This window comes from Salipiger pentaromativorans (genome assembly GCF_024721115.1).
GTDB lineage: Bacteria > Pseudomonadota > Alphaproteobacteria > Rhodobacterales > Rhodobacteraceae > Salipiger > Salipiger pentaromativorans.
Window position 1 is genome coordinate 1 of the sequence record NZ_JAMDHK010000021.1, and the last position, 54,057, is coordinate 54,057.

Genomic DNA, 54,057 nt, shown 5'->3' on the forward strand with positions numbered 1-54,057 from the left:
CTGCTTGGGCATGATGGGGCTTCCTTCTTCGTCCCGCAAAGTCTATACCAAACCCCTCAGAGCGCGAGGTTTTTCAGACCTTCCTTAGGTTATTTTGTAGACTTTTACCTCAGTCAAGACAATCGACTTTTAGATTGTCAGCATCGATGCAGATGGTCGGCAAGCCTTGCAACTGCAGCGAAAGTCGGCTTTCCGCCCCTCCCAACACATCCCCCTTGCCAAAACCCACCGTTCCTGTATCAGCACGTCCCATGACGCACGCGACCCGAATCCGACGAGCCTGAACGCTCTTCCTTCCCGCCTCCCGCAAGGGACGGCGCCCCGTTGCACGTCACCACCCCCATAAAACTTGACTTGGCCCCAAGCCCTTGGCACCTATCGGGCCTCCTATGCTGAGGATTTCTCCATGATCCCGTCCGTTCTGCCCACCTATACCCGCGCGCCCCTGCACTTCGTGAAGGGCGAAGGCTCCTGGCTGGTGGAGGAAGACGGGCGCCGATTCCTCGATCTGGGCAGCGGCATCGCGGTGAACGCGCTGGGTCATGCCCATCCCGCGCTGGTCGCCGCGCTGACCGAGCAGGCGGGCAAGCTCTGGCACGTCTCGAACCTCTACGAGATCCCGCAGCAACAGGCGCTGGCCGACAAGCTGGTGGGCGCGACATTCGCCGACACCGTCTTCTTCACCAATTCCGGCACCGAGGCCTGCGAGCTGGCGGTCAAGATGGCGCGGAAATACTGGTACGACAAAGGCCTGCCCGAAAAGACCGATATCATCGCCTTTTCCGGCTCCTTCCATGGCCGGTCCTCGGCGGGCATCGCCGCCGCCGGGTCCGAGAAGATGGTCAAGGGCTTCGGCCCGCTGCTGCCCGGCTTCAAACATCTCGAGTGGCGCGACCTCGACGCGCTGAAAGCGACCATCGACGACAACACCGCCGCCGTGCTGCTGGAGCCGATCCAGGGCGAGGGCGGTATCCGCCCGCTGCCCGATGACGAGCTGAAGGCGATCCGCGCGCTTTGCGACGAAAAGGGCTGCCTGCTGGTGCTCGACGAGGTGCAATGCGGCATGGGCCGCACAGGGCGTCTCTTCGCCCATGAATGGGCGGGGATCATCCCGGACATCATGATGGTGGCCAAGGGCATCGGCGGCGGCTTCCCGCTGGGCGCGGTGCTGGCCACCGAAGAGGCGGCGAGCGGCATGACTGCGGGCACCCATGGCTCGACCTATGGCGGCAACCCGCTGGGCTGCGCCGTGGGCTGCGCGGTGATGGACCATGTGGCCGACCCGGCGTTTCTGGCGGATGTGAACCGCAAGGCGGGGCTTTTGCGGCAGAAGCTCGAAGGGCTGGTCGCGGCGCATCCCGAGGTGTTCGAGGAGGTGCGCGGCTCCGGGCTCATGCTGGGGCTGAAGGTCAAGCCGACTCCGGCGGAGTTCGTCAAGGCGGGCTATGGCGCGCTGGTGATCACCGTGCCCGCCGCCGACAATGTGGTGCGGCTGCTGCCCGCGCTGACGATCAGCGACGACGAGATCGCCGAGGCGCTCGCCCGTCTCGACGCCGCCGCCACCGCGCTGGAAACCGCCTGAGCGTTTCCATTGGCTCCAAATATCCCGGGGGAATGCCCCCGGACCCGTTCCGGGGGCAGGGGGCAGCGCCCCGCCACCCCCTCCGAAAAAAGCGATACGATTATGAACCACTTTCTGGACATCCACAAAACCGACAAAGCCGATCTGCGGGAGATCATCGACACCGCCAAGGCGATCAAGACCGCCCGCAACGGCCGTCCCAAGGCGGCTGCCGACGACGATCTGCCGCTTAAGGACCATATGGTCGCGCTGATCTTCGAGAAACCCTCGACCCGGACGCGCACCTCCTTCGATGTGGGCGTGCGCCAGATGGGCGGGCAGACCATGGTGCTCTCGGGCAACGATATGCAACTGGGTCACGGCGAGACCATCGCCGACACTGCGCGGGTGATGTCGCGCTTTGTCGACATGATCATGATCCGGACTTTCGATGAATCGGTGCTGACCGAGATGGCGGATTACGCCACGGTGCCGGTGATCAACGGGCTCACCGACCGCACACATCCCTGCCAGATCATGGCCGATGTGATGACCTTCGAGGAGCATCGCGGCCCCATCGCGGGCAAGAAGGTGGTGTGGTGCGGCGACGGCAACAATGTCTGCGCCTCCTTCCTGCATGCGGCGGCGCAGTTCGGCTTCGACCTCACCTTCACCGGGCCGGTGCAACTCGATCCCGAGATGGAATTCGTCGGGCTGGCGCGCAACGCGGGCAGCACCGTCACCATCGAGCGCGATCCGTTCAAGGCGGTCGAAGGCGCCGATCTGGTGGTCGCCGATACCTGGGTGTCGATGCATGACGCACAGAGCGCCCGCGAGCGGCGCCATAATATGCTGCGGCCCTATCAGGTGAACGAAAAGCTGATGGAGGCGGCCGGCAAGGACGCATTGTTTATGCATTGCCTGCCGGCGCATCGTGGCGAGGAGGTGACCTCGGAGGTGATGGACGGACCGCAATCGGTGATCTGGGACGAGGCCGAGAACCGGCTGCACGCACAGAAGGCGATCATGCGCTGGTGCGTGGGGGGCTGAGCGCCCTTGCGGTGTGCCTCGCGCGGGCGGCGCGGGCGCATCTGCGTATTTTGAAAGAGAAGAAGCGCAAGTCTGGGCGCTGGGGCGGCAGCCTTCGCGCCTTTTCCTTTCGCGCGCCGGCTGTTGCGAGAGCGCCTGTGCGTGAGCGCGCATTGTCAGCAGGGGCGGGATGGCTAAGGTGGTCGCATCGCGATCACGGAGGCAGATATGGCGGAGCCGCAGATCGGCATTTACGGGTTGGGCACCATGGGCTCGGCGTTGGCGCTCAATATGGCCGAGCGGGGCATTTCCATTGCGGTGTCGAACCGCACTGAGGATCTGATCGCGGCCTTCGAGATCCGGGCGGAGCCTTTTGCGGGCAGAGTCGCGGTCGCGGCGGATCTGCCGGCGCTGATCGCGGCGTTGCCGCGGCCACGGCTGCTGCTGGCGATGATTCCCTCGACGAAGCCCATCGACGACATGCTGGACGAGGTGATGCCGCTGCTCGATGCCGGCGACACGGTGATCGACGCGGGCAATGCGGATTTCCACGACACCCGCCGCCGTGCTGCGCGGATGGAGGCCGCGGGGATGCATTTTGTCGGCATGGGGGTGTCGGGCGGCGAGGAGGGGGCGCGGCACGGGCCCTCGATGATGTTCGGCGGGTCGGAAGAGAGCTGGCAACGGTTGAAACCGGTGCTGGAGGCGATTGCCGCGCGCTTCGGGGAAGATGTCTGTGTGGACCGGATGGGCCCGGACGGCGCGGGGCATTTCGTCAAGACCGTACATAACGGCATCGAATATGCCGATATGCAAATGATCGCCGAGATCTGCGACCTGTTGCGCTTTGGCGCCGGGCTTGCACCGGAGGCGATCGCCGACCGGTTCGCGGCGTGGAACGAGGGGCCGCTCGGCAGCTATCTCTACGAGATCACCGCAGAGGTGCTGCGCCATGACGATCCGCTGGGCACGGGGCCGATGGTGGATGCCATTCTCGACAGCGCCGGGCAGAAGGGCACCGGGCGCTGGACGGTCATCGAGGCGGTGCGTCTGGGGCAGTCGGCAACCATGATCGAGGGCGCGGTGGCCGCCCGCGCCTGGTCGGCGGAAAAGGCTCTGCGCGGGGTGGCGGGAGACATGTTCGGCGCTGCGCGCGATCCTGTCGAGATCGAACCCGGGGCGCTCGAGGCGGCGTTGCTGGCGGCGCGGGTGCTGGAATATGCGCAGGGCTTTCGGATTCTGGCGGCGGCGTCGGAGGGCTACGGCTGGAGTCTCGATTTCCCCCGGATCGCCGAGATCTGGCGCGCGGGCTGCATCATCCGGGCAAAGCTGCTCGACGAGATCGCCGGGGCGTTCCGTGACGGGCCGCCGCAGGGGCAGCTTCTCCTCGCGCCGCGCTTTGCCGAAACCTTCGCCAAGGGCGTTCCGGCGCTGCGGCGCCTCGTTGCGCAGGGCGTTGCGGCGGGATTCCCGCTGCCGGTGCTTGGGGCGTCGTTGAGTTTCTGGGACACCCTGCGCCAGCCGCGTGGGACTGCCGCACTGATCCAGGCGCAGCGGGATTTCTTCGGCCATCACGGCTTTGACAGGATCGACGGGAAGGACAGTCGCCACGGCCCCTGGTGGGGCTGATCTGCCCTTTCATCTTTCTGTAAATACGCAAAAAAACCAGGATGACGCGCCTCGTCGGGCGCGTCCCTGCGGCGCTCAGCGCCCGCGTGGCTTGGCGCGCAGAGTGGGATCGGCCTCGCGCGGGTCCTCGGGCCAGGGGTGTTTGGGGTATTGCGCCTTCATATCCTTGCGCACATCGGCATAGGAGCCGTCCCAGAAGCCCGGCAGGTCCATGGTGGTCTGCACCGGGCGCCGGGCGGGGGACAGCAGCGTCACGCGTAGGGGCGTGCCTCCCACCATCGGGTGGTGGCGCTGGCCAAACATCTCCTGCAGGCGCAGCGAGATCTCCGGATGCGCGCCGGAATAGTCGATGGGAATGTCGCGGCCCAGCGGGGTGGTGAACTTGCCCGGCACGGCGCTGTCGAGCGCCTGTGTCTGTGCCCAGTCGAGCCGGGCGCGTAGTGCCGGCAGGAGGTCGAACCGCTTCCAGTCCTCGGCGGTTTTGACGCCGGTGAGAGAGGGCAGAAGCCAGTCGTCGAGGGTTTCCAGGAGCGCGGGTTCGGACATGTCGGGCAGATCGAGCCCGCTGTCGCGTGCGATGGCCACCCGCGCGCAAAAGCGTTTTGCTGCGTCGGAGAGGGCGAGGCCCAGATCGCGTACCCCGTCGAGCATGGCGCGGGCGATGGCATCGGAAGGGGCGTCTTTCCAGATGCGGTCGTCGAGGGCGATGGCGCCGAGGCGTTCCTGCCGCCGCGCGATCACGCGGCGCTCGCGTTTCGACCAGGCGCAACGCTCTTCCCATCGGATCTGGTCGGAGAAGAGCGCCCGCAGCTCGCCTTCGGCGATCGGCACGGCCTGGCGGATGCGGGCCTCGCGCGGGTTGCCATCGGTGTCGGTGACCACGATCAGCCGTGTGGCGGCCAGCGGATCGGCCTCGTCCATCACCGCGCCCTTGCCGCCCGAAAGCTGATAGCGGGGGGCGTCGCCCTTGCGGCGCAGGCCGATACGGTCGGGATAGGCCAGCGCGGCCATGGCGGCGGGGCTCATCGCCTCCGTGCGGAGGCTCTTCGCCCGCGCCGTCAGACGTTTCGCCTCGGCCCGGATCCGGTCGAGCGCGCCACGGCTGACCCCATAGGGCCGGGTTTCGGTGAAGCGGCGCAGGTCGTGCAGGGCCTCGAGCCGCAGGGCGAGGTCGCTGGGCGCGCCGGTGAGCGGATCGCGGTCCGCGAGCAGCGCTGCGAGCGGCGCGGCGCGGGGGCCGGCGAGGCTGAGCATATGGGCGAGGCGCGGGTGCAGCGGCAGCGCGGCCAGCGCCTTGCCATGGGCGGTGATGCGGTTCTCCGCGTCGAGCGCGCCCAGCATGCGCAGCAGCGCCCGGGCCTCGGCATAGGCGCCGGGATGGGGCGGGGTGAGAAAGGGCAGATCGGCGGGCCCGGCGCCCCAGAGCGCCAGCTCCAGCGCCAGCCCGGCGAGATCGGCGCTTTCGATTTCGGCGGGCGGGTAGGGGAGCAGCGCGCCCTCTTCGCCCTTGGTCCAGAGCCGGTAGGCGGTGCCCGTGGCGACGCGACCGGCGCGGCCGGCGCGCTGGGTGGCCTCGGCGCGGGTGACGCGCTCGGTCACCAGCCGCGCCATGCCCGAGCCGGGATCGAAGCGGGCACGGCGGGCGCGGCCGCCATCCACCACCACGCGGATGTCCTCGATGGTGAGCGAGGTTTCGGCGATGGCGGTGGCGAGCACCAGCTTGCGGCCCTGGGTCTCGGGGCGGATCGCAGCGCGCTGGGCGGCGAACTCCATGGCGCCGAAGAGCGGGCGGATCCGGATGTCTTTCGGCAGGCGTTTCGCCAGCAGCGCCTGGGTGCGGCGGATCTCGCCCTCGCCAGGGAGGAAGGCGAGGATGCCGCCGGTCGCTTCCGAGGCGGCCTTGGAGATGAGATCGGCCATGGCCTTTTCGAAGCGCTGGCGCTTGGGCAGGGGCGCATCGAGCCAGCGGGTTTCGACCGGGAAGGCGCGGCCTTCGGAGGTGACGATGGGGGCCTGCATCAGATCGGCCACTGGCTGCGCGTCGAGCGTGGCCGACATCGCCAGCAGCAGCAGGTCGTCGCGCAGGGCGCCGGCGATCTCGAGGCAGAGCGCGAGGCCCAGATCGGCGTTGAGCGAGCGTTCGTGGAACTCGTCAAAGATCACCGCGCCGATGCCCGGAAGCTCCGGGTCGGACTGGATCATGCGGGTGAGGATGCCCTCGGTCACCACCTCGATGCGGGTGGTTTTCGAGACTTTCGCCTCGCCGCGAATGCGGTAGCCGACGGTTTCGCCCGCTGCCTCGCCCAGCGTTTCGGCCATGCGTGTGGCGGCGGCGCGGGCGGCGAGGCGGCGCGGTTCCAGCATGACGATCTTCTGCGCGGTGAGCCCGGCCTCCAGCATGGCGAGCGGGACGCGGGTGGTCTTGCCGGCGCCGGGGGGGGCCTGCAACACGGCGCGGCCCGCGTCGCGCAGGGCGGCGAGCAGATCGGGCAGGGCGGTGTCGATGGGCAGGCGGTCCATGGCGCGGCTTATGGCGCATGTGGCGGGCCGGGTCCATCGGGGCCCGCGGTCGCGCGGCGGGGCGTTGGCGGATTTTGCGTATTTGTCCAAGAGAAGAAGGGGAGGGTGCGGGAGGGGGTGGACATCGCGGTGCCGGACGGGTCATTTCGGGGACGGATTTGAAAAGGTGGGCGGCATGGATATCGGCGATCTGGCGACACGCATTCTGAACGGCGAGCGGCGCGCGCTGGCGCGGGCGATCACGCTGGTGGAGAGCGGGCGGGCGGATCACCGGGCGCAGGCGCGGGACTTGCTGGAAAAGCTGCGCGGCGCCGGGCGCGAGGCGCTGCGCATCGGGCTTTCGGGCACGCCGGGGGTGGGGAAATCCACCTTCATCGAGGCCTTCGGCATGATGCTGACGGCGCAGGGGCTGAAGGTGGCCGTGCTTGCGGTGGACCCGTCCTCGGCACGTTCGGGCGGGTCGATCCTCGGCGACAAGACGCGCATGGAGCGGCTGAGCCGCGATCCGAACGCCTTTATCCGGCCCTCGCCCTCGCAATCGCATCTGGGCGGTGTGGCGCGCCGCACCCGCGAGGCGGTGGATCTCTGCGAGGCGGCGGGGTTCGACGCGATCCTGATCGAGACCGTGGGGGTCGGGCAGTCGGAAACCGTGGTGGCCGAGATGTCGGACCTGTTCCTGCTGCTGCTGGCGCCCGCGGGCGGCGACGAGCTGCAGGGGGTGAAGCGCGGGATCATGGAGACCGCCGACATCATTCTGGTGAACAAGGCCGATGGCGAGCTGAAAGCCACGGCGACGCGCACCTGTGCCGATTACGCCGGGGCGCTGCGGCTGCTGCGCAAGCGGCCTCAGGATCCCGAGGGCTTTCCCAAGGCGCTGACCGTCTCGGCACTGGAGGAGAACGGGTTGCAGAAAGCCTGGGAGGAGATGCAGGCGCTGACATCCTGGCGGCGCGAGACCGGGCATTTCGTCGCGCGCCGGGCGGCGCAGGCGCGGCACTGGTTCGAGGCGGAAGTGCGCGAAGGGCTGCTGGCGCGGCTCCGGCGCGAACCGGTCAAGGGCGCCATGGCGGCGCTTGCCCGGCAGGTCGAGGCGGGAGAGGTCAGCGCCGCCGCCGCCGCCGAGGAGCTGCTCGAGACCTATCTGGGAGAGACGCCGGGCCCATGAAGAGCGCGCGCGTCTTCGACGGCGCGCTGCTGCGGGCCGATCTCTTCAAGGGCGGCAACAGGCGGCTCTTTGTCAGCTTTCGCCAGCGCATCGGCTCTCCCGGCGCTTTCGATCCGCCGCGCCCGGTGCGCGCCTTTACCAGCCGGGGCTATGCCCATCTGCATATCCAGAGCCGCTGGAACGACTGGTTCGTGAATGCCGAAACCGAGGCGCTGGAGGCGGTGCTGCGCGATCTGGCGCCGGGGTTTCGCCGGGTGGTGGCGATGGGGTTCTCGATGGGCGGCTACGGTGCGTTCCGGTTCTCCGGGGCGCTGAACATCGCGCAGGTGATCGCGATCGCGCCGCAGATCTCCATCGCGCCCGAGCTGGTGCCCTTCGACAAGCGTTACCGCGCCGAGGCTAAAGGCTTCGATGCCGCGCTGGGCGACCTGACCCGGCATGGCGCGCCGGGCCTGCGCGGGGTGGTGCTGTGCGATCCCTTCCTGCGGGCCGATCTGACCCATGCGCTCATGGCGCAGCTTCTGTTTCCGCGGCTGCGTCTCTGCCGGCTGGCCGGAGGCGGGCATCCGCCAAGCCGGGTGCTGCGGCAGGGCGGGTTCTTTCCGGACATGCAGGCGCAGCTCTTGCACGGCTGGGTCGAGGCGGACCGGCTGATCGGCTGTCACCGCGCCGCGCGCCGGGTCTCGCCGAGTTATTTCGAGCATATGCGCCGGGTCGCGGAACGGCATGGCCGGATGGCGCTGGCAGAGCGCTTCGCGGCGCGTGCGGCCACCGTGGTGCCGGTGGTCGATACCGGAAAAAACACGGGGTGCGAGAAGGGTTGACGCGCAGGGGGCTTGGAGCTAGAGAAGCCCGACCAGATTCCGGGCGCCGCCGTGGCGCCCTTTCATATTGGCGGAAGCATCGGTGCGCGGCAAGAGCGCCGGGGTTCTCGCCCAGAGACGATAAGGATGGACCCATGTCGCGCGTATGCGAACTGACCGGCAAAGGCCCGATGACGGGTCACAACGTAAGCCACGCCAACAACAAGACCAAGCGGCGTTTTCTGCCGAACCTCAATGATGTGACCCTGCAGTCCGAAACCCTGGGCCGTGGCGTCAAGCTGCGGATCTCGGCCTCGGCCCTGCGGTCGGTCGATCACCGTGGCGGGCTCGACAAGTTCCTGGCGAAAGCCAAGGACACCGAACTCAGCGCCAATGCGCTGAAGGTGAAAAAGGAAATCGCGAAAGCCCAGGCCGCCCAAGCCTGAGCCAGCGCTCCACAGAATCATCCACAGCCCCGGTGCAAGATGCATCGGGGCTGTTTTCTTTTGTGGCGTGACAAATCCGGGTCTTTTGCCTAATTCTTGGCCGATGCTTCGGAAAAGATATCCACTGCCTGCTTTTTTCCTCGCACTGGCGCTGGCGCTGACCGGCTACCAGATGGCAGCGGCACGCGCGCAGCCCACCCCTGTGGGCGAGATCGTGATCTGTTCCGGACTCGGGCTGATGACGGTTCTGGTGGATGAGGAGGGCAATCCCGTCAACCGGACCCATGTCTGTCCGGACGGGCTTTTGACGCTCTTTGGCGCGGCGGGCGGGGCCTGGGTGCCGCCGCCGCATGAAGAAATCTGGATGCGCATCGCGGCGGCCTATCTGGCGGCCTATGGCGCGGGGCTGCGCGCGCCGGTGCCGATGGCGCGCGACCCGCCTTCGGTGGTCTGAACCTTCCCAATAGACTGTCAGACACACCAAAGGACTCAAAGACAATGAAATCCCTGATTCTCGCCGGCGCCGCTGCGCTGGCTCTCTGCACGCCTGCCGTCGCCGAAATCGTCGTTCAGGACGCCTATGCCCGCAGCTCGATGATGGGCGCCAAGACCGGCGCCGCCTTCATGGTGATCGAGAATACCGGCGACGAGGACGACCGGCTGGTCTCGGCCAGCTCGGACGCGGCGATGAAGGTCGAGCTGCACACCCATATCGCCGATGACAATGGCATTATGCGCATGGTCGAGGTCGAGGAAGGCTTTGCTGTTCCCGCCCATAGCCAGCACCTGCTCCAGCGGGGCGGCGACCATGTGATGTTCATGGGGCTCACCGCGCCCTTCGAGCAGGACAAGCGCGTCACCGTGACGCTGACCTTCGAGAAGGCCGGCGAGATGGTGGTCGAGATCCCCGTCGATCTCGAGCGCCGGCCGATGCACAACATGCAGCATGGCACGATGGGCGGCATGAAGATGCAGAACGGTGCCATGAGCAACTGACGTTCCGCCGTGCCGGAAGAGCGCCGCGCGCCGGGAGACCGGGGCGCGGTTTTTCTTTGAAGGGGCGGGGGGGCTCACCCAAGCATTGGGACCGATAATGTACTGGCCGGAACGGGCCGCAGCGGGTGCAGCAGCGGTGGCGTGTTGGGGCATAGCGGCTGGTTTCGGAGATTGTTCTCGGTCAGCTCAATGCGCGGTTTCTAGAGCGACGCCAGCAGCTCGGCGACCCACGCGGGCACCACCTCGCTTGCGGGGCCGATGCGGTGATCGTCGAAAGCGCGGCTGATGTCGCTGTCCGCAAGGTTCAGTTCCACCGTATGCGCGCCGGAATAGGCCGCCTCCTGAACGAATCCCGCTGCCGGATAAACCTGCCCCGAGGTGCCGACCGAGGCGAAGAGATCGCAGCTTTGCAGATGCTCGGCGATGATCTCCATGTGGTAGGGAATCTCGCCGAACCAGACGATGTCGGGGCGCCCGGCGGGTGCGGTGCAGGCCGGGCAGGCCGTGCCCGGCGCCATTTCCATCGGCGCGGGCCAGCGCTGGCCGCAGGCCGCGCAGAGCGCTCCGGCCAGCTCGCCATGCATATGGATCGCCCGGGCCCCCGCCTTTTCGTGCAGGCCATCGACGTTCTGGGTGACGATCACCACCTCTCCGGGCCAGTCGCGCTGGAGACGCGCCAGCGCCTCATGCGCGGCATTGGGCGCGGCCTCGGCCGCCTGAACGCGGCGGGCATTGTAGAAGCTGTGCACCAGCGCGGGGTTGCGGGCGAATCCTTCGGGTGTGGCAACGTCCTCGATCCGGTGCTGCGCCCAAAGCCCGCCCTCGTCGCGGAAGGTGCCCAGCCCGCTCTCGGCCGAGATCCCGGCGCCGGTCAGAATGACGATCTTCTCCGCAGCCATGCTTTCCCCTCTTGCCGCTCCGCGCTAGGTTCGGGCGCAAAGGAGACGCCCATGGCCCAGAGTATCCTCTTCGTCTGTCTCGGCAATATCTGCCGCTCGCCTTCGGCGGAAGGGGTGTTGCGCCACATGGCCGAGGTGCGGGGCCACGCGCTGGAGATCGACAGCGCCGGAACCGGCGACTGGCATGTGGGCGATCCGCCCTATGGCCCGATGCAGCAGGCGGCGCGGGCGCGGGGATATGACCTGTCGCGCCTGCGCGCCCGTCAGGTCAGCCGGGCGGATTTCGACCGTTTCGACCTGATTCTGGCGATGGATGGCAGCAATCTGGCGCATCTGGAACACCTGCGCCCCGGCGCCTCCCGCGCCGAGCTGCGCCTGTTCACCGATTACGCGCCGGAGACGGGCGCCAGCGAGGTGCCCGACCCGTATTACACGCGCGATTTCGATGGGGCGCTGGATCTGATCGAACGCGCGGCGCGCGGTCTTCTGGATCAGCTCGGCGAATAGATCGCCTTGGTCACATACCAGGTGACCGGCAGCCCGACCACAAAGCCCGCGAGGGCCGAGGCCACGACCGGGATCAAGGTGTCGTGTCCCATGACCAGCGCGGCGATCATGAAGCTGCCCGCGAATGTCGTCCCGATCAGGGAGTACAGGATTCCGGCAAGTCTCAGCATGGCGTTACCTCCTAGGCTGCGCGTTCGGCGGAGAAAACATCACGAATTCGATATGTGTTCCTTGATCCGTATCAAGCCCGGATCGGGCGCAGCGTTTCGGCGTCTTGGCGCAGCCAGTTGCAGTCTGCGCGCAGTCTCTTGAACAAATGGTAAAATTTCCGCTACGATTGGTGCCGAAGATTATTTCAGAACCTTAGGATTCCCCCATGCGACGACTCACCCTTGCCGGTGGCTGCCTGTTGGCCGTGTCTGCCTGTGCGCCAACGCCGAAAGATGTCGAGACGGTCGAGGCCCTGTCCGAGATCAACTGCTCTGTCCGGCCCGAGAATTGCGCCTATGAAAACAGCCCCGTGAAGGTGGTGGACAGGCCGATCACCCTGCCGAAACGGCCCTATCAGTTCTTCCCGCTGGCCGAACCGCTGCGCTTTACCGATGCGCGCCGCAAGGGCTGGTTCGCGCCGCCGGGCACGCTGACGGACGGCGCCTCGATCCCCAAGATCTTCGTGGCGATCGTCGGCTCGCCGACCGCGCCGGAATATGTCAACGCCGCCGCCATTCACGATGCCTATTGCGGCATAGGCAACGAGGGCGGGGCGAATTACCACAATGGCCGCTGGGAGGATGTGCACCGCATGTTCTACGACGCGCTGGTGGCCTCCGGGACCCGTCCGCAGCGGGCCAAGATCATGTTTGCGGCGGTTTGGCTGGGCGGGCCGCGCTGGAACGTTCTTTACGATCTCGAACGCCTTCCCGTCGCCCGCAAGCAGCAGGCGATGCGCGAGGCCAAGAGCTATGTCGAACGTTACGACCCCTCGCTGACCGCGCTGGAGCAGATGCTGCGGCGGCTCGAGAAACGGATGATCCGCGAGTATCCCGATCTCTATCCGCATCAGAACCCCGGCGACGATGACAGGCCCGCAATACGGCACGAGGCGTCCGACGAAGAGTATGTCTATGAGGAAGGCGTCGAGGAATATTACGGCGAGGAATATTACCCCAACGATCCTGCCACTGGCGGAACCGTTGATCTGACCGGGGGCAACAAGGGGTTCTGACCCTCTGGGCGGGCGTGGCCCGCCCGTGCATTGCGGCGCTGCCGGGCGGATTGCCGACAGCGCCGCGCGCCAGTTATCAGACCAGGCGCGAGACCTCTTTCGCGGCGCGCACAAAATCCTTGAACAGCGGGTGCGGATCGAAGGGTTTCGACTTCAGCTCTGGGTGGAACTGCACGCCGATGAACCAGGGGTGATCGGGCCATTCCACGATCTCCGGCAGGCGGCCGTCGGGCGACATGCCCGAGAAGCAGAGCCCGCCCTGTTCCAGCGCTTCGCGATACTTGATGTCGACCTCGTAGCGGTGGCGGTGGCGTTCGTCGATGGCGGTGGTGCCATAGACCTGCGCCACCTTCGAGCCCTCCTTGAGCACCGCGTCATAGGCGCCGAGCCGCATGGTGCCGCCCTTGTCGTCGGCGACCGAGCGGTTGACCTTCTGGTTGCCCTGCACCCATTCCTTGAGGTGATAGACCACCGGCTCGAAGCGCTTTTCGCCCTTCTCGTGGTCGAACTCCTCGGAACCCGCCTTTTTGACGCCCGCGACATTGCGCGCCGCCTCGATCACCGCCATCTGCATGCCGAGGCAGATGCCCAGATAGGGCACCTTGTGCTCGCGGGCGAATTGCGCCGCCTTGATCTTGCCCTCGGTGCCGCGCTCGCCAAAACCGCCGGGCACCAGGATCGCGTCGTAGTTTTCCAGATAGGGCGCCGGGTCCTCGCGCTCGAAAAGCTCGGCATCGACCCAGTTCACATTCACCTTGACCCGATTCGCCATGCCGCCATGGGTCAGCGCCTCGGCAATCGACTTATAGGCATCCTCGAGCTGGGTGTATTTGCCCACGATGGCGACGTTCACCTCGCCCTCGGGATTGTGGATGCGCTCGGACACGTCCTCCCATTTCTCGAGGTTGGGCTTGGGGGCGGGGGTGATCTGGAACGCGTCCAGCACCGCCTGATCGAGCCCCTCGCGGTGATAGGCGAGCGGGGCGTCGTAGATCGAGGGCAGGTCCAGCGCCGCGATCACCGACTCGGGCCGCACGTTGCAGAACAGCGCCAGCTTTTCGCGCTCCTTCTGCGGGATCGGCCCTTCGGAGCGGCAGACGAGAATGTCGGGCGCGATGCCGATCGAGCGCAGCTCCTTGACCGAGTGCTGCGTCGGCTTGGTCTTCAGCTCGCCGCTGGCCTTGATGAAGGGCAGCAGGGTGAGATGCATGAAGATGCATTCCCCGCGCGGCTTGTCCTGGGCGAACTGGCGGATCGCCTCGAAGAAGGGCAGCCCCTCGATATCGCCGACGGTGCCGCCGATCTCGCAGAGCATGAAATCGACCTCGTCCTCGCCGATGGCGAGCCAGTCCTTGATCTCGTTGGTGACGTGCGGAATGACCTGGATGGTCTTGCCGAGGTAATCGCCACGGCGCTCCTTCTCGAGCACATTGGTATAGATGCGGCCCGACGAGACGGAATCGGTCTTGCGCGCGGGCACGCCGGTGAAGCGTTCGTAATGCCCCAGATCGAGATCGGTTTCGGCGCCGTCGTCGGTGACGAAGACCTCGCCGTGTTCAAAGGGCGACATGGTGCCCGGGTCGACGTTCAGATACGGATCGAGCTTGCGCAGCCGGACAGAAAAGCCGCGCGCCTGCAAAAGTGCCCCGAGCGCGGCCGATGCCAGCCCCTTGCCGAGCGAAGAAACCACACCGCCGGTAATGAAGATGTAACGTGCCATTGGCCGCGTAACCCCGTGATATTGCCTGTATTTTTGTGCTGACTCCGCGGGCGCAGAGCGCTGCATCACGGGATTTGGGGTATAGGGGATTCGGGGGGTGATGTCCAGCACACCGCAAGATGCTGTTGTGACGCATGACGTCTGGGCAAGCTGTTGTGGGTCGGGTTTTCCCCACCGGTCGGGTTTCCCTGACTGTGGCGCGCGGCGGGTTTCGGCGAGGCTGAGGCGACGGTGCGACACCGGGCGCGCCGTGTCAGGAAACGTCTTTCAGAAGGAACAGAGCCATGATGCGCGAGAACGCTTCGCTGAATTTCGGCCGCTACGATTATACCGATACGCGCTCCGGCGGGGAGGCGGCCGGGCTGCGCTCCGACGGCGAGCTGGTGCAGGCGGTGTCGGAAAAGACCGGTACGGATGCCGACAGCTTCCATTTTGCCACGGGCACGACGGCACGCCGCGATGACGGTGCGGACCACGATCACAAGGACTGGATCGACCTGCTGTCGACGGGTGGCGGCAATGCGGCGACCGACGGCGGGACGGCGCCGTTCGATGACTCCGGTCTCGCGCCGGTCCAGCCCGATCTCTTGGGAGACGATGGCGGTGCCTATCCGGGCATGCCCGTCATGGGGTGTGACGATCTGTTCTGAGCGGCGCGGGTGGTCCGCGCCCGCTGAGATCAGTCTGCGCGCGGCACCAGCGGCGCGTCGGGCGCGGTGGTGCTGTCTTCGGCGGAGGGCGGCGGCAACAGCGCGTCGGTGTTGAGATCGCCGGTGCCGGTGCTGCCCTGACCGCTGTCCGTCGCGGGCGCGTCGCCGGTCAGACGGTCCATCACGGACACGCCCGAGGCGTCTTGCGCGGCGAGGACGGTCAGCGTCAGCGAGGTACCGATGAAGGCGATGGCCAGAAGCCAGGTCACCTTTCCAAGCGCGGTGGCCGCCGACCGCTGGCTCATCACGCCACCGCCGCCACCCATGCCAAGCCCACCGCCCTCGGAGCGCTGCAACAGCACGGCGCCGATCAGCGCGAGGGCGAGAAGAAGATGCACGATGAGGATGACGTTTTGCATGAAGAGTCCCGAAACCTGCGGTCTTGGCGGGCTATGTAGGGGAAGCGGGGCACGCACGCAACCCGCCACGTCGTGACGTTCCGGCACGGGCAATTGGCCTGCGCGCGGGCGAGGGAAGGGCATTTCCCGCATTGGTTGTGGACAGGTTTGATCAAAATAATCACGGTAGTATCTTGCCGGGCCTCCGGGGCGCAGATAGGCTCGCCGCATGAGTCAGGACAGACCCCTTCTCGGCATCCTGCTGATGCTTGGTTTTTGTGTGCTTGCGCCGCTCGCCGATGCGGTGGCGAAGCTGTTGAGTGACAAGGTGCCGCTGGCCGAGCTGGTGCTGGTCCGTTTCGCGCTTCAGGCGATGGTGCTGATCCCGCTCATGGTCTTCACCGGGCGCAGCTTCCGGATGCGGCGGCGGGTGTTCTGGATCGCCTTCCTGCGCACGCTTCTGCACATCCTCGGGATCGCGATGATGGTGACCGCGCTGCGCTATCTTCCGCTTGCGGATGCGGTGGCGATTGCCTTCATCATGCCCTTCATCATGCTGATCCTCGGCCATTACGTGCTGGGCGAAGAGGTCGGCTGGCGCCGCATGGCGGCCTGCGCGGTCGGCTTCGTCGGCACGCTGATGGTGGTGCAGCCCGCGTTCCACGATGTCGGCTGGCCGGCACTGCTGCCGCTGGGCGTGGCGCTGAACTTCTCGATCTTCATGCTCACCACGCGGCAGATCTCGCGCGAGATCGACGCGATCTCGCTTCAGGCGGTCTCGGGCGTCATGGCGGTGGCGGTGATCCTGCCGATGCTATTCATCGTGCCCGACGACCGTGTGCCCGATCTTGCCTGGGAGGCGGTGGGCCCCGAGCTTTGGGGGCTGCTGCTGGCCATCGGCCTGCTGGGGACGCTGGCGCATCTGCTCATGACCTGGTCGCTGCGCTACGCCCCCGGGGCGACGCTGGCGCCGATGCAATATCTCGAGATCCCCTTCGCCACGCTCATGGGCTTCCTGATCTTTCAGGAACTGCCGAACCCGATCGCCAGCGTGGGGATCTGCATCACGATCGCCGCCGGGCTTTATATCGTCATCCGCGAGCGGGCCATGCTTCGGGCGCAGAAAGCAGCCCCGATGCCAGCGCCGGCAACTGCGCAAGCGGCAGAATAATCAGCATCAGCGGTGCCTCGAACCGGAGCGAGACCCGCGCCACGCTGGTTTCGTTCGAGGTGCCCGCGCGATGCTGCGGCGCAAAGTCGAGCCCGGCGAGCGGCCAGCGCAGCCCCTCGCTCTCGCCGCGCACCGGTCCCATCGGATAGAGCGAAAAGCGGGTGCCGGGCGGCAGGTCCAGGGTGATCTCGGGCGGGGAGAGCGCCATGACATCCTCGGTTCCGGCCAGGATGCAGCGCCGGTTTGCGCGCTTCGCCAGGACGGTCAGCGCGGCGAGCTGGTGGTCGATCCTCGGGTCGAGGAACCCGGTGCCATAGACCAGTGGCGCGGCGATATTGCGCAGGCATTTGTCGAAATCCGTGCTGTTCTGCTCGGGGATGTGGTGGATGCGCTCGGCGGGGATCTGCGCGCGGGCGCTTGCGGGCAGCGAATCGAGGTCGCCGATCACCGCATCGGGCATCGCCCCCGCGCGCAGGAGCGTGGCCGCCCCGCCATCCGCCGCGACACGCGTCTTGCACAGCGGCAGCAGCGCTTTCAACAGCTCCGGGCTGCTCTTCCCACCTCCGACCAGGAGGGTTGGGGCGGGACTGTGAATAATTTCTCGATTCATGGCAAATTAATGGCGATTTGGGAAACGGACCACAATCCGGTCATGAAATGATACGGTGAATACCTAAGATTCGGTCAGCTTTGGTCTTGGTAAACATGATAAACAGTTTGTTGCAGATCGGATGAAAGTGAGCAGCACAATGGTGAGTTCGAGCAAGATACTGACAGTCTCCTACGGCACCTTCTCCTGTACGGCGGAAGGATTCGAGGATCCGCTCGCGGTGGTCAAGGAGACCACGCATTTCTTTCGCGGGGTCATCCGCGAAGACCGGTTCTTCGGGGCCGAGCCACCGCAATTCGATCCGGAGATGGCGGCGCAACTGCTGCAATCGCAACTGAGTTCCGAACTGGGCGAAGGTGCGCTGACGCTGCGCAGCCCCTATGGCGGGGGCGCGGCCTCGGCCGGGGCGTTGAGCGCGGCGCTGGCCGCCGGGCCGTCTGTGTCGCGGCCCGCTGCCGCTGCGCCGGCTCCGGCCCCCGTGCCTGCCGTCGAAGACACCGAAGAAACCCCGGCAGAGGAACGCGCCGCCGCGGCCGAGCTGCCCGCCGAGGATGATGCAGAGGCGCCGGTGAGCGATGCCATCGGCGTGGCGCTTGCCGCCGCCGAGAGCGCCGACGAGGCGACCGCCTCCGACGACGATCTGGAAGACACCGCAGCCGCCGTCGCCGATCTGATGGCCGGGGATGCGGCGGAGGCGCTGGATCTGCCCGATCTCTCCTCCGATGACGACGCGCTGGCCGATCTCGACGATGCCGGGGGTGACGACAGCCTCGAGGCCGAGGCCGAGTTCTTCGAGACCGGCTCGGTGCCTCCGGTTCAGGCCGAGGCCCCCGCGACCCTGACCGATCCCGAGAGCGTCGCCGCCAAGCTGCGCCGCATCCGTGCGGTTGTGGCCGGCGGTCAGGCCGCCGCGACGGAGGCCCTGCACGAAGACGAGGAAGCGGACGAGGCCGCTGCGGTTTCTGCCATGCTGGGCGCGCTGACCCCGGAAGCGGGCGACGAGACCCCCGCCGCCGCCGAGGCGCAGCGCGACAATCTCTTCACCGACACGCTTGCCGGTCTCGATTTCGACGATGCCTTCGATGACGACGGTTTCGACGAGGACGAGGACGCGCAGACGACCGCCTTCTTCGACGAGGACGATGAGGACGACGACGAGGGAACGGCCGAACTGGACACCCCCGCGCCGGAGGCCGCCGTCGCGGCGCCCGAACCGGCTCCGGTGCCGGCAGCGGGCGCGCCGCTGCGCCGCCCGCGTGCCCGGGTGGTGAAGGTCAAGCGCGCCGTGTTCGAAGCGGCGGTGGCCGACGGGCTGATCGACGAGGCCTCTGCGGCGGCCGCGAAGGGCAATGGCACGGTGAGCAGCCTCAGCCCCGAGGACGAGGACGATCTCGCCCGGGAACTGGCGGCGGTGAAAGCCGAGCTGAAAGCCGATTTCGATGAGGCCTGGGGCGAGGACGAGGACGATTGGGACGATGCGCCCGCCGCCGAGACCGCCGCCGCGCCGCGTGCCGACGAGGTCGCCGAAGACGCCGAGGACGATTGGGATCTTGAAGACGACTGGGACGACGAGGACGAGATCCGCCCGGCCGCGATCTCCGACGAGGACGGCTATGAGGAAGACGAGGACGAGGAGGCCGCTGCTGCGGTGACCGCGCCGCTGCGTCTGCGCAAGGAAGATGCGGCGCCGACCGAGGCATGGGACGACGACGAGGATCTCGCCGAAGCGCTCGAGGACGAGTTTGAAGAGGCTTTCGACGCCGATGAGGAGGACGATGAGCCTCTGTCGGGCGAGCGTCTGGCGGAAGAGGCCGAAGCGGTCGAGCGTCTGGCCCGTGAGGGCGCGCGCAAGGCGGTGAAGATGTCGAGCCCGGCCCGCGCCATGCTGACCGAGCAGAGCGTCGAGGATTACGACGCCTCGCGCATCCTCGACGAGACCAACACCCAGCTTCAGGAGCCCGAGGGCAACCGCCGCCGCAGCGCGATCGCGCATCTGCGCGCCGCTGTCGCCGCGACCCGCGCCGACAAGCTGCTGGGCCGCAAGAAGGACAGCGAAGAGGCCTTCGAGCCCTATCGCGAGGATCTGGCCAATGTGGTGCGCCCGCGCCGTCCGCAAGCGCCGTCGAGCCATACCGAGCGCCCCTCCGAGCTGGTGCGCCCGGCACCGCTCAAGCTGGTGGCGGAGCAGCGGGTGGATGCCGAGATGCCGGCGCCGCGCCCGCGCCGCGTGCGGGTCGCCGATTTCGAGGACGAAACGCTGGGCGGTGCAGACGAGGTCGGGAGCGGGTTTGCCGCCTACGCCGAAAGCGTCGGTGCCAGCGAGCTGCCCGAGCTTCTGGAAGCGGCCGCGGCCTATATGTCCTTTGTCGAGGGCCGCGAGCAGTTCTCCCGCCCGCAGCTCATGACCAAGGTGCGCCAGGTCGAGCTGCAGGAATCGAGCCGCGAGGACCGGCTGCGGACCTTCGGGCAGCTGCTGCGCGACGGCAAGATCGAGAAGACCCGGGGCGGCCGGTTCACCGCCTCCGAGCGGATCAGCTTCAAGCCGGGCGCGCGCGCGGCGGGCTGAGATCCCGGACCGGACCATCTGAAAACGGCGGGTGCGCGAGCGCCCGCCGTTTTCGCGTCTGGCGATGGTTTTTTTGAGTATTTGCAGAAAGATGAAAGGCGGGGTCAGCCGCGGCGGTCGAGCTTGGTCGTCAGGTGGATCAGGCTTTCGGAGCTTTTCACCCCGCGGGCCTCGGCGATCCGGTCGAGCGCGGCGTCGAGCGCTTCGGTGGAGCCCGCGCAGACGATCACCATCAGATCGACCCGGCCCGAGGTGGTGTGCACCGTCTCGACCGCCGGCATCTGTTTCAGCCGCGCCAGCACATCGGCCTGGGCGCGCGGCTCGATGCAGACCAGCACCGTGGCGCGGATCGCCTCCTTGAGCGCGGGGCCGCGCCGCAGGGTGAAGCCGGCGATGGCGCCGCGCATGACCAGCCGGTCGATCCGTGCCTGAACGGTGGTGCGCGCCAGCCCCAGACGGCGGGCCAGATCCGAGACCGGCATGCGGGCATTGGCCGAGAGCAGGGCGACCAACGCCCGGTCGGTTTCGTCGATTTGCGAGGTCGAGTTGTCGATTTGTGCCATTTGACCCTCAGACTGACAGATCTGACGCGCGAAATCGAGCGATTTCCCCCGCATACTGAACGCAGCGCAAACAGGAGGTATACCCATGGGGATCGAGCAGACCCTGATGCCGTCGCCGGAAGCCTGGCTCGCCCGGGCGCGGCCCGACGATCCGGTCTTTTTCTTCTGCCCGCTGCGGCTGGCGCAGGTGGCGGCGCGGTTCCTGAGCGGCTTTCCGGGGCTGGTGAGTTACGCGGTCAAGGCCAACCCGGCGCCCGAGATGATCGACGGGCTGGTTGCCGCCGGCATCCGGGCCTTCGACGTGGCCTCGCCCGCCGAAATGGCGTTGGTGCGCGCGCATTGCCCCGAGGCCGTGCTGCATTACCACAATCCGGTGCGCTCGGAGGCGGAGATCGCGGCGGGACAAGCGCAGGGCTGCACCTCCTGGTCGGTGGACCGGCGGAGCGAGCTGGAGAAGTTGCGCCACCTGCCGCGCGGCACCGAGATCGCGGTGCGGCTGAAACTGCCGGTCACAGGCGCCGCCTATGATTTCGGATCGAAATTCGGCGCGGATCCGGCGCTGGCTGCGGCGCTTTTGCGCCGGGTCGTGGAGATGGGCTTCACCCCGTCGCTCACCTTTCATCCCGGCACGCAATGCCGCACGCCCGAGCCCTGGGCGCGCTATATCCAGGCCGCGGCGGATGTGGCGCGGGCCGCCGGGGTCACGCTGCACCGGCTGAACGTGGGCGGCGGCTTTCCCTCCGACCGGGGCGAGGGGCATCCCGATCTGGAGGCGATCTTTGCCACCATCGCCATCGCCGCACGCGCGGCGTTTGCCTCGCCGCCAGAGCTGGTCTGCGAACCGGGGCGGGGCCTGTGTGCGGAAGCCTTCCTGCTGGTGCTGCGGGTGAAGGCGGTGGAAGAGGCGGCGGTGTTTCTCAATGACGGGATCTATGGCGGCATGGCCGAATGGCGCGACCTCGGGCCCATGGCGCGGCTGCGGGTGATCTCGTCCGAGGGGCTGCCGCGTGGTGGGGCGTGCCGCGACCGGGTGGTCTTCGGTCCGACCTGCGACAGCCTCGACCGGCTGCCCGACCCGGTGGCGCTGCCCGAGGCGATCCGCGAGGGCGATTATATCGTCTTCGAGGGCATGGGCGCCTATTCCCGCGCCCTCGTCACCGGCTTCAACGGTTACGGAGCGCGCAGGATCGTCCGAATGAGCGCCGCCTGCTGAGGTTTCGCGCGCCGTTCTCTGGACACCGCCATGGCGCCGCTTACAGTCCCGCGCAGAGACCAGCGACGCGCGGAGAGCCCGGGATGCAGAAATTCGGCAAGAGCCAGTCCATGAAGCGCAGCGAGGACGTGCGCTTTCTCACCGGACATGGCCGCTATATCGACGACATCGCCCCCGAAGGCGCGCTGCACGCCTATGTGCTGCGCTCGCCAGTGGCCCATGCGGAGATCACCACGCTGGACGTGAGTGCCGCGCGCGAGGCCGAGGGCGTGCATCTGGTGCTGACCGTCGACGATCTGCTCGCGGCGGGCATGGATGTGAACATGCCGGGCGCGGTGGTGACCAACCGCGATGGCAGCAAGGGGGCGGAGCCCGAACGCCCGCTGCTGGCGCGCGGCCGTCTGCGCCATGTGGGCGAGCCGATTGCGCTGGTGGTGGCCGAGACCATGCAGCAGGCCAAGGACGCCGCCGAGTTGATCGAGCTCGATTATGACGAGCTGCCGGCGCATGTGGAGGTCTGTCCGGGCGGCGAGACGATCCACCCCGAGGCGCCGGACAACCGTGCCTTCGATTGGGGCATGGGCGACGAGGCGGCAACCGCGGAGGCCTTTGAGAAGGCGGCAAAGACCGTGCGGCTGGAAGTGGGGGACAACCGCGTCATCGTGAACGCCATGGAGGGGCGTGGCTGTTACGCCGAATGGGACGGCAAGCGCATTCATCTGGCGTTTAATGGGCAGGGGGTGTGGGATCTCAAGAGCGAGATGGCCGAAGCCATGCGGCTCGACGAGGCGGATGTGCGCATCACCAACCCCGATGTGGGCGGCGGCTTTGGCATGAAGGCGGCCTCCTACCCGGAATATTTCTGCGTGGCGCAGGCGGCGCGGGCACTGGGCAAGCCGGTGCGCTGGATGTCCGAGCGCACCGAGGGGATGCTGTCGGACCATGCGGGCCGCGATCTGGTGACCATGGCCGAGCTGGCCTTTGACGAGGCCAACAAGATCACCGGCTACCGGATCCACACGATCTGCAACCTTGGGGCCTATAATTCCGGTTACGGCCAGCCGATCCAGACGCTGCTCTTCGCCAAGGTGCTGACCGGCACCTATGACATCCCGGCGGCCTATATGCGGGTGGAGGGGATCTATACCAACACCACGCAGGTCGATGCCTATCGCGGCGCCGGCCGCCCGGAGGCGATCTATGTGCTGGAACGGGTGATGGACCGCGCCGCGCGCGACCTGGGTCTCGATCCGGTCGAGCTGCGCAAGATCAACTTCATCAAGGAATTCCCCTACAAGACCCCCACGGGCGAGACCTATGACGTGGGCGATTTCCCCCGCGTGCTGGACCACGCCATCGCCGATGCCGACGTGGCGGGCTTTGCCGCGCGCCGGGCCGCCAGCGAGGCGGACGGCAAGCTGCGCGGGCTGGGGCTGTGCTTCTATATCGAGTCGATTCTGGGCGATCCCTCGGAGGGGGTGAAGATCGAGTTCACCGAGGAGGGCGGCGCGCGGCTCTATGTGGGCACGCAGTCGAACGGGCAGGGGCATGAGACGGTGTTCGCCAAGTTCCTCAGCGATCAGACCGGGATCCCCTTCGAGAAAATCGAATTTGTGCAGGGCGACAGCGACCTGATTGCGCAGGGCGGCGGCACCGGCGGTTCGCGCTCGGTCACCATGCAGGCCAATGTGACGCTGACGGCGGTGAAGGCGATGGTGGACGGGTTCACCGCCTTCCTTGCCGAAGAGATGGAGGTGCCCGCCGCCGAAATCGCTTTTGACGACGAGCGTTTCCGCGCCGAGGGCTCGAACCTGACGCCGACCATGCTGGAGGTGGCCGAGATGGCCCGTGCCAAGGGGCGCGAGGATCTGCTGACCTGGGATGTGCGCGACAAAATCCAGGCGCGCTCCTACCCCAACGGCGCGCATTTCGCCGAGATCGAGATCGACCGCGAGACCGGCGTCGCCGAGGTGGTGAAATACACCGTGGTCGATGATTTCGGCAATCTGATCAACCCGATGCTGGCTGAAGGTCAGGTGCATGGCGGGGTGGCGCAGGGGCTGGGGCAGGCGCTTTGCGAACGCACCGTTTTCGATGAGGACGGCCAGCTGCTCTCCGCCACCTTCATGGACTATGCCCTGCCGCGCGCCGACGATGTGCCTTTTATCCATTTCGATGTGGAGCCGGTGCCCTCGACCGGGAACCCGATGGGCATGAAAGGCTGTGGCGAAGCCGGAACCGTGGGGGCGCTGGCGGCGGTGTCGAATGCGGTGCAGGACGCGCTCTGGCCGCTGGGCGTGCGCCAGGCGGATATGCCCTTTACGCCGCTGCGGCTTTGGGAGCTGATGAACGGGGCGCAAATCGCGGCGGAATGATCTGCCGCGACATGCTTTGGGGGTGGCGTCAAGTTTTTTGTTCACGCTTTCTTGAGAGGGGTTTAAATTGTGGCTTTTGCGCCCATCTCTTTCACAGGATCGCGGAGACGGAACCTTCGCGACGCCTTCACTGTCCCTCGTTCCGTGACTGGCGCCCAAGGTTTCCTTGGGCGCTTTTTCTTTGCGACGGGCCGGGCTAGGGTCGGGGCATGAGCTATTCCGATGCGTTTCTGAAAGAGGTGCTTGCCCGTACGAAGGTGGTGGCGGTGGTCGGCCTGTCGCTCAACCCGGTGCGGCCCAGCTATTATGTGGCGCGCTATCTGAGTCTGCGCGGCTACCGCGTGATCGGGGTCAATCCGGGCCATGCGGGGGCGATGCTTTTTGGCGAGCGGGTGCGCGCGGCGATCGGAGAGCTGCCGCCGGAGGTGGATATGGTGGATATTTTCCGCCGTTCGGAGGAGGTGCCGCCCATCGTCGAGGCGGCGCTGGCGCATCTGCCGGAGTTGCGCACGATCTGGATGCAGATCGGGGTCGAACATGTCGAGGCCGCGGCACTGGCCGGGGCGCGGGGCGTGGATGTGATCATGAACCGCTGCCCCAAGATCGAATATCAGCGCCTGCATGGCGAGCTGCGCATGGGCGGATTCAACACCGGGGTGATTTCCTCGAAGCTCTGACGGTGGACGGCGCTCGTTGCCGGGGCAACATCGCCCCGCCCGCCGTCCCGCAGCCTCTTTCATCTTTCCGGCAAATACTCACCGTCCCGGCGACAGCCATCGGGCGCGCGGCCCGGCAGGGGCGTGGGGCTCAGCCCTTGCGCGCAGCTTTCTCGGCCAGGCCCGACCGGCCCTGACGGCGTGCCAGCTCGGCCATCACCTCGGCCAGCGGCAGATCGCGGGATTTCAGCATGACGAGGAAGTGAAACAGCACATCCGCCGCCTCTCCGGTGAGTTTCTCGCGGTCGTTCTTCACCGCCTCGATGATCGCCTCGACGGCTTCCTCGCCGAATTTCTCGGCGCATTTCTCCGGCCCCTTGGCGAGCAGCTTGGCGGTCCAGCTTTCCTCGGGCGAGGCTTCGGCGCGGGTGGCGACGATGGTTTCCAGCTCTTCCAGAGTCATCAGAGCCTCACCGGGATGCCTGCGGCGGCCATGTGATGCTTGGCCTCCTGGATGGAATATTCGCCGAAATGGAAGATCGAGGCGGCGAGCACGGCGGAGGCGTGGCCCTCGGTCACGCCTTCGACCAGATGGTCGAGCGTGCCGACGCCACCGGAGGCGATGACCGGAATGTCAACCGCATCGGCGATGGCGCGGGTGAGCGGGATATTGAACCCCGCCTTGGTGCCGTCGCGGTCCATCGAGGTGAGCAGGATCTCTCCGGCGCCTTTTGCGGTCACCGTGCGGGCAAACGCCACCGCGTCGATGCCGGTGGGCTTGCGGCCGCCATGGGTGAAGATCTCCCAGCGGCCGGGCTCCACGGTCTTGGCGTCGATGGCGACCACGATGCATTGCGAGCCGAAGTGATCGGCGGCCTCGGCCACCACATCGGGATTGGCGACGGCGGCGGAGTTGAAGCTGACCTTGTCCGCGCCCGCGAGCAGCAGGGCGCGGACATCGGCCACCGTGCGGACGCCGCCGCCCACGGTGAGCGGGATGAAGCATTGCTCGGCGGTGCGGGTGACCACATCGAACATCGTGCCGCGATTTTCATGCGTGGCGTGGATGTCGAGGAAGCAAATCTCGTCGGCGCCGGCGGCGTCATAGGCGCGGGCGGCATCCACCGGATCGCCCGCAGCGCGCAGATCGACGAAATTCACGCCCTTGACCACGCGGCCATCGGCGACATCGAGACAGGGGATGATGCGGGTCTTGAGCATGCGGGCCTTATGGCGCGGATTGCGCCCGGGGGGAAGAGGGCGCGCGGGTCGAGAGGGCGGAATGCGTATTTGCCGAAGAGAAGAAGACAGGGGCTCGTTCCCGGCGGGCAAAGCCTGTATGCGAGCGGGATGGGTGAGACATTCGAGATCTTCCTGGCCTGCGCGCCGGGGCTGGAGGCGGCGCTGGCCGGCGAGGCCAAGGCGGCCGGGTTCGGGCCGCTGCGGCCGGATGCCGGGGGCGTGGCCTTCGATGGCGGCTGGCCCGAGGTCATGCGCGCCAATCTGACGCTGCGCGGCGCGGCGCGGGTGCTGGCGCGGATCGGCGGGTTTCCGGCGGTGCATCTGGCACAGCTCGACAAGCGGGCGCGGAAATTCCCCTGGGGCGAGGTGCTGCGCGCCGATCAGCCGGTGAAGGTCGAGGTGGTGAGCCGGCGTTCGAAGATCTATCACGCCGGGGCGGCGAAGCAGCGGATCGAGCGGGCGATCGCCGAGGAGCTGGGCGCGCCCGTTGCCGAGGACGGGGTGCGGTTGCTGGTGCGGATCGAGGAGAACCTGGTGGGCTTCTCTGTCGATACCTCGGGCGCGCCGCTGCACCGGCGCGGGCACAAGGAGGCGGTGGGCAAGGCGCCGATGCGCGAGACGCTGGCGTCGCTCTTCCTGAGGGAGTGCGGCTATCGCGGCGAGGAGCCGGTGCTGGATCCGATGTGCGGGTCCGGGACCTTTGTGCTCGAGGCGGCGGAAATCGCGCTGGGGCTGGCGCCCGGGCGCGGGCGCCGTTTCGATTTCGAGCGGCTGGCGGGGGTCGATCCCGCCGCCTGGGAGGCGCTGAAGGCGGCGCAGGCGCCGCGCGCGACGGCGTTGCGGTTTTATGGTTCGGATCGCGATGCCGGGGCGGTGCGCATGGCCGGGGCGAATGCGGCGCGCGCCGGGGTGGCGGCGGTGACGCAATTTGACTGCCGGCCGGTGAGTGCGCTGGAGCGGCCCGAGGGGCCGCCGGGGCTGATCATGGTGAATCCGCCCTATGGCGCGCGAATCGGCCAGCCGGGGCCCTTGCACGCGCTGCACCGGAGCCTGGGCGAGACGCTCATGACCCGGTTCTCCGGCTGGCGCGTCGGGCTGGTGACCTCGGAGCCGGGGCTGGCGCGGGCGACCGGGCTGCCGTTCCTGCCGCCCGGGCCGCCGGTGGCGCATGGTCCTCTGAAGATCCGGCTGTACCGGACCGAGGCGCTGTAACGCCGCTTCCCCTTATCAGCGCGCCTAATGCCGCCTATAAGGGGGGCATGACTCGCCTTGCCACCCTGCTGCTGACCGCCGTTCTGCTTGCCCCGCCTGCCGTTGCGCAGGAGCCGGAGGATGAGAGCCGCAGCCTGATGGAGCGCGGCGCGGAGCTGTTCCTGCGCGGTCTGCTGGACGAGCTCGATCCGGCGCTGCGCGAGCTGGAGGATCTGGCGCAGGAGATGGAGCCGGCGCTGCGCAGCTTTGGCGAGGAAATGGGACCGGCGCTGCGCGATCTGATGGGGCAGGTGAAGGACTGGTCGAATTACCACCCGCCCGAGATGCTGCCCAATGGCGATATCATCATCCGCCGCAAGCAGACCGAAGAGGCGCCGCTGCCGCGCCCTCTGCCGGGCCTGCCCCGGCCGCCGGCCGGGACCGAGATCGAGCTCTAGAGGTCGCGCCGGGGCTGCTCAGCCCTCGGCGATCTCCACCCGGGCTTCGCTGGCGTCGAGCGCCCGGGCGAGCGAGCTGAAGCGTGCCTCTGCCACCTCGCCGTAAAGCGGCGCTGCCGCCGGGGTCAGGTGCAGCACAAGGTTCCGCGCCTCCGCATCCCAGTCGAGATGCGCGCCGCCCTCCTGACTGGCATCCGACATCCACAGCATCGAACCGAAGCGCATCGCCTTGCCCAGCACCTCGGCGGTGCGCTGCTCGTCCTCGTCGATCAGGGAATAGAAATCCTCGAACCGCGTGCCATCGCGCTTGTTCTTGTAGCGGTGCAGCAGGGCGAGGCCCAGGAACACCCGTTCGGGGTGATCGAGCCCGCCGAGATTGGCGCGGGTGGCATTGTCGAAACAGGTTTCGGCGCGATAATCGGGATGGGCGCGCCAGCTCACATCATGCAGCAGGCAGGCGGCCTTGACGATGCGCAACCGCGCCTCGCCGGCGTCGGCGAAGAGCGGCAACACGAAGCGGTAGAGTTTCTTGCCGAAGCCCGGCAGGCGCGCGTCCTTGGCTTCGGAAAACCGGCAAGCCTCGATCAGCGGATCGCGGTCGCGCAGCATCTGCGGCATCTGCTCGTAGAGCAGCCCCTCGCGGATGCCATAAGACGAGATCGCGATGCCGGAGGGGGCGAAGACCTCCATCAGCTCGGCCAGAACCTCGGAGGCGTAGGGCACCAGACTCATGCGCGCCGAGGAGATCGAGCAGGCGGCGCGCAGCGCTTCGAGATCGGATTTTTCGATGAATTTCAGCGTTTCCTCGACCGCCGCGCGGTCCATGCGGTATTCGTGCAGGACGTGCAGCGGGTAGCCGCGCCGCTCCATGTCGATCCGGGCGATGGCGCGCCAGGAGCCGCCCACAAGGAACAGCCGGCTTCCGGTCATCTGCATCCGGTCCGACAACCGCTTGATATGCTTGCGGATATGCTTTTCGCGGGCCTTCTTGCCGCCTTCCAGATCCTTGAAGCGCAGGGGGCCCAGCGGCGAGGTCATGCGGCGGCCGACCTGGCCGCCCGAAAGCTCGGCCAGTTCCATCGAGGACCCGCCGATGTCGCAGATCATCCCGTCGGCGCCGGGCCAGCCCAGCAGCACGCCCTGGGCCGAGAGCCGCGCCTCTTCCTCGCCGTCGATCACCCAGATCTTGAGACCAGTCTTTTCCTCGATTTCGGCCCGGAAGGCAGGGCCGTCCTCGGCCTCGCGCATGGCGGCGGTGGCAACGGCGGTGAGCGGCGGCAGGTCCATGCCCTGCGCCAGCGTCTGGAACCGTGCCAGTGCCGCCAGCGCCCGTTCCTTGCCTTTCGGGTTCAGCCGTCCGGTCTCGGGCATCCCCGCGCCGAGGCCGCACATGATCTTTTCGTTGTAGAAATAGGCGGGTGACCGGGCCGCCCCGTCAAAGACCACAAGCCGGACCGAGTTCGATCCAATGTCCACGACGCCCACGCGCGACAGCCGCCGCGCCTGCGGATCGTCGAAGAGCGGGTGGCCGAACGGCCCCCAGTCGCCGTGGGCGGAATCGCTTTGTCCGTCCATGTGCATCCCCGGATTCACTCCGCTTTCCCTCTACCACGCATCGGGCGCGGGACGAAAGGCCCTCGAGGGGGAAATGCGGGCCATGCGCGCCGGGTGTCGCGAGGGCAGCCTAGCGGAACAGGGACAGAAGCGATTGCGGCGCGGTGTTGGCGATGGAGAGCGCCTGCACCGCAAGCTGCTGCTGAACGTTGAGCGCCTGGAGCCGGGCGGTGGCCTCTTCCATATCGGTATCGACCAGCGTGCCGATGCCCGAGATCATGGCATCGGACAGCTTGTCGTTGAATTTCTGCTGCGTTTCCAGCCGGTTCTGATCCGATCCAAAGCCGGCAGAGGCGGCGATGGTGTAGTCGAGCAGCCCCTCGATGCTGGTGAGGGCCGCTGTGGCGCCGGTCGCGGTCGAGACGTCGATCCCGGCCAGGATCTCCAGCCCGCCGCCGATGGTGTTGTCGGCATCCGCGCTGACGGTGTTGAGGTTCACCGCAATGGTGTCGGTGCCGTCGGTAACGCTGGAGGAGACGTTCAGGCCGGTGCCCGAGGCGGCAACCGACAGCACCGAGGAGTCGATGCCGGCCTTCGCGGCGTAATCGTCCCATTTTCGCGCCAGCGCCGTCATCACATCGCCGATGCCGTCGCCGTCGCGAGCCACATAACGCAGCTCTGCCGTGGCCATCTCGGCGCGGGTCTCGGCGGTGGCGGTCGTGGTGCGCAGATCGTCCTGCACAAAGCGCGACTCGTCGGCATCGGTGCCGAAGATCGAGAGGGTAAAGCCCATGCCGGTCTCGACCGCGACACCGCTGGCGTCGAGCGTGCCGCTTTGGGTGGCGTCGAGCGTCGCGCTGGCGGCACCGGCGGTGTAGCTGCCGCCGCTGGCCGAGATCGCCGAGGCATTGGTGGTGAGATCGCGTTTGCCGATGTCGATGTCGGCGCCCGTCACCCCCAGCGAATCGCGGCGCAGAAAGCCCAGCACTGCCTCGCTGCCTGAACCAGTGTCTGTGTCGGAGTTCTTCAGCAGATTCAACCCGTTGAACTGCGCCATCTCGACAACCGCGCCGATCTGGTCGCGCAGCGCATCGACATTGCTCTGGATCTTGCTGCGGTCGACATTCTCGCCCTGCGCGGACACGATCTTGCCCTTGATCTCGGTCAGGAGCTCGGCCACGGTTTCCGACGCATCGCGTGCGACGGCCAGGGTGGCGCTGCCCAGCGAGAGGCTGTCGGAGACGCGTTTATAGCCCTGAACATCCGCCTGCATGGTCTGCGAGATCGCCCATACGGCGGCGTTGTCCTCGGCGCTGGAGACACGGCGGCCGGTGGCGATTTCCTGCTGGGTGCCGGCGATGTTGAGGCTGATCTGATGCAGGGTCTGGAGCGCGATGGACGCGCCCTCGTTGGTGAGGATGCTGGACATGGGGCAAGGCCTTTGGCGGGGGTTACGGGCGCTTTGCACCGCTGCGGCCCCGTGGCTGGGGCATCCGTCTAGCCGTTCCGGCAGAAACGGGACCTGGGCACATGGCCATCCCGCGCCGCCCGCCCCCCGAGCGCGCCATGGACAATCCGTGCAAAAGATTGACCGGCGGTTAAGCGCATGGCGAATTGTCGGGGAGGGGGGCGAAGCCCGATGCGTCGTGCCGGGCGGCCAGATCCGCCCGGCATGCGCCGTCAATCGCCGTGGGTCAGTTGCGGCACGTCGCTTGCGCCGGCCGATCCCCGGCCCGAGAGCGAGGGGTTCTCCATGAAGAACCGGTGGCAGTTGAACGGCGTTTCGCCTTCGGGCACCGGATGCCGGGTGAACTTGCCCGAGGGCTCCATCACCCAGCTTTGCGCGGTGTCGGCGAGGTTCGCCGCAAGGATCTGGCTGACGATCTGCGCCTTGACCGTGGGGTTGTGGATCTCCACCCCGGTCTCGATCCGCCGGTTCAGGTTGCGGCCCATCCAGTCGGCGGAGGAGATGAACACCCGCGCCTTCTTGTGCGGCAGCCCGTAGCCGTTGCCGAAGCAGGCGATGCGCGAATGTTCGAGAAAACGCCCGACGATCGACTTCACGCGGATGTTGTCCGACAGCCCCTTGATGCCGGGGCGCAGCCCGCAGATGCCGCGGATCACGCAGTCGATCTTAACGCCCGCCTGGCTGGCGGCATAAAGCGCGTCGATCATGTCGGGCTCGATCAGCGAGTTCATCTTGAGCCAGATCTGCGCGGGCTTGCCGGCGCGGGCGTGTTCGGCCTCGGCGGCGATCAGCTCCAGCATGCGCGGCTTCAGCGAATGCGGAGAGATGGCGAGGTTTTCCAGACCTTCGGGGGTGGCATAGCCCGAGAGATAGTTGAAGATCTTGGCCGCGTCGCGTCCCAGCGCCGCGTCGCAGGTGAAGAACGACAGATCGGTGTAGATCTTGGCGGTGATCGGGTGGTAGTTGCCGGTGCCCCAATGGGTATAGGTCACCAGCTTGTCGCCTTCGCGGCGCACCACCTGCGAGATCTTGGCGTGGGTTTTCCAGTCGAGGAAGCCATAGACCACATGCGCGCCCGAGCGCTCCAGCCGCCGCGACTGGCGGATATTCGCGGCCTCGTCGAAGCGGGCCTTGAGCTCGACCAGTGCGGTGACCGACTTGCCGTCCTCGGCCGCCTCGCAAAGCGCCTCGACGATGGGCGAATTCTTGGAGGTCCGGTAAAGCGTCTGCTTGATCGCCACCACATCCGGGTCGAGCGCTGCCTGATGCAGAAAGCGCACCACCATGTCGAAGGTTTCGTAAGGGTGGTGCAGCAGCATGTCCTTCTGCGCGATGGCGGCGAACATGTTGCCGTCATGGTCCTGCACCCGTTCGGGTACGCGCGGCGTGAAGCTGGGCCAGAGCAGATCGGGGCGGCTGTCGAGCACCAGTTCCTTGAGGTCGGCGATGCCGATCATGCCGTCGAGCTCGATCACCTCGTCGTCCTGCACATGCAACTCGCGCTGGACGATGTCGCGCAGCCCTTGCGGCGCACCGGCGGTGACGGTCAGGCGAACGACCTCGCCACGGCGGCGGCGCTTCAGCGCCACCTCGAATTCGCGCACCAGATCCTCGGCCTCTTCCTCGACTTCGAGGTCGCTGTCGCGCAGCACGCGGAAGCCGAAATGATCCTTGACCCGGTAACCGGGGAACAGGCTTTCGATATAGAGCAGCAGCACGTCTTCGAGATAGATGAAGCGGTGCTGACCCTCGGACGCGGGCAGCGCCATGAAGCGGTCGATCTGATGCGGGATCGGCAGCAGCGCGTTGCGCGAGCGGCGGTCGCGCTTGCGTTCCAGCGTGATCGCCAGGCAGTAGCCCATGTTGGCGATGAAGGGGAACGGGTGCGCCGGGTCGATGGCCAGCGGCGACAGCACCGGGAAAACCTGGGTCAGAAACGCCTGCTCCAGATGCGCCAGATCGGCGGCATCGAGCTGGTCGCCGGGCACGATGTCGATGCCCTGTTCGGCCATTTCGGCCTCGAGCACATGCAGCACCTTCTGCTGATGCGCCATCAGGCGGCGGGCGTCCTCGTCGATCAGCACAAGCTGTTCGGCGGGGGTCAGCCCGTCGGCGGCGGGGGTGGTGTTGCCGGCATGGGCAAGCTCGCGCAGCCCCGCGACGCGCACGGTATAGAACTCGTCGAGGTTGGTGGCCGAAATCGACAGGAACCGCAGCCGTTCGAGCAGTGGCACCCGCGGGTTTTCCGCCTCTTCCAGCACCCGCCAGTTGAAGCCGAGCCAGCTCAGCTCGCGGTTATAGAAACGGCCGGGGCCGGCGAGATCGACCTCCGCAAGCTCGCTGGGTGCGGGCAGGGGGGCTTTGAGGAAATCTGCAATGCTCATGGGGGGCTTATGCGCTACGCTTTGCAACAGCTTCGTGACAGGCTTGCGGCTATTCTGACAGGTCTTGCGGGGCCTCTTCAAGCCGTGTCAGCACCGCGCGCGCCAAGGCCCGCGTAATGCCCTTGGGCCGGGTCATTGCGCTGGCATCCAGCGCCTCGACCAGTGCGCGTGCAGCGGCAAAGCTGCGCGCCATGCGCGGCACCAGAAAGGGAATCACATCCGGCGCGGGCACGCATTGCCGGTCGGCCAGCAGCTTGGCCAGAACCGCCGCGAGCAGCGTGTCGTCCGGGTCGGGCAAAGTGGCGGTCTGGGTGCCTTCCATGCGGCTTTTCAGATCCGGCAGCCCCAGCGGCCAGAGCGCCGGGGCGGCGCGGGCGGTCAGCATGAGCGGCTGGCGTTCGGCCAGCGCGAGGTTGTGCAGGTGAAACAACGCCTCTTCGGCGTCGCGCTGCCCGGCGATGGCGTCGGCATCCTCGATACAGACCGGACCCTGTGCCAGCGCCGAGATGTCGGCTGCGGGCAGATCGGCTGCGGCGATGATCGCGGCGCCGGTCTCTGCCGCCCAGACATGGGCGAGATGGGTCTTGCCCGCGCCTGCCGGTCCCACAAGCACGAGCTTGCCGTTCGGCCAGTTTTGCCAACTGTCGATCTGTGCCACCGCCAGCGCGTTGGAGGCGCCGACGAAATAGTCCTCGCGCCCCAGTGCCAGGCGAACCGGCAGGGGCAGGGGAAGCTGCTCGGGGCCGGTCATGTCTGGTCCTGCTCTTCGTCCAGGAGGCCGCGGTAAAGGCGGCTGTCGGTATATTGCTCGACGAGAAAGCGGGCGATCACGCCCAGGGCGGCGGCCAGCGGCACCGCCACCAGCATGCCGATGAAGCCGAAAAGCGTGCCGAAGACCGACAGTGCCAGGATCAGCCAGACCGGATGCAGGCCCACGGAGGAGCCCACGAGTTTCGGCGTCAGGAAGTTGCCTTCAAGGAACTGGCCGAAGAAGAAGATCCCCGCCACGGCGGCGATCCAGATCCAGTCGCCCCAGAACTGGAACAGGGCGAGCCCGATGGCCAGCGCGCCGCCGACGATGGCGCCCACATAGGGGATGAAGGTCAGCATGCCCGCGACCACGCCCACCACAAGGCCGAATTGCAGCCCCACGAGCCACAGCGCTACCGCGTAATAGGTGCCGAGGATCAGGCAGACCGAGCCCATGCCCCGGATGAACCCGGCCAGCGTGGCGTCCACGTCGCGGGCGATCCGCCGGATCACCGGCGCGTGGTCGAGCGGCAGAAGCTGGTCGATCCGCGCGATCATATTGTCCCAGTCGAGCAGCATGTAGACGGCCACCACCGGCACGATCACGAAGAGCAGCAGGATATTGATCACCGACAGCGCCGAGGTCAGCGCGGTGTTGAGCAGCTCTGCCCCGCGCTGCTTGACCGTGTCGCCGATGGAGACCAGCGCCGCGCGCACCGGGCTGTCCTCGACCATGACCGAGGGGAATTGATCGGTGAGGAAGGTTTGCAGGTTGCGGAAGAGCTGCGGCGCGAAATCCACGAGCTGCGTGGTCTGCCGCAGCAGTGCGGGCACCACCGCCAGCGCCAGGATCACAAAGATCAGCGTTGCGGCGATGGCGATCGTGCCCGTGGCCATGGCGCGGGTGAGCCCCATGCGTTCCAGCCGGTCGGCGACCGGGTCGAGGAAATAGGCGATGGCCCCGCCCAGCACGAAGGGCAGCAGCACGTCGCCCAGGAACCACAGGATCACCGCGAAGAAGACCGCGGCGATTCCCCAGTATTTAAGCTGTGTCCGCACCGGCAGCGCCATATTCGGCCTTTCCCCGAAACCTTTGTCCCTACATCGCGTGTCGCCGCCGGGGTTTCAAGGCTCTCGCCCGGGCAGGGTCTGGTATTCCTGCCCTGAAATCCGGGGCTTTTGCGGCCGAGGTCGGGTTTTCCTGCCTGTGGGGCAAAGGCGGCCGCTGCTAGCTTCGTATCAGCTTAGGACCATCGCCGGACAACAAAGGCCCACCCCCATGACGAAACAGATTGCCTCCAAGGTTCTTGCCCTTCTTTCCGCCGCCCCGGCCGCCGTTGCCCCGAAGGCCGACGCCAAGATCGTTCTGGCCGAGTGTCCCTGGACCGACCCCAGATCGCGCCAGTTCCGCGACATCGCCTCCTGCCTCTGATCCGCCGCCCCGGCGCCGCGCCCCGCATCCGAACGGAGAGTTCCATGACCAGAGCCTCGCTGCCCGCCTGTCTTGCCACGCTTCTCGCGCTGGCCTCCCCGCTGTCGGCGGGTGTCTTCTCGCTCCCCACCGGTGGTTGGGGCAAGCAGGCCGCGCCGCCCGAGCCCGTCGCCGGACCGCTCGGGGATGCCCGCAGCTCCGCCGGCGAGACAACCGGCAACTGACCCGCCTCCGCCCGGTGTTTCGGGCGGATGGGGCAGGGCCCTATCGCTAGGAGACCGTCGTCATGACCAAACATATTCACCTGACCTTGGCCCTACTGCTGGCGCTTACCGCTCTACCCGCCTCCGCCGGCATCCTGGGCACGCCCAGCGGTGGCTGGGGCACAAGGGCAGAGCCCGCCGCGCCTCGCCCCGCCGGAGACGGGCTCTTTTCCGGGGTATCTGGCGCCGGCAAGGTCTGAACGCGCCCGCAAGCGGCGAGGCTCTTGCTCTTGCGCCGCCCATCGCATACGCCATTCCGGACCGCAGCCTTCCGGGAGCCCTTCATGCGCCTCAGCCGCTATTTCCTGCCCGTCCTCAAGGAGACGCCCGCCGAGGCGCAGATCGTCTCGCACCGCTACATGCTGCGCGCGGGGATGATCAAACAGGCCAGCGCCGGGATCTATTCCTGGCTGCCGCTGGGCTTCAAGATCCTGCGCAAGATCGAGAACATCATTCACGAAGAGCAGGCGCGCGCCGGCCATATCGCGATGCTGATGCCGACCATCCAGTCGGCGGATCTGTGGCGCGAGTCGGGCCGCTACGACGCCTATGGCGCCGAGATGCTGCGCATCACCGACCGGCACGAGCGCGACATGCTGTTCACGCCGACCGCCGAAGAGCTGATCACCGACATCTTCCGCGCCAACGTCTCCTCCTACAAGGATCTGCCGCTGACGCTCTACCAGATCCAGTGGAAATTCCGCGACGAGATCCGCCCGCGTTTCGGCGTGATGCGGGGCCGCGAGTTCTACATGAAGGACGGCTACAATTTCGACCTCACCAAAGAGGACGCGCTGCACGCCTATAACCGCCATCTGGTGAGCTATCTGCGCACCTATGAGCGCATGGGCCTTCAGGCGATCCCGATGCGCGCCGACAGCGGCCCCATCGGCGGCGACGACACCCATGAATTCCTCGTGCTGGCCGAGACCGGCGAGTCGGAGGTGTTCTACGACAGCGAGATCACCGATCTGAAATTCGGCGACCGCGAGATCGACTACAGCTCGCGCGCGCAGTGCCAGGCGGTGCTGGAGGAGTTCACCTCGCGCTATGCCCGCACCGACGAGACCCATGACGAGGCGCTGTTCAACCAGATCCCCGAAGAGCGCCGCCGCGTGGCGCGCGGCATCGAGGTCGGGCAGATCTTCTATTTCGGCACGAAATATTCCGAGCCGATGGGCGCCACCGTCACCGATGCCGAGGGCAACAAGGTGCCGGTGCATATGGGCTCGCACGGCATCGGCGTGTCGCGCCTGCTGGGCGCCATCATCGAGGCGTCGCATGACGACAAGGGCATCATCTGGCCCGAGGGTGTGACGCCCTTCCATGCCGGGATCGTCAATCTCAAGCAGGGCGATGCCGAGGCCGATGCCGCCTGCGAGGCGCTTTATGCCTCGCTGACCGCGCTGGGGCTGGAGCCGCTTTACGACGACACCACCGAACGGGCGGGGGCGAAATTCGCCACCATGGACCTGATCGGTCTGCCCTGGCGGATCACCGTCGGCCCGCGCGGGCTCAAGAACGGCGTGGTAGAGCTGACCTCGCGCCGCACCGGCGAGAGCGAAGAGCTGCCGCCCGAGGCCGCCGTGGCCAAGATTGCCGCCATCTATGGTGTGGCAAAGGCCTGACAGCGCCTCCGTCTTGCGCTAGACTTATTCCTGTCCGCCCCATGAAGAGGGCGGCAGGAGGCAAGCATGGTGATCCGGGCTCTGGCCCTTGCCGCCGGTGTGACCGGTGCGGCGGGGCTGTCGCAATTCCCTGAATTCTCGCAGCAATACACCCAGAGGCTGGGCGGGGCGGTGGACGAGCTGACGCGGGTCGTCGCGCAGTTCGACCGCGATGCCGCGACGTTGGGGCTGAGCCGCGACGCGGCGCTGTCCCAGCTTGCCACGGGCGGCGATTTCGGTGCCGCGCGGGCGCAGAGCATGCGGGACACGGTGACGCGGCAAACCCGTTTGTCGGCGGATTTGCAGGCGCTCGAAGGGGCGGGGCCGTTTATGCGGGCGCGGCTTGCGGGGCATCTGAGCGACCCCGAAATCGCCACCCGCGCCTGGAGCGCCTACCGTCCGGCCCTGCCGCTCACCTTCGAGGGGGCGATTTTCGGAGGCGTGGGCTTTGGCGCGGGCTGGCTGGCGCTGTCGGCGCTCTGGGCGCTGCTGGCACGGCTGTTCCGGCGGAAGGCGCGGACGGAGCGTTTTGCGGGGCCTTAGAAGCCGATTCTTGGCTTGTGCCGTTTGCGCGCCGCGCGCCCTGGGCCCGGGGGGGGGCGCTTTGTGGGGCTGTGCGCCTCGCGACAAGGTCGGCCGAGGCGCCGTATCCAACCCAAAGGGCCACCGCCGCGCTCGGCTCGCACTGCGCGGCAAACCCGGTCAGACCGCGGCCTGCACCTCGGCGACGATGCTGTCGACCACCTTGGCGAGCAGCGCCTCGTCCTCGCATTCCGCCATGACTCGGATCAGCGGTTCGGTGCCCGATTTGCGGATCAGCAGCCGGCCGCTGCCGGTCAATGCGGCTTCCGCCTCGGCGATCGCCCCTTGCACGGCAGGTGTTTCCAGCGGTGTCTGACCGGCGGCGAAGCGCACGTTTTTCAGAAGCTGCGGCACCGGCTCGAAGCTGCGCGCAAGCGCCGAGGCGGGCTGCCCGGTGCGCACCATCTCGGCCAGGAATTGCAGCCCGGCCATCAGCCCGTCGCCGGTGGTGGCGTAATCGGTCATCACGATATGGCCCGACTGTTCGCCGCCCAGGTTCCAGCCGCGCGCACGCATCGCCTCGACCACGTAGCGGTCGCCGACCTTGGTGCGCTCGAGCGTCAGCCCGCGCCCCTGAAGAAACCGCTCCAGCCCCAGGTTGGACATCACCGTCGCTACCAGCGTACCGCCGGTCAGCCGGTCTTCCTCGGCCCAGCGGGCGGCCATCAGCGCCATGATCTGGTCGCCGTCCGCCACCGTGCCGCTTTCGTCGATCAGGATGATCCGGTCGGCATCGCCATCCAGGCAGATGCCCACATCTGCGCCATGGGCGACCACCGCCGCCGCCGCGGCAGCGGGTTTGGTCGAGCCGCAATTCTCGTTTATGTTCAGACCGTTCGGCGCGGTGCCCACGGGGATCACCTCGGCGCCCAGCTCCCACAGCACCTCGGGCGCGGTCTTGTAGGCGGCGCCGTTGGCGCAATCCACCACCACCCTCATCCCGTCGAGCCGCATGCCGTGCGGGAAGGTGGATTTCACCCGTTCCTGATACCGGAATCGCCCGTCGTCGATGCGCTTGGCGCGGCCGATATTGCCCGCCTGCGCCGGGGCGACGCCGGCCTCGACCAGCGCCTCGATCTCGGCTTCGGCCTCGTCCGACAGCTTGAATCCGTCGGGGCCGAAGAACTTGATCCCGTTGTCATGCGCCGGGTTGTGGCTGGCCGAGATCATGATCCCCATATCGGCGCGCATCGAGGGCGTCAGCAGCCCAACCGCCGGCGTCGGCACCGGGCCCAGCAGCAGCACGTTCATGCCGGTCGAGGTCAGCCCGGCGGTCAGCGCGTTTTCGAACATATAGCCCGAAAGGCGCGTGTCCTTGCCGATCACCACGCGGTGCACACCGCCGTTGTCGCGGCGGAAATAGCGCCCGGCCGCGGCGCCGATCATCAGCGCCATCTCGGCGGTCATCGGAAAGGCATTGGCGGTGCCGCGCACCCCGTCGGTGCCAAAAAGTTTACGTGTCATCCCTGCCTCCCTGTCCGACCGCCTGCCATAGCGCCAGCGCCTGGCGCGTCGCGGCCACGTCGTGAACCCGGACGATCTGCACGCCCTGGGCAATCCCCGCCAGCGCCACAGCGATCGAGCCGGGCGCGCGGTCCTTCGGATCGGGTGCCTGTCCGATCCGCCCGATGAATCCCTTGCGCGAGACCCCGAGCAGGATTGGGCAGCCCAACCCGTGAAACAGCGACAGCCCGTTCAGCAGCGCTAGGTTATGCGCCTGCGTCTTGCCGAAGCCGATGCCGGGGTCGATGACGATCTTGTCGCGCTTCAGGCCCCGGGCTTCCAGCATCCCGATCTGGGTTTCGAGAAAATCGTAGACGTCGAGCAGCACGTCGTCATAGCGCGGATCGTCCTGCATGGTTTCCGGGCCGCCCTGAGAATGCATGATGCAGACCGGCAGGCTGTGGTCGATGCAGTAATCGGCCAGCGCGGGGTCGTAGGTCAGCCCCGAGACGTCGTTGATCAGCGCGGCGCCGGCGCGGATCGCCGCGCGCGCCACCGGCGCCTTGCGCGTGTCGATGGAAATGGGCACGCCGGCCAGGGCGCGGATCACCGGCTCGGTGCGGGCAATCTCTTCGCCCAGCGGGACGGTTTCGGCACCGGGCCGGGTGCTTTCTCCGCCGATGTCGAGCAGATCGGCACCCTCGCCGATCAGTCGGCGGCCACGCAGCGCGGCTTCGGCGGCGGAGCGGTCGCTGCCGCCATCCGAGAAACTGTCGGGGGTGACGTTGAGAATGCCCATGATCTGTGGCCGGTCCATGGCCAGCCCCAGAAGCGGCGGGCGCGGCGCGGTGAGCCGCGCGCGTTCGGGCGCGGGCAGGGTCGAGGCCGGGAGCCGCGTCACGGGGCCGTCGCGGCGGTGGCGCGCCACATGGGTGAACCAGAGCGGGCCGCCGGCAAGCGGCAGGGCATCGTCTGGACGGGGCGCGTCGGAGCGGACGAGGGGACGGAAATAGTCTCGCATGTGGGGTCTCTAGCGCCTGTCCGCGCGGTTTGTCCAGCGGCCCCGCCTCTAGCTGTTTCCGACTGTTACAGCCCTGCTGGGCACCGGTGAATCGGCGGGCGGCGTTTCGCCGATGACCACCAGTTCGCAGGCCTCCATCAGCCCCGCGAACCAGCTCGCCAGCGCAACGGAATCGCGCGGCTGGCTGGCCGGGCCCTGGGTCGCGTCCAGCACGATTTTTGACGGCGCCCAGATGCAGATCTGGCCGTTCTTCATGGCCCAGTCGAGTTCGGTTCGCGTCGCCACCACCTTGCAGCGCGGATCGCGGGCCGCCAGAACCCAGCCGTTCTGCTCGATGGCCAGAAGATCGACCCGCCGTTGCGCCAGCGGATGCGCCGCCTGCGGGCGGGCGACATCTGGCAGGCCGACGCAGAGGATGAGCGGCGCGCTCTGCGCCGCGAACCCGTCGATCCAGCCCGAAACCGCATCCGAGGCGATGGCGGCATTGGACAGGTAGACGATGCGCGGATGCGGGCGGGTCTGCGCGACCTCGTTCAGATGCGCCCCGAAGTCGCGCCGGGTCCGGACGATCTCGACCCCGAGCGCACCGGGGCCGCGGTCGAGCTTCTCGATGCGCACGAAGGCGCGCATCGCCTGCGGTTCCAGCAGGATGCGCTCGGCGATGCGCTCGGCGAGGGTTTCCAGAAGGTTGACCCGCTCGGCCGCAAGCTCGGCCGAGATCGCCTCGGTGACGCGGTCGTAGCTGAGGATGCGGTCGACATCGTCGTCGGGCAGGCCGCCCGCCGGCGCGACCTCGACCACCACGTCGAAGCGCACCCGCTGGGTGTGGCCGCGTTCGGCTTGAAAGGCGCCGATCTCGACCTCGCGCACATGGTCGCGCAGCGAGATGCGGTCGCGCGGCGCCTCGCCTTCGGTGGCGATGGCCCGTTCGGACGGGTGGGCAAAGGCAAGGCGGATTTCATCGGCCATGGCGGGCCCTCTTCGGCTGTCGGTCTGTGGTTGTTCCTGTCGCGGCGGTGACGGGACAAATCTCTTTGAAGAGATTTGCAAAAGTTTTCGAAAACTTTTGCGTCCCGCGATCCGTGTCGCTTCGGGCGCCATCTTACCGCAGTGCGCCGGCGGCTGCGAGGCCCGGAAACGGCATCCGGGCGCGCTCTGGCGGCGTCAGTTGCTGCTGACGCGATAGCCGGGCCGGTAGAAGAAGTGATCGCCGATCGAGGCGGTGCGGGTGAACTTGCGCGACCAAGAGGGGCGCACCGCATGGGTGTGGTAGTAGGTGGCGCCATTGGTCAGCGCCCGGGGCGCTCCGGCGAGCATTGCCTTGGCGACCTTGGCCACGCGGTCCCAGGCGGCGGGTTCGTTGATATTCTCGGGGTGGCCGTCGCAGGTATAGGTGAACTGGCAGGCGAATTTCCGGCCGGTGCCCTGGTTGATCACGCCGCAGACCGAATTGGGAAACCGCGGGCTGTCGACCCGGTTGAGGATGACTTCGGCCACCGCGAACTGGCCTTTCAGCGTCTCGCCCCGCGCCTCGAAATAGAGCGCCTCGGCCAGACATTGCCACTGCGCCCCGCCGCTCGCCTTGGGCTGACGCGAAAGCCACGCCTTGTCATAGGAAAATCCGCGGACGGTGCCGGTCGAGACCGGTGTGACCAGCCCGTTCAGATGCGCCGGTGCGGCGGCGTTCAGCCCGCGCTTTTCCAGAGTCACCAGCCGGCGGATATTGTCCTGTTTCACTTCGGCAGCAGCCGGCACGGCCACGGCAAGCGCGGCCAGCGCAAGAACGATAGCTTTGATCATCTGTCCCTCGTAAGTCCCAGGTGGCGGTCGTCCCAAAACCGCACAAAACCCGGGCGTCTTAATAAAATTGCGTCTTTTCGTCCAGCAGAGGGAAAATATGCCGGCGGAATTCGGCCCAAACATTTGGGAAACCAGGCTCATCTAGTGGGGGGAGAAGGGCGATTCTACCCGATCTTGTCCTTGATGGCCAATTGCGCGGCGGCCAGCCGCGCAACCGGAACACGGAAGGGAGAGCAGCTTACATAGTCGATTCCGGCGCTGCGGCAGAAGGCAATCGAATCGGGGTCGCCGCCATGTTCGCCGCAGATCGACAGCATCACACCGCCATTGCCGCGCCGCCCGCGCTCGACCCCGATGCGGATCAGCTCGCCGACGCCATCGGCGTCGAGCCGGTGGAACGGGTCCTCGGCGAACACACCCTGTTGCACGTAATGCGACATGAAGCGCCCGGCATCGTCGCGCGACAGCCCGTAGGTCATCTGGGTCAGGTCGTTGGTGCCGAAGCTCAGGAAATGCGCATGCTGGGCGATCTCGTCCGCGCGCAGGCAGGCGCGTGGCGTCTCGACCATGACGCCCAGCGAATAATCGAACTCGCGCCCGCGCTCGTTGCGCACCGCCGCCGCGACCGCGTCGATCCGGGTGCGCACCAGCTCGACCTCGCGGCAGGCCGAGACCAGCGGCAGCATGATCTCCGGCACCACCGGCGCGCCTTCCTTCGACGCCTCCAGCGTCGCCTCAAAGATCGCGCGGGCCTGCATTTCGTAGATCTCGGGCACCGCGATGCCCAGGCGCACGCCGCGCATGCCCAGCATCGGGTTGTATTCGCCCATGCTTTCCACCCTGCGGGTCACGTCGCTGACCGGCAGGTCCAGCGCTTCGGCCAGATCGCGCAGCCCGGCGCGGTCGGAGGGCAGGAATTCGTGCAGCGGCGGGTCGAAGAGGCGGATGCAGACCGGCATCCCCTCCATGATCCGGAACAGTTCGATGAAATCGGCGCGCTGCATCGGCAGCAGCCGCGCCAGCGCCGCCTCGCGGTCCTTCGGACAGTCGGCAAAGATCATCTCGCGCATCGGCGTGATGCGGTCGGCCTCGAAGAACATGTGCTCCGTCCGGCAAAGCCCGATCCCCTGGGCGGCGAAATTGCGCGCGGTGGTGGCGTCGGCCGGCGTGTCGGCATTGGCGCGAATGCCGATATCGCGCTCGGCATCGGCCCAGGACATGAAGATGTGAAAGGCGTCGTCCAGCGCCGCCTCGATCATCCTGGGCGCCCCGGCCAGCACCTGGCCCGACGTGCCGTCCACGGTGATCGTGTCGCCCTCGCGGAAGCGGCGCCCGTCCTCGGCCAGCAATAGCTTGTCATGCAGGCGAAAGCCCATGCGCGCCGCGCCCACCACGCAGGGCAGGCCGAGCCCGCGCCCGATCACCGCTGCGTGGCTCGTCATGCCGCCGCGCTCGGTCAGCACCGCCGCGGCGGCGTGCATGCCGCGCACATCCTCGGGCGAGGTCTCGCGCCGGACCAGGATGCAGGGCTCGCCACGCGCCGCGCTGGCCTGCGCCTCGGAGGAGGAGAAAACGATGCGCCCGGTCGCCGCGCCCGGAGAGGCGGCGACGCCGCGCCCGATCACGTCACGCTCGGCTTCCGGGTCGATCTGGCGGTGCAGCAGCTCGCTGAGCCCGCGCGGCTCGACCCGCATCACCGCCTCCTGGCGTGAGATGATGCCGTCTTCGGCCAGCCGGACTGCGATGCGCAGCGCCGCGCGCGGGCTGCGCTTGACCCGCACCCCGTCGAGAATATGGACGCGGCCGTTCTCGATGGTGAATTCGATCTGCATCTCGGCGCGCAGCTTTTCCCGCATCAGCGCGACGTAATGCTTGAGTGTCTCGAACGCCTCGGGCTCCAGCTCCTCGAGCGAGGGGCCGCGCGGATCGCGTTCCATGTAAAGCGCCGCCTCGCCGCTTTCGAGCGCCTCGCGCCCCTGGCTCTGGCTCAGGTAACGGCCGGTGATCTGGCGCAGCCCGGTGTCGGAATTCACCAGTTGCAACACGCCCGAGCCGCGTTCGCCTAGCCCCAGCCCCAGCGCCATCTCCTGCACGATGAGCCCGAGCCCGGCATCCACCGGCGCGCCTTTCGCCTGGCGCAGGAGGCGGGCGGTCGTGCCTTCCCAGGCGCGGGCCATCGAGCGCAGCACCTCGGCAAGCTGGACAGCGGGATCCTGCGGGAACGGTTCTTCGGCCTCTTCCTCGTAGCAGCGCAGCACTTCGCTCAGCGCCTCCTGCCCGGAGCCGGCAATTTCTTCGAACACGTCGGGATCGAGGCGCGCGACATGGATCGCATAGGCCTGCACGAAGCGGGTATAGAGCGCCGAGGCCGCCTCGGCGCCGATGCTGTCGGAGAGGTCCACGAAGGCGGCGTCGTTCATGCCGATGTTCAGGACCGAGCCCGGCCCGCCCCAATCGGGATCTTCCGAGGAGGGGCGCACGCAGAGCAGCACACCGACGGGAAACTGCGCCAGGATCTTGCGGACATCGGGCATCTCGCCCGCCGCGATCCGATGCACCGTGCCAAAGCTCAGGGCCACGGTGCGGGGCACCGGCAGGTCGAGCCGCACCAGACGCTGGAGACATTTCGCCCGGCCCCCATGGGTCGGCGCAGAGATCGGCGCCGTGGGGGTGATCAGGGTGACGTCTCGGTCCTGGTTCTGTCGAAGCGTATCGGGCACGGGCTTTCCTGTTCTTCCGCAGCGCAGCATAACCCGGAAAAGGGCTGTGACAATATCACCTTTCTTCGCAAAGGCGAAGTTAAGCCGAGCGGCCTGCACGGTCAAAGCGCCGCGGGCGGGTCGAGGGGCCGGTCAATCTGACCGGTCAACCCCTTGCCTCAGAACGGTTTTCCCCGCAGTCGTCAGCCTTCGAGCTTGGTCAGGTCGGCGACCTGAAGGCAGGTGGCCCGGATGCGCGACAGCAGGTTCAGCCGGTTGCGGCGCACCACCGCGTTCTCGGCATTCACCTGAACCGCTTCGAAGAAGGCGTCGATGGGGCCGCGCAGTTCGGCCATGGCGCCCATGGCGGCGGCGAAATCCTCGGCACTCATGGCCGGGCCGATCTGTGCCTCGGCCGCGTCCAGCGCGGTGAACAATGCGGTTTCTTCGGCGCTTTCGGCGAATTTCGGGTCGGCGCCATAGCTGTATTCGACCCCGTCCTTTTCCTCGGCTTGGGTGAGAATATTGTTGGCGCGCTTGAAGCCCTGCACGAGATTGGTGCCGTCATCGGTGCCCAGGAAGGCCGAGAGCGCCTCGGCGCGGGCCACCAGCAGGCGGATGTCGTCGGCGCCGGGCATGGCGAGACAGGCGTCGATCACATCGTGCCGCAGGCCCTCTTCGCGCAGGTGCACCTTGAGCCGGTCGTGGAAGAAGGCCAGCAGGTCGGTCGAGAGATCCGGCACCAGCCCGGCCACGGTGCGGAACAGCGAGCCTTCCTGCGCGGGATCCTTGCCATGCAGCTTGTCGAGCAGCGCGTGGAACGCGGCACCAAACACGCCGTGATCGGCGATCTCGTCCACCAGCGCGTCGATCGCGGCCAGATCGGCCTTGCTGGCCTCGCCGTTCAAGTGGCGCTTGTGGCGCAGGATCTGGGCATCGACAAAGCGGTCGAGCGGCAGGCGGAGATCGTTGGCCAGCACCAGCCGGATCACCCCCAGCGCGGCGCGGCGCAGCGCATAGGGGTCTTTCGAGCCGGTGGGTTTTTCGTCGATGGCCCAGAACCCGGTCAGCGTGTCGAGCTTGTCGGCCAGGGCGACGGCCACCGAGACCGGTTCCGAGGGCACGTCGTCGGAGGGGCCGAGCGGCGAGTAATGGTCCTGGCAGGCGGCAGCGACCTCACCGGGAAGGCCGGCGGCCTCGGCGTAATAACGGCCCATAAGTCCCTGAAGTTCCGGGAATTCATAGACCATCTCCGAGCTGAGATCGGCCTTGGCGACGCGGGCGGCCTGTTCGGTGAGCGCCGGGTCGGCGCCGACCGCCGGCGCGATCTCGCGCGCCAGCGCGGCGATGCGCTCGATCCGGTCGCGCTGCGAGCCCAGCTTGTGATGAAAGGTGACATTCCCGAGTTTTGCGGTCCAGGCTTCGAGCCCGTCCTGCGTTGCCACGCGCAAATCGTTCTCCCAAAAGAACTTTGCGTCCGAAAGCCGTGCGGAAAGCACCTTCTGATTGCCCGCGAGGATGGTCGCGCCGTCATCCGAGGTTTCCACATTTGCAACCGTAACGAAACGTTCGATCCGCCCGGAGCCGGGATTCTTGACTGAAAAGAACTTTTGGTGCTCTTTCATTGAGGTTTGCAGAACTTCGGGCGGCAGGCCGAGGAAATCCTCGCCGATTTCGCCCATCAGAACCACCGGCCATTCCACGAGCCCCGCCACTTCGGCGAGCAGACCGCGGTCCTCGACCACCTCCAGTCCGCGGGCGAAGGCCCGATTTGTCGCGTCATGCCAGATGGTTTCGGCGCGTTCTTCCGGCGAGAGGATCACCTTGGAGCGCTTCAGCCGGGTCTCGTAATCCTCGAAGGAGGTCACATCGAAGGCGCCGTCGCCCATGAAGCGGTGGCCCTCGGTGATGCGGTCGGCCTTGATGCCGTCGATGTCCAGCGGCACGACCTCGTCCCCGGTCTCGGAGGTGAGAAGGCAGAGGATGCGGTGCAGCGGGCGCACCCAGCGCAGCGCCCCGGCCCCCCAGCGCATGGATTTCGGCCAGGGGAAATTGCGGATGGTGGATTCCAGCACCTCGGCCACGATCTCGGCGGCGGGGCGGCCCGGCTTTTCGATCACGGCGTAGAGGAAGGTGCCCTTCTTGTCTTCGCGCTCTTCGCATTGCTCGCGGGTCACGCCGGCGCCGCGCAGGAAGCCTTCGATGGCCTTTTCGGGCGCGTCAATGCGCGGCCCGCGGCGTTCTTCGCTTGTGGCGGGGGAGGCGGCCAGCAGGCCCTGGACCGTCAGCGTCAGGCGGCGGGGGGTCGAGAAACCGGCGGCCCCGGCATAGGTCAGACCGTTCTCCACCAGACCGTCGGTGACGAGCTTTTTCAGATCCTCGGCGGCACGCGCCTGCATGCGGGCGGGGATTTCCTCGGAAAAGAGTTCGATCAGAAGGTCGGGCATGGTCTCACCATAGCTTGGGTCGCTTGGGGGATAACGGGCCTGCGGCGCGGCGTCCAGAGCTGCCGCTGGCGGAGAGGGCGCAGGGGGCGTATTTGCAAAGAGAAGAAGGGGGGCTTGGGGGGGAGCGGAGAGATCACTCGCGTGGCGGGCAGTCCTCGCCCAGCGGCGTGCCGTCATAGGCCTTGTCGCCGCATTCGTTGATCTCTTCCCAGATATAGCCCTGGCCGTCGCCGGTGACCGCGATCACCCGGTCGATGCCGTATTCGATATTGCGCTGTGCGGTGTAGACATGCGCCTCGCCGGTCTCGATCTGGCGACCGATGGCTTCGGCGTCGAAGCAGCGGAACCAGAAGGGCGCGTTCCGCGGCTCGGCGCCCTCGTAGCGCTCGAAACGCTCGTCGAGCGCTTGCGGTCGTTCCGGCGTGGAGAAACAGCCGCGGAAGCGGATCGGCGAGCTGCTGGCGTCGATGCCCTGAAAGTCGGTGTAGGCAATGTGCTGCGGCGCGCCGCCGCCCAGCGGGGTGAGCGCCACCTCGCCGGCATCGTCGGCGACCTTGGTGTAATAATAGAAGACCTGGAAGTAATAGACGCCGGCCCCGAAAATCAGGGCGGTTGCGACGATGAAGATGGCGAGGATCTTGCCGCTCATGCTGGCTCTCCTGTCCGCGCCGCGGGCTTTGCCATGCGATCCGCCCGTGATAGGCCGGAGGCGGCGGCACGGGGCATGGCATGGACACGGCGTTTCTGATCAAGTTTCTCGGGGCGATCTTTGCGATCATGAACCCGTTTGTGAACCTGCCGGTGTTTCTGAGCCTCACCGACGGGATGGATCTGGCGCAGCAGCGCCGGGCGGCGCTGATGACGGTGGTCTACAGCGCCATCCTCTGCGCGGTGGTGGCCTTTGGCGGGCCGGCGATCCTGGGATTCTTCGGCATCAGCGTGGACGATTTCCGAGTCGCTGGCGGGCTGGTGCTGATGATCATCGGGCTGGGCATGCTGAATGGCAGCGCCGGCAGCGCGCATCACGGCACCCGTGCCGAGAAGGCGGGGCAGGATCCCGAGAGCGATCCGTCCTTCTATCCGCTGAGCTTTCCCATGCTGGTGGGGCCGGGTACGATCACAACGATCGTCGTCTTCACCGGGCAGGCGCGGGCCTGGCCCGAGTATCTTGCCATCGCGGCCGGCCTCGCGGGGGTGCTGATCGCGCTGGGGCTGGTGATGTTCTTTGCCGCGAAGATCGGGCATTATCTGTCGCACACGCTGCGGGTGGTGATGATCCGCCTCATGGGCATGATCCTCGCGGCCATCGCGGTCGAGATGATCGCAAGCGGGCTGAAGCAGCTTCTGCCCGGTCTGGCCTGAGATATGCCGCTTCAAGCGGCATAGCCTCCGGCTTCGGTCATCACAAATGCGTCAGCGCAACGCTTGGCCAGCGCCCGCACCCGGCCGATATAGGCCTGTCGCTCGGTGACCGAGATCACCCCCCGCGCGTCGAGCAGGTTGAAGAGATGGCTGGCCTTGATGCATTGGTCGTAGGCGGGGTGTGCCATCACGATGCGCTTGCCGGTCTTCGGGTCCTCGGGGGCCGCATCGAGGATGCGGGTGCATTCCGCCTCGGCATCCTCGAAATGCTTCAGCAGCATCCCGGTGTCGGCCACGTCGAAATTCCAGCGCGAATATTCCTGCTCGGTTTGCCGGAACACGTCTCCATAGGTGAGCGCGATGGGCGTCTGCGGATCGTTGAAGGGCATGTCCATGACGTGGTCGATGCCAAGCACATACATCGCCAGCCGTTCGAGCCCATAGGTCAGCTCGCCTGAAACCGGCGTGCAGTCATGTCCGCCAACCTGTTGAAAATACGTGAATTGCGAGACTTCCATCCCGTCGCACCAGACCTCCCAGCCGAGGCCCCAGGCCCCCAGGGTCGGGCTTTCCCAATCGTCCTCGACGAAGCGCACGTCATGTACGGACATGTCGATGCCGATGGCTTCGAGCGAGCCGAGATAGAGCGCCTGAAGGTCGGGCGGCGAGGGTTTGATCAGCACCTGGAATTGATAGTAGTGCTGCAGACGGTTGGGGTTTTCGCCATAGCGCCCGTCGGTCGGGCGGCGCGAGGGCTGCACATAGGCCGCCGCCCAGGGCTTCGATCCCAGCGCGCGCAGGGTGGTGGCCGGGTGGAAGGTGCCGGCGCCGACCTCCATGTCATAGGGCTGCAGCACGGCGCAGCCCTTGGCCGCCCAATAGGTCTGCAGCCGCAGGATGATCTCCTGAAAACTCCGCGGTTTGATGCTGGTCTCGGTCATCGGATCTGCCCTGTCTGCGTGGTGGGCACTGATTATGCGTCACGGGCGCGGGGGTCAATCTCGGGGCTGACCATATTTTGAGGTGACGGCGCGGTCGGGTCTGGTAAACAGTCTGGCAGACAAACAAGAATTTCAGGGCCTGAGGGGCAAGCACAGGTATGTTTCGATCTTTTCTCATGGTGAGCGCGACAGCTCTGCTGATCGCGGGCGGAGCGGCTGCACAAACGTCGGGGCAGGATCTGGTCTATATCCAGATCGAGGCGCAGCCGAGTCTGACGCAGGCCGAGGAAGCTCTGCGCGGCTATGCCGGTACGCTGGAGGATGTAAACGGGTTTTCGCTGGGCGCCGGCTGGTACGGCATCGCGCTTGGCCCTTATGCACCCGAGGATGCGGGGCCGCTGCTGCGCGAGCTGCGCCGGGACGGGCGCATTCCGCGCGATTCCTATCTCGCCGCATCGACCGAATATCGTGATCAGTTCTGGCCCGTGGGCGCGGGGCTGACCGCCGTGCAGCCGGTGCCGCTGCCCGTGCCCGAGGCGCCCGCAGCCGAGGCGCCGGCACAGACCGCAGAGCTGCCGGTCGTTCCGGCGGAGCCCGAAGTGCTGGACGAAACCCCGCGCGAGGCCCGCGCGAGCGAGGCCGCGCTGACCCGGGGACAGCGCGAGATGTTGCAGGTCGCCCTGAAATGGGCGGGTGTCTATAACGCCGGTATCGACGGCGCTTTCGGGCGCGGCACGCGGGCGGCGATGGCGGACTGGCAGTCGGCCAATGGCTACGAGACCACCGGCGTGCTGACCAGTTTGCAGCGCGCGGCGCTGCTCAAGCAGTATAACGCGGTGCTGGAGGGCATGGAGATGACCCCGGTCACCGATGTCCGCGCCGGGATTTCCATCGAACTGCCGCTGGGTGCCGTGACCTTCGACCGCTACGAAGCGCCCTTTGCGATCTACGAGCCGACGGGCGATCTGGCGGCGCAGGTGCTGCTGATCAGCCAGCCCGGCGACCGGCAGACGCTGGGCGGGCTGTACGAGATCATGCAGACGCTCGAGATCGTGCCGCTGGAGGGCCCGCGCGAGCGGCGCCGCGATGGGTTTACCCTGACCGGCAGCAATGCCCGGATCGCCAGCCACACCGAGGTGACGCTGCGCGACGGGCAGATCAAGGGCTATACGCTGATCTGGCCTGCGGGCGACGAAGAGCGGCGCGAGCGGGTGCTCGCCCTGATGAACGCCTCGTTCAGCACCTCGGACGCGGTGCTGGACCCGGCAGAGGTCAGCGACGCCGGGCAGGCGGTCGATCTGGTCTCGGGGATGAAGATCCGGCAACCCAAGGCGACGGTCTCGGGCTTTTTCGTCACCGACGCCGGCACGGTGGTGACCGCCGCCGAGGCGGTGGCCTCCTGCGGGCGGATCACGCTGGACGATGTCTATGAAGCGACGGTCGCCGCCAGCGACGCGGCGCTGGGCGTTGCGGTGCTGCGCCCCGACACGGCGCTGGCGCCGCGCCGGGTGGCGGCGTTCCGGGGCGATACGCCCCGGCTGAAATCCGAGATCGCAGTGGCCGGCTATCCTTTCGGCGGGGTGCTGAGCGCCCCGACGCTGACCTTCGGCTCGCTGGAGGACATGAAGGGACTGGCGGGCGAAACCGAGCTGGAACGGCTGGCGCTTGCGGCGCAGCCCGGTGACGCCGGCGGCCCGGTTCTGGATGCCGGCGGGGCGGTGCTGGGGATGCTGCTGCCCAAGCCCGAGAGCGGCCAGACGCTGCCCGGCGATGTGGCCTTTGCCGCCGATGCCGAGGCGCTCCGGGCGTTTCTGACGCGCGCGGGCGTGCAAAGCGCCGAGACGCGGGGCGAGGGGGCGATGGCGCCGGAAGACCTGACCGCCGAGGCCACCGACATCACCGTGAAGGTGAGCTGCTGGGAATAAGCCCCAGGCTCGCTTTGCAAAGGATCGGCCCGGGCGCGTTGCCCGGGCCTTTTTCGTTGCGGGAGCCGCTCAGGGGGTGAGCACGATCTTTCCGACCGGCCGGCTTTCCAGCGCGTGGTGGGCCTTTGCGGCGTCGGCCAGCGCAAAGCGCTGCGCCACCAGCACATCGAGCTTTCCCTCGGCGGCCAACTCGCCAAGCGAGACGAGCCCGGCCCGGTCGGGCGTGACGATCATCCGGACCAGCGACTTGCCCGCGGCCTCTGCCCGCGCGACAGCCTCGGGGGCGGGCTCCAGCAGGGTGGTGACATGGCCGCCGGGGCGCAGCGCGTCGAGCGAGCGCAGCACATGCGCGCCCCCCGCGTGGTCGAGGATGAGGTCGAAGGGGCCGTGATCGGTGAAATCCTCCGTCCGGTAGTCGATGAGATGATCGGCCCCCAGCGCGCGCACCGCCGCGTGTTTGCCGGCGCTGGCGGTGGCCCAGACCTCGGCGCCAAAGGCTTTTGCGATCTGGACCGCGATATGGCCGACACCGCCCGCCGCCGCGTGTATCAGAACCTTCTGGCCGGGCCGAAGATGCCCGTGCCGCATCAGCGCCTGCCAGGCGGTCAGCCCGGCCAGCGGCAGGGCGCCGGCCTGAAGATCGTCCATCCTGTCGGGCACATGGGCGATTTCCGCCGCCGGGGCGAGCACCTCTTCGGCATAGGCGCCGGCCTGGGCCGGAAAGCGCAGCAGCCCCATGACCCGGTCGCCCAGGGCGATGCCGCGCACCTCGTCCCCCTTCGCGGTCACGTAGCCCGCCACATCCCAGCCGATGCGGAAGGGCGGCGCGCCCAGCATCGGGACCGCGCCCGCGCGGACAAAGGCATCGACCGGGTTCACCCCCGCCGCCGCCACGCGGATGCGCAGCTCCGCCGGTCCGGGAACGGGCGTTTCGGTCTCGCGCAGCCGCAGCACCTCCGGCGCGCCGGTCTCGGTCTGTTCGATGATCTGCATGGCATGTCTCCTTCGCTGTGCCACGCTACCATCTGGGATGTCACTATCTATTGTGAAGTATGCACCAATCGGATATAGAGTTACCTCATGGAAAGTAAGGGCTTCATCTCCTACGACATGTTCCGCCGCACCTGCCCGTCGCATACGGTGCTGGAGGCGCTGAGCAACAAATGGCTCTATCTTGTGGTCATGGCGCTGGGGCGCCGGGGGCGGATGCGGTTTTCCGAATTGCAAAAGCTGCTCGAAGGCGTCTCGCCGAAAATGCTGACGCAAACCCTGCGCGGGCTGGAACGCGACGGGATGCTACAGCGCGAGGTGTTTCCGGTGGTGCCTCCGCGCGTGGAATACGAACTGACCCCGCTGGGCCGGGAATTCGCCCGGCTGCTGGTGCATATGCTCGACTGGTCGGTGGCGCATGTCCCCGACATCCTGGCGGCGCGCGCGCTTTATGACGTCGCAGCCGGGGACGCTGTGACGCCCCCGGCCGGCTCCTAGCCGCGCAGCTTGTGGTGCAGCAGGATGGGCACCACGAGGTCTTCCTCATCGGTCAGATGCCGCAGGAGAAACCGGTTCAGCCGCTCGAGCGTGTCGCGCAGCGGTCGTGCCTCTTCGCCCATCTGCGCCGGCGCGAGCGTGGCAAGCTGCACCACGCGGTTGCCCTGACGGGTGAGCGTGTCAAGCAGCCCGTCGAGCGCGACGTGATCGCTCTCCAGCATCTCCAGCCCGCGTGCAAAGCGCGGGTCGACCGCCTCCAGTTCGGGGAAGAAGCGGTGATCCTCCCAGGCGTGGTGGCCATGCAGGTGCTGCACCAGCGCGTGGCCGCCATGGGCAAGGCGCTCGGCATAGCGCTCTTCCGGTATCCGCGTGTCGAGGAAATCTTCGGCGTCGCCCTGAAGCGCGGTGCCGAGGGCGCGGAACTTCTGATGCGCGCCCATCCAGTTGCGGGTGGCGCGGGCGAAATTCGGGTGTGCCTCCCAGCCATCGCGTGGGAGGTCCCGGAGGAGGGTTTGCAGATCGTTGGGCAGCCCCTCGCGCTGGGTGATGTCATACTGGGTCATCGCGTCCAGATGGGGGTTACAATATAACACCTCAATCCGCGCCCCTGCACAGGCCGGAGGCCGTCTGCGCACCCTGCCGGGGATTTGCCGCTTGATCCGTGGCGGCGGGCGGGGCTTACCTTGGGGCTCAGTCTCAAAGGGGGCGTCTATGCTCGGCTATCTCACCCTGATCTTTCTTTGCCAGCTTCTGGGCGAGCTTGTCGTCGGCGCCCTGGCCTGGCCGGTGCCCGGTCCGGTGCTGGGCATGGTGCTGCTCTTCGTCTTTCTCGCCCTGCGGGGGGCAGTGCCCGAGGGGCTGTCGCAAAGCGCGGGCGGGCTTCAGAAAGCCATGTCGCTGCTCTTTGTGCCGGCGGGCACCGGTGTGATGCTGCATTTCCGCCTTCTGGGCGAGGCGCTGCTGCCGCTGGGGCTGGGACTCTTGATCAGCACGGTGGCGACCATCGCGGTGACCGGACTGGTCATGAGCTGGCTGAGCCGGGAGCGGGCGGATGGATAACCTACAGGAAACCTGGGTCTATCTCAGCGCCTCGCCGCTGTTCCATCTCACGCTGACGCTGGTGGCCTTCCAGGCGTCTTCGTGGCTTTTCGAGAAGGGCGGGCGCAATCCACTGCTGAACCCGGTGCTGGGGGCGGTGATCCTTGTGGTGGTCGTGCTGCTGGCCACCAAGACCGATT

At 67.3% G+C, this 54,057-nt stretch carries 52 protein-coding genes (1 of these 52 only partly in view); 28 read left to right on the forward strand and 24 right to left on the reverse strand.

Annotation, left to right across the window (positions count from 1 at the left end; genetic code table 11):
• Window positions 1–406 precede the first annotated feature (406 nt).
• The 3 genes from M4578_RS22765 to gndA all read left to right on the forward strand — a co-directional run bounded on the left by M4578_RS22765 (window position 407) and on the right by gndA (window position 4,219).
• Window positions 407–1,582 (forward strand): aspartate aminotransferase family protein, encoded by a 1,176-nt coding sequence (locus M4578_RS22765; RefSeq protein WP_258095437.1) that lies wholly within the window; start codon window positions 407–409, stop codon window positions 1,580–1,582.
• A 102-nt stretch (window positions 1,583–1,684) separates the two neighbouring features.
• Entirely contained in the window at window positions 1,685–2,611 is a 927-nt protein-coding gene (argF, locus tag M4578_RS22770) for an ornithine carbamoyltransferase (protein ID WP_258095438.1), read from the forward strand.
• Between the two features lie 207 nt (window positions 2,612–2,818).
• On the forward strand, window positions 2,819–4,219 hold the full coding sequence (gene gndA / locus M4578_RS22775) for an NADP-dependent phosphogluconate dehydrogenase (protein WP_258095439.1): 1,401 nt from the start codon (window positions 2,819–2,821) through the stop codon (window positions 4,217–4,219).
• Between the two features lie 75 nt (window positions 4,220–4,294).
• On the opposite strand, the gene hrpB is transcribed toward gndA, so the two are convergent.
• Window positions 4,295–6,739, reverse strand: a complete 2,445-nt coding sequence (gene hrpB / locus M4578_RS22780; protein ID WP_258095440.1) for an ATP-dependent helicase HrpB — start codon at window positions 6,737–6,739, stop codon at window positions 4,295–4,297.
• A gap of 175 nt (window positions 6,740–6,914) precedes the next feature.
• On the opposite strand from hrpB, the gene meaB reads away from it, so the two are divergent.
• From meaB to M4578_RS22805, 5 genes are all read left to right on the forward strand, one after another.
• A complete protein-coding gene (gene meaB / locus M4578_RS22785) occupies window positions 6,915–7,904 on the forward strand; it encodes a methylmalonyl Co-A mutase-associated GTPase MeaB (RefSeq protein WP_258095441.1) in 990 nt (329 codons plus the stop codon).
• Window positions 7,901–8,728, forward strand: a complete 828-nt coding sequence (locus tag M4578_RS22790) for an alpha/beta hydrolase (protein WP_258095442.1) — start codon at window positions 7,901–7,903, stop codon at window positions 8,726–8,728. The genes meaB and M4578_RS22790 overlap by 4 nt, the downstream gene beginning before the upstream one ends.
• A 134-nt stretch (window positions 8,729–8,862) precedes the next feature.
• Complete coding sequence (gene rpmB / locus M4578_RS22795; RefSeq protein WP_076705578.1) at window positions 8,863–9,153, forward strand: 50S ribosomal protein L28; 291 nt, start codon at window positions 8,863–8,865, stop codon at window positions 9,151–9,153.
• Window positions 9,154–9,256: 103 nt separating this feature from the next.
• A complete protein-coding gene (locus tag M4578_RS22800; RefSeq protein ID WP_258095443.1) occupies window positions 9,257–9,607 on the forward strand; it encodes a hypothetical protein in 351 nt (116 codons plus the stop codon).
• A gap of 44 nt (window positions 9,608–9,651) precedes the next feature.
• Window positions 9,652–10,149 carry a copper chaperone PCu(A)C gene (locus M4578_RS22805; protein ID WP_258095444.1) on the forward strand — a complete coding sequence of 166 codons (498 nt, stop codon included), beginning with the start codon at window positions 9,652–9,654 and terminating at the stop codon, window positions 10,147–10,149.
• Window positions 10,150–10,349: 200 nt separating this feature from the next.
• Here M4578_RS22805 and M4578_RS22810 read toward each other — a convergent pair whose 3' ends face one another.
• Complete coding sequence (locus tag M4578_RS22810; protein WP_258095445.1) at window positions 10,350–11,048, reverse strand: NAD-dependent deacylase; 699 nt, start codon at window positions 11,046–11,048, stop codon at window positions 10,350–10,352.
• A gap of 51 nt (window positions 11,049–11,099) precedes the next feature.
• On the opposite strand from M4578_RS22810, the gene M4578_RS22815 reads away from it, so the two are divergent.
• Entirely contained in the window at window positions 11,100–11,555 is a 456-nt protein-coding gene (locus M4578_RS22815; protein ID WP_258095446.1) for a low molecular weight protein-tyrosine-phosphatase, read from the forward strand.
• Here the strand turns inward: M4578_RS22815 and M4578_RS22820 are convergent.
• On the reverse strand, window positions 11,540–11,725 hold the full coding sequence (locus M4578_RS22820) for a CTP synthetase (RefSeq protein WP_258095447.1): 186 nt from the start codon (window positions 11,723–11,725) through the stop codon (window positions 11,540–11,542). The two genes, M4578_RS22815 and M4578_RS22820, sit on opposite strands and share 16 nt — an antisense overlap.
• Before the next feature lie 206 nt (window positions 11,726–11,931).
• Here M4578_RS22820 and M4578_RS22825 point away from each other — a divergent pair, with 206 nt between their 5' ends.
• A complete protein-coding gene (locus M4578_RS22825; RefSeq protein WP_258095448.1) occupies window positions 11,932–12,780 on the forward strand; it encodes a DUF1353 domain-containing protein in 849 nt (282 codons plus the stop codon).
• Window positions 12,781–12,856: 76 nt separating this feature from the next.
• On the opposite strand, the gene M4578_RS22830 is transcribed toward M4578_RS22825, so the two are convergent.
• Window positions 12,857–14,500: a CTP synthase gene (locus M4578_RS22830; RefSeq protein WP_258095449.1), complete on the reverse strand. Its 1,644-nt coding sequence runs from the start codon at window positions 14,498–14,500 to the stop codon at window positions 12,857–12,859.
• A gap of 284 nt (window positions 14,501–14,784) precedes the next feature.
• Here M4578_RS22830 and M4578_RS22835 point away from each other — a divergent pair, with 284 nt between their 5' ends.
• A complete protein-coding gene (locus tag M4578_RS22835; RefSeq protein ID WP_258095450.1) occupies window positions 14,785–15,150 on the forward strand; it encodes a hypothetical protein in 366 nt (121 codons plus the stop codon).
• Window positions 15,151–15,179: 29 nt separating this feature from the next.
• On the opposite strand, the gene secG is transcribed toward M4578_RS22835, so the two are convergent.
• On the reverse strand, window positions 15,180–15,569 hold the full coding sequence (gene secG / locus M4578_RS22840) for a preprotein translocase subunit SecG (RefSeq protein WP_258095451.1): 390 nt from the start codon (window positions 15,567–15,569) through the stop codon (window positions 15,180–15,182).
• 208 nt (window positions 15,570–15,777) lie between these two features.
• Here secG and M4578_RS22845 point away from each other — a divergent pair, with 208 nt between their 5' ends.
• Window positions 15,778–16,719: a DMT family transporter gene (locus M4578_RS22845; protein ID WP_258095452.1), complete on the forward strand. Its 942-nt coding sequence runs from the start codon at window positions 15,778–15,780 to the stop codon at window positions 16,717–16,719.
• On the opposite strand, the gene M4578_RS22850 is transcribed toward M4578_RS22845, so the two are convergent.
• A complete protein-coding gene (locus M4578_RS22850; RefSeq protein ID WP_338054570.1) occupies window positions 16,640–17,257 on the reverse strand; it encodes a thiamine diphosphokinase in 618 nt (205 codons plus the stop codon). The genes M4578_RS22845 and M4578_RS22850 overlap by 80 nt on opposite strands.
• Window positions 17,258–17,468: 211 nt before the next feature.
• Between M4578_RS22850 and M4578_RS22855 the strand changes: the two genes are divergently transcribed.
• Entirely contained in the window at window positions 17,469–19,895 is a 2,427-nt protein-coding gene (locus M4578_RS22855) for a hypothetical protein (protein WP_258095454.1), read from the forward strand.
• A 104-nt stretch (window positions 19,896–19,999) separates the two neighbouring features.
• On the opposite strand, the gene M4578_RS22860 is transcribed toward M4578_RS22855, so the two are convergent.
• Window positions 20,000–20,458 (reverse strand): Lrp/AsnC family transcriptional regulator, encoded by a 459-nt coding sequence (locus tag M4578_RS22860; RefSeq protein ID WP_258095455.1) that lies wholly within the window; start codon window positions 20,456–20,458, stop codon window positions 20,000–20,002.
• Between the two features lie 85 nt (window positions 20,459–20,543).
• Here M4578_RS22860 and M4578_RS22865 point away from each other — a divergent pair, with 85 nt between their 5' ends.
• From M4578_RS22865 to M4578_RS22875, 3 genes are all read left to right on the forward strand, one after another.
• Window positions 20,544–21,671, forward strand: coding sequence for a type III PLP-dependent enzyme domain-containing protein (locus M4578_RS22865; protein ID WP_258095456.1), 1,128 nt, complete (start codon window positions 20,544–20,546; stop codon window positions 21,669–21,671).
• Between the two features lie 83 nt (window positions 21,672–21,754).
• Complete coding sequence (locus M4578_RS22870) at window positions 21,755–24,046, forward strand: xanthine dehydrogenase family protein molybdopterin-binding subunit (RefSeq protein ID WP_258095457.1); 2,292 nt, start codon at window positions 21,755–21,757, stop codon at window positions 24,044–24,046.
• A gap of 209 nt (window positions 24,047–24,255) precedes the next feature.
• Entirely contained in the window at window positions 24,256–24,723 is a 468-nt protein-coding gene (locus tag M4578_RS22875) for a CoA-binding protein (protein ID WP_258095458.1), read from the forward strand.
• A gap of 130 nt (window positions 24,724–24,853) precedes the next feature.
• Here the strand turns inward: M4578_RS22875 and M4578_RS22880 are convergent, their stop codons facing one another.
• Window positions 24,854–25,165 (reverse strand): phosphoribosyl-ATP diphosphatase, encoded by a 312-nt coding sequence (locus M4578_RS22880; protein WP_258095459.1) that lies wholly within the window; start codon window positions 25,163–25,165, stop codon window positions 24,854–24,856.
• Window positions 25,165–25,923, reverse strand: a complete 759-nt coding sequence (gene hisF / locus M4578_RS22885) for an imidazole glycerol phosphate synthase subunit HisF (protein WP_258095460.1) — start codon at window positions 25,921–25,923, stop codon at window positions 25,165–25,167. The genes M4578_RS22880 and hisF overlap by 1 nt, the downstream gene beginning before the upstream one ends.
• A 129-nt stretch (window positions 25,924–26,052) precedes the next feature.
• On the opposite strand from hisF, the gene M4578_RS22890 reads away from it, so the two are divergent.
• Both M4578_RS22890 and M4578_RS22895 read left to right on the forward strand, forming a co-directional pair.
• Window positions 26,053–27,156, forward strand: a complete 1,104-nt coding sequence (locus M4578_RS22890) for a THUMP domain-containing class I SAM-dependent RNA methyltransferase (protein WP_258095461.1) — start codon at window positions 26,053–26,055, stop codon at window positions 27,154–27,156.
• Window positions 27,157–27,203: 47 nt separating this feature from the next.
• Entirely contained in the window at window positions 27,204–27,593 is a 390-nt protein-coding gene (locus tag M4578_RS22895) for a hypothetical protein (protein WP_258095462.1), read from the forward strand.
• Between the two features lie 18 nt (window positions 27,594–27,611).
• Here M4578_RS22895 and M4578_RS22900 read toward each other — a convergent pair whose 3' ends face one another.
• The 5 genes from M4578_RS22900 to M4578_RS22920 form a co-directional block, all read right to left on the reverse strand.
• The gene (locus M4578_RS22900; RefSeq protein WP_258095463.1) at window positions 27,612–29,168 is read right to left on the reverse strand and encodes a Ppx/GppA family phosphatase; all 1,557 of its coding nucleotides are present in this window, start codon (window positions 29,166–29,168) and stop codon (window positions 27,612–27,614) included.
• Between the two features lie 109 nt (window positions 29,169–29,277).
• Complete coding sequence (locus M4578_RS22905) at window positions 29,278–30,576, reverse strand: flagellin (protein WP_258095464.1); 1,299 nt, start codon at window positions 30,574–30,576, stop codon at window positions 29,278–29,280.
• Window positions 30,577–30,827: 251 nt separating this feature from the next.
• Window positions 30,828–32,999 (reverse strand): RNA degradosome polyphosphate kinase, encoded by a 2,172-nt coding sequence (locus M4578_RS22910; protein WP_258095465.1) that lies wholly within the window; start codon window positions 32,997–32,999, stop codon window positions 30,828–30,830.
• Window positions 33,000–33,048: 49 nt separating this feature from the next.
• A complete protein-coding gene (locus M4578_RS22915) occupies window positions 33,049–33,750 on the reverse strand; it encodes a P-loop NTPase family protein (RefSeq protein WP_258095466.1) in 702 nt (233 codons plus the stop codon).
• Window positions 33,747–34,820: an AI-2E family transporter gene (locus M4578_RS22920; protein WP_258095467.1), complete on the reverse strand. Its 1,074-nt coding sequence runs from the start codon at window positions 34,818–34,820 to the stop codon at window positions 33,747–33,749. Before M4578_RS22920 ends, M4578_RS22915 begins: the two co-directional genes overlap by 4 nt.
• A 208-nt stretch (window positions 34,821–35,028) precedes the next feature.
• On the opposite strand from M4578_RS22920, the gene M4578_RS22925 reads away from it, so the two are divergent.
• The 5 genes from M4578_RS22925 to M4578_RS22945 all read left to right on the forward strand — a co-directional run bounded on the left by M4578_RS22925 (window position 35,029) and on the right by M4578_RS22945 (window position 37,654).
• Window positions 35,029–35,181 (forward strand): hypothetical protein, encoded by a 153-nt coding sequence (locus M4578_RS22925; RefSeq protein ID WP_258095468.1) that lies wholly within the window; start codon window positions 35,029–35,031, stop codon window positions 35,179–35,181.
• 44 nt (window positions 35,182–35,225) lie between these two features.
• The gene (locus M4578_RS22930; protein ID WP_258095469.1) at window positions 35,226–35,405 is read left to right on the forward strand and encodes a hypothetical protein; all 180 of its coding nucleotides are present in this window, start codon (window positions 35,226–35,228) and stop codon (window positions 35,403–35,405) included.
• Window positions 35,406–35,467: 62 nt separating this feature from the next.
• The gene (locus M4578_RS22935) at window positions 35,468–35,644 is read left to right on the forward strand and encodes a hypothetical protein (RefSeq protein ID WP_258095470.1); all 177 of its coding nucleotides are present in this window, start codon (window positions 35,468–35,470) and stop codon (window positions 35,642–35,644) included.
• 84 nt (window positions 35,645–35,728) lie between these two features.
• Window positions 35,729–37,072 (forward strand): proline--tRNA ligase, encoded by a 1,344-nt coding sequence (proS, locus tag M4578_RS22940; protein ID WP_258095471.1) that lies wholly within the window; start codon window positions 35,729–35,731, stop codon window positions 37,070–37,072.
• A 66-nt stretch (window positions 37,073–37,138) separates the two neighbouring features.
• Window positions 37,139–37,654, forward strand: a complete 516-nt coding sequence (locus tag M4578_RS22945) for a DUF2937 family protein (RefSeq protein WP_258095472.1) — start codon at window positions 37,139–37,141, stop codon at window positions 37,652–37,654.
• A gap of 159 nt (window positions 37,655–37,813) precedes the next feature.
• On the opposite strand, the gene glmM is transcribed toward M4578_RS22945, so the two are convergent.
• The 7 genes from glmM to M4578_RS22980 form a co-directional block, all read right to left on the reverse strand.
• Window positions 37,814–39,157 carry a phosphoglucosamine mutase gene (gene glmM, locus M4578_RS22950; protein ID WP_258095473.1) on the reverse strand — a complete coding sequence of 448 codons (1,344 nt, stop codon included), beginning with the start codon at window positions 39,155–39,157 and terminating at the stop codon, window positions 37,814–37,816.
• A complete protein-coding gene (gene folP / locus M4578_RS22955; protein ID WP_258095474.1) occupies window positions 39,147–40,157 on the reverse strand; it encodes a dihydropteroate synthase in 1,011 nt (336 codons plus the stop codon). Before folP ends, glmM begins: the two co-directional genes overlap by 11 nt.
• 48 nt (window positions 40,158–40,205) lie before the next feature.
• Window positions 40,206–41,126, reverse strand: a complete 921-nt coding sequence (locus M4578_RS22960) for a dihydroneopterin aldolase (protein WP_258095475.1) — start codon at window positions 41,124–41,126, stop codon at window positions 40,206–40,208.
• A gap of 195 nt (window positions 41,127–41,321) precedes the next feature.
• Window positions 41,322–41,957: a cell wall hydrolase gene (locus tag M4578_RS22965; protein WP_258095476.1), complete on the reverse strand. Its 636-nt coding sequence runs from the start codon at window positions 41,955–41,957 to the stop codon at window positions 41,322–41,324.
• A gap of 164 nt (window positions 41,958–42,121) precedes the next feature.
• The gene (locus tag M4578_RS22970; protein ID WP_258095477.1) at window positions 42,122–44,677 is read right to left on the reverse strand and encodes a pyruvate, phosphate dikinase; all 2,556 of its coding nucleotides are present in this window, start codon (window positions 44,675–44,677) and stop codon (window positions 42,122–42,124) included.
• Window positions 44,678–44,859: 182 nt separating this feature from the next.
• Window positions 44,860–47,103 (reverse strand): glycine--tRNA ligase subunit beta, encoded by a 2,244-nt coding sequence (glyS, locus tag M4578_RS22975; RefSeq protein WP_258095478.1) that lies wholly within the window; start codon window positions 47,101–47,103, stop codon window positions 44,860–44,862.
• A 133-nt stretch (window positions 47,104–47,236) separates the two neighbouring features.
• Window positions 47,237–47,752: a DUF6446 family protein gene (locus M4578_RS22980; RefSeq protein WP_258095479.1), complete on the reverse strand. Its 516-nt coding sequence runs from the start codon at window positions 47,750–47,752 to the stop codon at window positions 47,237–47,239.
• A gap of 80 nt (window positions 47,753–47,832) precedes the next feature.
• Between M4578_RS22980 and M4578_RS22985 the strand changes: the two genes are divergently transcribed.
• Window positions 47,833–48,465 (forward strand): MarC family protein, encoded by a 633-nt coding sequence (locus M4578_RS22985; protein WP_258095480.1) that lies wholly within the window; start codon window positions 47,833–47,835, stop codon window positions 48,463–48,465.
• An 11-nt stretch (window positions 48,466–48,476) separates the two neighbouring features.
• On the opposite strand, the gene M4578_RS22990 is transcribed toward M4578_RS22985, so the two are convergent.
• Window positions 48,477–49,406 (reverse strand): glycine--tRNA ligase subunit alpha, encoded by a 930-nt coding sequence (locus M4578_RS22990; RefSeq protein WP_258095481.1) that lies wholly within the window; start codon window positions 49,404–49,406, stop codon window positions 48,477–48,479.
• Between the two features lie 158 nt (window positions 49,407–49,564).
• Between M4578_RS22990 and M4578_RS22995 the strand changes: the two genes are divergently transcribed.
• Window positions 49,565–51,331 (forward strand): serine protease, encoded by a 1,767-nt coding sequence (locus M4578_RS22995; RefSeq protein ID WP_258095482.1) that lies wholly within the window; start codon window positions 49,565–49,567, stop codon window positions 51,329–51,331.
• Window positions 51,332–51,400: 69 nt separating this feature from the next.
• On the opposite strand, the gene M4578_RS23000 is transcribed toward M4578_RS22995, so the two are convergent.
• Entirely contained in the window at window positions 51,401–52,324 is a 924-nt protein-coding gene (locus M4578_RS23000) for a quinone oxidoreductase family protein (protein WP_258095483.1), read from the reverse strand.
• An 87-nt stretch (window positions 52,325–52,411) separates the two neighbouring features.
• Between M4578_RS23000 and M4578_RS23005 the strand changes: the two genes are divergently transcribed.
• The gene (locus M4578_RS23005; RefSeq protein ID WP_258095484.1) at window positions 52,412–52,819 is read left to right on the forward strand and encodes a winged helix-turn-helix transcriptional regulator; all 408 of its coding nucleotides are present in this window, start codon (window positions 52,412–52,414) and stop codon (window positions 52,817–52,819) included.
• Here the strand turns inward: M4578_RS23005 and M4578_RS23010 are convergent.
• Complete coding sequence (locus M4578_RS23010; protein WP_258095485.1) at window positions 52,816–53,382, reverse strand: hemerythrin domain-containing protein; 567 nt, start codon at window positions 53,380–53,382, stop codon at window positions 52,816–52,818. The two genes, M4578_RS23005 and M4578_RS23010, sit on opposite strands and share 4 nt — an antisense overlap.
• A gap of 148 nt (window positions 53,383–53,530) precedes the next feature.
• On the opposite strand from M4578_RS23010, the gene M4578_RS23015 reads away from it, so the two are divergent.
• Window positions 53,531–53,878: a CidA/LrgA family protein gene (locus tag M4578_RS23015; RefSeq protein WP_258095486.1), complete on the forward strand. Its 348-nt coding sequence runs from the start codon at window positions 53,531–53,533 to the stop codon at window positions 53,876–53,878.
• Window positions 53,871–54,057, forward strand: partial view of an LrgB family protein gene (locus M4578_RS23020; protein WP_258095487.1) — the 5' end (the start) only. It continues 530 nt past the right edge of the window; the window shows 187 of its 717 coding nt (coding positions 1–187); it begins with the start codon at window positions 53,871–53,873; its stop codon lies off the right edge, out of view. The genes M4578_RS23015 and M4578_RS23020 overlap by 8 nt, the downstream gene beginning before the upstream one ends.

What these genes read in the sequence shown, in the direction of transcription:
- M4578_RS22765 (WP_258095437.1), top strand. Translation starts at nt 407, where the DNA reads ATGATCCCGTCCGTTCTGCCCACCTATACCCGCGCGCCCCTGCACTTC.
- argF (WP_258095438.1), top strand. Translation starts at nt 1,685, where the DNA reads ATGAACCACTTTCTGGACATCCACAAAACCGACAAAGCCGATCTGCGG.
- gndA (WP_258095439.1), top strand. Translation starts at nt 2,819, where the DNA reads ATGGCGGAGCCGCAGATCGGCATTTACGGGTTGGGCACCATGGGCTCG.
- hrpB (WP_258095440.1), bottom strand. Translation starts at nt 6,739, where the DNA reads ATGGACCGCCTGCCCATCGACACCGCCCTGCCCGATCTGCTCGCCGCC.
- meaB (WP_258095441.1), top strand. Translation starts at nt 6,915, where the DNA reads ATGGATATCGGCGATCTGGCGACACGCATTCTGAACGGCGAGCGGCGC.
- M4578_RS22790 (WP_258095442.1), top strand. Translation starts at nt 7,901, where the DNA reads ATGAAGAGCGCGCGCGTCTTCGACGGCGCGCTGCTGCGGGCCGATCTC.
- rpmB (WP_076705578.1), top strand. Translation starts at nt 8,863, where the DNA reads ATGTCGCGCGTATGCGAACTGACCGGCAAAGGCCCGATGACGGGTCAC.
- M4578_RS22800 (WP_258095443.1), top strand. Translation starts at nt 9,257, where the DNA reads ATGCTTCGGAAAAGATATCCACTGCCTGCTTTTTTCCTCGCACTGGCG.
- M4578_RS22805 (WP_258095444.1), top strand. Translation starts at nt 9,652, where the DNA reads ATGAAATCCCTGATTCTCGCCGGCGCCGCTGCGCTGGCTCTCTGCACG.
- M4578_RS22810 (WP_258095445.1), bottom strand. Translation starts at nt 11,048, where the DNA reads ATGGCTGCGGAGAAGATCGTCATTCTGACCGGCGCCGGGATCTCGGCC.
- M4578_RS22815 (WP_258095446.1), top strand. Translation starts at nt 11,100, where the DNA reads ATGGCCCAGAGTATCCTCTTCGTCTGTCTCGGCAATATCTGCCGCTCG.
- M4578_RS22820 (WP_258095447.1), bottom strand. Translation starts at nt 11,725, where the DNA reads ATGCTGAGACTTGCCGGAATCCTGTACTCCCTGATCGGGACGACATTC.
- M4578_RS22825 (WP_258095448.1), top strand. Translation starts at nt 11,932, where the DNA reads ATGCGACGACTCACCCTTGCCGGTGGCTGCCTGTTGGCCGTGTCTGCC.
- M4578_RS22830 (WP_258095449.1), bottom strand. Translation starts at nt 14,500, where the DNA reads ATGGCACGTTACATCTTCATTACCGGCGGTGTGGTTTCTTCGCTCGGC.
- M4578_RS22835 (WP_258095450.1), top strand. Translation starts at nt 14,785, where the DNA reads ATGATGCGCGAGAACGCTTCGCTGAATTTCGGCCGCTACGATTATACC.
- secG (WP_258095451.1), bottom strand. Translation starts at nt 15,569, where the DNA reads ATGCAAAACGTCATCCTCATCGTGCATCTTCTTCTCGCCCTCGCGCTG.
- M4578_RS22845 (WP_258095452.1), top strand. Translation starts at nt 15,778, where the DNA reads ATGAGTCAGGACAGACCCCTTCTCGGCATCCTGCTGATGCTTGGTTTT.
- M4578_RS22855 (WP_258095454.1), top strand. Translation starts at nt 17,469, where the DNA reads ATGGTGAGTTCGAGCAAGATACTGACAGTCTCCTACGGCACCTTCTCC.
- M4578_RS22860 (WP_258095455.1), bottom strand. Translation starts at nt 20,458, where the DNA reads ATGGCACAAATCGACAACTCGACCTCGCAAATCGACGAAACCGACCGG.
- M4578_RS22865 (WP_258095456.1), top strand. Translation starts at nt 20,544, where the DNA reads ATGGGGATCGAGCAGACCCTGATGCCGTCGCCGGAAGCCTGGCTCGCC.
- M4578_RS22870 (WP_258095457.1), top strand. Translation starts at nt 21,755, where the DNA reads ATGCAGAAATTCGGCAAGAGCCAGTCCATGAAGCGCAGCGAGGACGTG.
- M4578_RS22875 (WP_258095458.1), top strand. Translation starts at nt 24,256, where the DNA reads ATGAGCTATTCCGATGCGTTTCTGAAAGAGGTGCTTGCCCGTACGAAG.
- M4578_RS22880 (WP_258095459.1), bottom strand. Translation starts at nt 25,165, where the DNA reads ATGACTCTGGAAGAGCTGGAAACCATCGTCGCCACCCGCGCCGAAGCC.
- hisF (WP_258095460.1), bottom strand. Translation starts at nt 25,923, where the DNA reads ATGCTCAAGACCCGCATCATCCCCTGTCTCGATGTCGCCGATGGCCGC.
- M4578_RS22890 (WP_258095461.1), top strand. Translation starts at nt 26,053, where the DNA reads ATGGGTGAGACATTCGAGATCTTCCTGGCCTGCGCGCCGGGGCTGGAG.
- M4578_RS22895 (WP_258095462.1), top strand. Translation starts at nt 27,204, where the DNA reads ATGACTCGCCTTGCCACCCTGCTGCTGACCGCCGTTCTGCTTGCCCCG.
- M4578_RS22900 (WP_258095463.1), bottom strand. Translation starts at nt 29,168, where the DNA reads ATGGACGGACAAAGCGATTCCGCCCACGGCGACTGGGGGCCGTTCGGC.
- M4578_RS22905 (WP_258095464.1), bottom strand. Translation starts at nt 30,576, where the DNA reads ATGTCCAGCATCCTCACCAACGAGGGCGCGTCCATCGCGCTCCAGACC.
- M4578_RS22910 (WP_258095465.1), bottom strand. Translation starts at nt 32,999, where the DNA reads ATGAGCATTGCAGATTTCCTCAAAGCCCCCCTGCCCGCACCCAGCGAG.
- M4578_RS22915 (WP_258095466.1), bottom strand. Translation starts at nt 33,750, where the DNA reads ATGACCGGCCCCGAGCAGCTTCCCCTGCCCCTGCCGGTTCGCCTGGCA.
- M4578_RS22920 (WP_258095467.1), bottom strand. Translation starts at nt 34,820, where the DNA reads ATGGCGCTGCCGGTGCGGACACAGCTTAAATACTGGGGAATCGCCGCG.
- M4578_RS22925 (WP_258095468.1), top strand. Translation starts at nt 35,029, where the DNA reads ATGACGAAACAGATTGCCTCCAAGGTTCTTGCCCTTCTTTCCGCCGCC.
- M4578_RS22930 (WP_258095469.1), top strand. Translation starts at nt 35,226, where the DNA reads ATGACCAGAGCCTCGCTGCCCGCCTGTCTTGCCACGCTTCTCGCGCTG.
- M4578_RS22935 (WP_258095470.1), top strand. Translation starts at nt 35,468, where the DNA reads ATGACCAAACATATTCACCTGACCTTGGCCCTACTGCTGGCGCTTACC.
- proS (WP_258095471.1), top strand. Translation starts at nt 35,729, where the DNA reads ATGCGCCTCAGCCGCTATTTCCTGCCCGTCCTCAAGGAGACGCCCGCC.
- M4578_RS22945 (WP_258095472.1), top strand. Translation starts at nt 37,139, where the DNA reads ATGGTGATCCGGGCTCTGGCCCTTGCCGCCGGTGTGACCGGTGCGGCG.
- glmM (WP_258095473.1), bottom strand. Translation starts at nt 39,157, where the DNA reads ATGACACGTAAACTTTTTGGCACCGACGGGGTGCGCGGCACCGCCAAT.
- folP (WP_258095474.1), bottom strand. Translation starts at nt 40,157, where the DNA reads ATGCGAGACTATTTCCGTCCCCTCGTCCGCTCCGACGCGCCCCGTCCA.
- M4578_RS22960 (WP_258095475.1), bottom strand. Translation starts at nt 41,126, where the DNA reads ATGGCCGATGAAATCCGCCTTGCCTTTGCCCACCCGTCCGAACGGGCC.
- M4578_RS22965 (WP_258095476.1), bottom strand. Translation starts at nt 41,957, where the DNA reads ATGATCAAAGCTATCGTTCTTGCGCTGGCCGCGCTTGCCGTGGCCGTG.
- glyS (WP_258095478.1), bottom strand. Translation starts at nt 47,103, where the DNA reads ATGCCCGACCTTCTGATCGAACTCTTTTCCGAGGAAATCCCCGCCCGC.
- M4578_RS22980 (WP_258095479.1), bottom strand. Translation starts at nt 47,752, where the DNA reads ATGAGCGGCAAGATCCTCGCCATCTTCATCGTCGCAACCGCCCTGATT.
- M4578_RS22985 (WP_258095480.1), top strand. Translation starts at nt 47,833, where the DNA reads ATGGACACGGCGTTTCTGATCAAGTTTCTCGGGGCGATCTTTGCGATC.
- M4578_RS22990 (WP_258095481.1), bottom strand. Translation starts at nt 49,406, where the DNA reads ATGACCGAGACCAGCATCAAACCGCGGAGTTTTCAGGAGATCATCCTG.
- M4578_RS22995 (WP_258095482.1), top strand. Translation starts at nt 49,565, where the DNA reads ATGTTTCGATCTTTTCTCATGGTGAGCGCGACAGCTCTGCTGATCGCG.
- M4578_RS23000 (WP_258095483.1), bottom strand. Translation starts at nt 52,324, where the DNA reads ATGCAGATCATCGAACAGACCGAGACCGGCGCGCCGGAGGTGCTGCGG.
- M4578_RS23005 (WP_258095484.1), top strand. Translation starts at nt 52,412, where the DNA reads ATGGAAAGTAAGGGCTTCATCTCCTACGACATGTTCCGCCGCACCTGC.
- M4578_RS23010 (WP_258095485.1), bottom strand. Translation starts at nt 53,382, where the DNA reads ATGACCCAGTATGACATCACCCAGCGCGAGGGGCTGCCCAACGATCTG.
- M4578_RS23015 (WP_258095486.1), top strand. Translation starts at nt 53,531, where the DNA reads ATGCTCGGCTATCTCACCCTGATCTTTCTTTGCCAGCTTCTGGGCGAG.